This is a genomic window from Sphingobacterium sp. 40-24 (assembly GCF_001899705.1).
GTDB classification, from domain to species: Bacteria; Bacteroidota; Bacteroidia; order Sphingobacteriales; family Sphingobacteriaceae; genus Sphingobacterium; species Sphingobacterium multivorum.
This window is the reverse complement of the sequence record NZ_MKWH01000063.1, coordinates 57,672-115,342: the sequence shown is the minus strand read 5'-3', so window position 1 is coordinate 115,342 and position 57,671 is coordinate 57,672. Positions and strand designations below refer to the sequence as shown.

The window sequence follows — 57,671 nt, the reverse complement described above, 5'->3', positions numbered from 1 at the left end:
GGCCCTGCCATCTTCCTCGCGCAGTTTATCGGTGATGAAGCGCCATTTAACTCCTTGGACTCTATCTGCCAGTGGGCTGCAGCACTTGGCTATAAGGGTATACAACTGCCCACCTTGGATGCCCGTTTTATCGATCTAGAAAAAGCAGCGCTCGATAAAAGCTATGCAATTGATCTAAAAGCGAAAGTACAGTCTTTCGGATTGGAAATTACCGAACTCTCAACCCATCTCCAAGGGCAATTAGTGGCTGTAAATCCAAGTTTCGATGATCTATTTGATGCATTTGCACCACAGCATTTACATGGTAATCCTCAAGCACGACAACAGTGGGCGATCCAGCAATTAAAATATGCCGTACGAGCTTCCCACAATCTCGGGCTTAAAGCGCTGGCGACCTTTAGTGGAGCCTTTCTATGGCCATTTATATACCCTTGGCCACAAAGACCCGCGAAGTTGATCGAAACAGGTTTTGCTGAGCTTGCAAAATTATGGTTACCCATTCTTGATGAATGTGACCTGTATGATGTCGACCTATGCTATGAATTACACCCTGGAGAAGATCTCCATGACGGTGCTACTTTTGACTTATTTCTCGAAAATGTAAATTATCACAAGCGGGCAAACATTCTCTATGATCCCTCCCATTTTGTCCTTCAATGTCTTGACTATCTTCAATTCATCGACATTTACCATAAACGAATTAAAATGTTCCATGTTAAAGATGCTGAATTCAATCCTTCTGGTCGTCAGGGCGTCTATGGTGGCTTCCAGAGCTGGCAGTCAAGAGCAGGTCGTTTTAGATCAATTGGTGATGGACAAGTGGATTTCAAATCCATATTTACCAAACTCACACAATATGATTATCAAGGCTGGGCAGTACTGGAATGGGAATGTGCATTCAAAAATGCTGAAGATGGTGCACGGGAAGGCGCGCTACATATTAAAGACTATATTATCCGTGTTACTGATAAGGCGTTCGATAATTTTGCTGCCGTCGAAACCAATGATAGCCTTAACCGCAAACTATTGGGTTTGTAAATACGAAAGATATCCTCATTAAAAAATCAACTTTATGCGCAATACAAAACTAAAAATGGGCATGATCGGCGGTGGAAAAAATGCATTTATAGGGGCTGTACATCGCATGGCTACTGGAATTGACGGTCTGATTGAATTATGTTGCGGAGCACTGAGTGCTGATCCACTTGTCGCAAAAGAATCCGCTGCGCTTTTAGGGCTTCCAGAGGAAAGGAGCTATGGAAGTTATCGGGAAATGATTGTCGAGGAAAGTAAACGTCCGGCGGATGATCGCATGAACTTTGTGAGTATCGTCACGCCCAATTTTGCTCATTTCGAACCAGCAATGATGGCGCTGGAACATGGCTTCCATGTCGTGCTTGAAAAGCCGATGACTCTGACAACAGAACAGGCCGAATTGCTCCAACAAAAAGTAGCGGAAACTGGACTAATACTCTGTGTCACATACACCTACTCTGCCTATCCGATGGTGAAACAAGCCCGTCATCTTGTCAAAGAGGGCCAATTAGGTTCGATTAGAAAAATTATGGTCGAGTATCCGCAGGGATGGCTAAGTAAGATGATCGAAAATAGTCCTTCTCTGGCCTTCTGGCGGACAGATCCGGAAAAGAGCGGAAAAAGTGGTTGTATGGGCGATATTGGGACACATGCTGCCCACCTAGCGGAATATATCTCCGGTTTAAAAATCACTAAAATGTGTGCCGATCTTCAAACATTTGTGACCGGAAGAAAACTTGAAGATGACGGCAACATATTACTTGGATTTGAGAATGGAGCCACCGGCGTACTATCGGCATCCCAAGTTGCTGCAGGAGAAGAAAATGCGTTAAAAATTATAGTATATGGTGAACTTGGGGGATTGGAATGGAACCAGCAGGATGCAAATACACTCATCTTTAAACAGCTCGATGCGCCAATCCAGCTATTTCGTGCAGGTCAGCAGTACCTTTCACCAATCGCCAAACATAACATTCGTCTACCGGCCGGTCACCCCGAAGGATATATCGAAGCATTTGCCAATATTTATAGAAATTTTGCAGCCACACTATTGGCATCAATGCAAGGTATAGAGCCGCGAGAAGAAGATACTGATTTTCCAACTGTAGCTGATGGTCTGCGTGGCATGAAGTTTCTAGAAACTGTAATTGCCTCGGGAAAATCCGAACAGAAATGGACCGATTTTATTCGTTAGATACATACTTACCATAAGTAGCCAATGTCATTTGCTCCCTGAACAAACGGCATTGGCTGCTCACTTTAATTTTTCTGCATTGACTGAGACATCTGTTTCAAATAGCCCTCATAGTTTGAATAAGGTTCCTTGATCCTGCTGTTTGGTTTCAGATAAAGAAATCCTTCCTGATTATCCAAAATGACATTAAAATGGTTCAGAATCTGATTTCCGAACAGGCTTGGTCTGCCATTGGGCTTGGCCGGATCAGCGGCATTCGTCACAATATCTTTAAACTCCACACCAGCTATTGAAGCATCCAAACGGATAATCTTACGGTTACTGATCATGGTAAGCGGCGTTAGATCGGTCCAATTATGATCTATACCGGTAAAATCTTCCCCTAACAGCATCGTACCATCACGACCTGTATCAAAAAGGAACCAAAAATCGTAGTCTTGTTGGTTATGTCTAAAAGCAGCTTTAAACTTGGGTCGGTTTTGCTCATAGTATACTGGAAGCTTTGTATACTTCTTTGCTTTAGTGGGGAGATCGCGATGAATTACCAATTCCATTTTATCATAATCGATTTCAATAATGTGATTTCGAAAGAAACTGTTGCCAATAATAAGATCTTCAAAAGGCTTCATATTACCGACCTCAGTCACTGACACGTTTTTCCAAACAATCGGCCCAATATGCAATTCATTGCCCAGACTTGTCCGCTCGTTATTAAGCCCGTCGGTATTCGCAACTGTCGTAAACGATGAAAATGATAAATCCAGCTGCTTTGCGTTATTTCTATTAACAACGCCAGTTCCAGCTCCTAAATCAAACTGTATCGGAACGTCTTTTTTGTTAATTGTACCGTTCAGGAAAATCCGTGAGCCAATAAGACGAAACGGTATCCGCATCGGAAATAAATTACTATTATCCATTGTGGGTAGATCCGGCGGTAATTGAGCGCTTATACGAACGTGACAAGAATCCGTTCCATTCAATAGTACTATGAAATCATACATCGACCCGGGTTTAGTCATCATAGTCAATTCCTCCTGATCTGTTTTAAAAACAACTGTACTTTCTTTTGTTGGAATATTTACGAAATAGACGTCGGGATCTGCCTTGGGATCTAATTTCCAGTCAACATGGCAATAGGCGCCATCTGTAATACCGGCTTTCTCAGATGAAGCTTTGATCAAAGGAATCTTAGCTTGCGGAAAGACGTTCGTCATCGTAAAAAAAGAAAGAATAATAGCAAAGGTAGCCAAGGCAATATGGCGTTTCTTCTTTTGATTGTCTGTTTTCATAATTTTGCATTTTTTTGAAGATCAAAGAAAAAAAATACCAGACGAAGAATACCCTTTTACAGCCCGACAATGTCCCGACAGCTAGCCGACAATTGTATAAAAGCACCTATAATATACTTATATCGGGCAAAATACGTGCATGCCCAGCTTTATTTAATCCAATCGCATTTCGCAGTATAATGATTATATTCATAAGTATCCAACATAACGGAATAAGCAATTTCACATTGCTTTTAATACCTACCCAATCGTTCAGTATAAAAATAATAAGCATCAGTAAAACAGCAATTAAAGTCGATACGATTTGAATTGAGATTAACTGGCGAACTTTATATGAATGCTGTTTTTTGAAGAGCATAATTGCGACAGGTACCAAAATATTTAATGGTGGCAATATAGAAAAGGGTAAGGAAGACAGGTTGATAATCTTGATCCATCTCAAGTTTTCTGACTCAAGAGGTATATCATACGCAGAAAACTCCGATTCCTCCACATTCAATGCCTGTGCAAGTGCGCGAAGGGTGTAACCCTTTGGCGACTGCCCCGCTTCAATCCGCTGAATTGTTCTTACTGAAATATTTGATTTTTGCGCTAGTTCCTCTTGTGTTAAATTGAGTTTCTCACGTAATGATTGTAATTTGTTCATAAACAATAGATCGATCTTACCATCAAATTTACAGAATTTGGTGGTAAGAATTCAGTAAATCTAATGTTTATGCTTTCTTGGGGATCGTAGTATCCTCTTCGGTAATCGTCTGCTCCTCTTGTGTTAACGGGGCCGGAGGTATTTCGGTTACATTACGCTCAATTTCCTGCGTTTCAACATGCACGGCATATTGCGAGGGTTCAATAGGGATGCCCATGACAGTGGCGTACTCCCTTGTATAGATCGCACCAAAATATAAAATAGCTGCTGTGTAGTAGACCCAAAGTAAGATCAACACAAATGAACCTGCCGCACCATAGGTATCTTGGGTTGCAGAATGCTCCAGATAGACTCCAATTAAATAACGTCCCAATACAAATAAAATTGACGTAAATAAGGCACCCGCCCGTACGGTCCGCCAGTGAATATTTACATCCGGAAGTGCTTTAAATATGACACTAAATAACAAGAATATAATTCCAAAAGACAATGCAAAGTTAATCCCATCCATTAACATTACGGTCACGTCCGGGAAATAATGCTGTAGCTGATCTGTCAACGCCAATATTACACCATTTACGATGAGTGTAACGACTAATAAAAAGCCCAATCCAATCACCAAAGACGAAGATAACAATCTATCCTGAATCAATTTTAACCAGCCTTTTTTCGGCTTTGCCCTTACGTGCCAAATTTTGTTAATCGAATTCTGTATATCCCCAAAAACCGTCGTTGCTCCTAAAACCAATGTAATGCTACTGATAAGCAACGCCAGGTTTGATTTTCCCGAAAGCTGCAAATTCTGAATAACTTCTTGAATCTGTTTTGCAGCATTGCTTCCCACCAAACCGCGGAGTTCCAGGAATACTTTCCCTTCAATCGCATCCTCACCATAAAAAATTCCAGCTAAGGCAATCATTAAAACCAATATAGGACCAATAGAGAAAACAGTATAATAAGATAATGAAGCACTATATTTCATCGAATCCTCATTCAAAAATCCAGCCACCGTACTCTTTAAAATTCGCCAATAGGTTTTCACCTTACTTCTACTTTTAGTTCGTTTATCCATGTTCTTGTACTTTGTACTCCAAAACAAACCATTGAGAAGCTAAGAATGTTTGTCGTTAACGCGTTTTAATGCGAGTAGTCTCCTATTGTTCCCTGGAGAACCAAGCGATTGTGGTCTGCAACTTTAAGGCTCAGCGTAATGTCTGACGCGATCGTTTTCAATAATAGAATCGGTGATATTTTAGCCTCATTTGGCCAATCCGCCAAATGAACTGCCACATGGGATAGTTCAACCGTCTTATTGTAAGCTACGTTAAGTTTATCAATATCCTTTGATGTGGACAGCAAACTAAATCCCTTATCTTGTTTTTGAAACCAGTGATAAAATAATTTATTGGGGAGGAATCTACTCATGTCGCTATCTCCACGCATGGCTATTCTTACATCCGGAACTTTCGTTTCGTACGGTGTTTTCTCTTCGATCGTTTCAAAATTTTCATCAACCGCATAATTTATAATGGTATCTGTTTGAATGACCTTATTTTTCAAAATTTCAATATCGACGTAATTTCCATCCAAATGTGTTATAATAGAATCGGCGGCTAAAGGGAGTTCACTAAGTAGTTGTTTTAGCTGATTTTTAAATTGACTATTGGGTATATTGATCCAAGCTTTACCAATGTATTTTGCGGAAGCGAGTTCTCTCACAAGATATTCCTTTGGAAAATTCCAATCTGTTGAGAAAAATTCGCCGGATACTTCGACATGGTCTCCTTTCAAATCAAGTTCGATAAAATTATCTGTTGAAATATTGCTATAACGCAGTGATTTTCCGGTCAACGTGCTTGGACGGTTGATAAATTGTTCTATGGTAACCCGGTCCTCTTTTGATTGAATTAGCTGAAGCATTTCTTCCTTCTTTGTATCAAGATCAAAGCCTAGACCTAGCAGCAGATCATCCCCTTTCCAGATAAAGGCGATTTTACTCGGTTGATGATAGGCATAGCTCACATCAGGGGCGAGATTACTTTCCACCGCACCAACCTGTAATACATCCTTTAGAAAGGTCAAAAATTGTTGTTTATTTTTTAGCTGAAAAAAAGCATAAAAGTTTTTTGGATGCGGTTCCAAAGCAAAAAGAAATACATTCGCTTTTATATCAATACCATTATCTTTGAGTTTACTTAGTTTTTTGCCAAAATCCTGTCCCTCTTTCGGCGCTGACTGCCATTTATTAAAAAACTGATTCAGCAGGATATCATCCAATGATATGGTCAACAAAGCCTTACTTTTTTTATGGACCAATGATTTATAGGATTCTTGCTGTCGTAGTATATATCCGCCCCAGGCGACAATCGCCAACAGTACGAGGACAGCTATCGTCCAAAGCATTATTTTTTTAATCATAACAATTGAATCAGTAATTTTTGGTAGTTTATCTCGTAAAGAACTATCTGACAGACCCCTCAACTAAGAAATTAGATTCCGCAGTATTGAGCTCCTTAAGAAAATCCTAGATTTGAAATTTTGTTCTGAAACCTATTCGATTTAAAATAGATCAATGAATCAAAGGCTGAAACAATACCTTCTCTGAAAAGAGCGTAAAAACTAGGTTTCAGCAATGCACTTGATACCTTCTATTTTAAAATCAATAATAGCAAAAGTATCAAATGCCTGGGGATCTTTTCATCCCTGAAATCAGGGAATTGGGGAGTCTAATTAGGCTTCCCGAATTAATCCGTATTCTATAGCCGATTTTACTGCCGCAGTAACACTTTTGGTTTGAAATTTTTCCATTAGATTTTTGCGATGGCTCTCTACCGTATGTGAACTGATAAACAATGAATCGGCAATTTGATTTGTTGTCATTCCTTGCGCCACGAAAGTAAGCACCTCTTTCTCGCGACGTGTCAATTTTGGCACCTGCTTAAGCCCCATTTCCACCTTCTTGTTCAGGATCGCCTGCGTTTTCTCACAGAGATACCTTTTGCCGACAAGAACAGCGGAAATGGCAGCAATTATTTCATCACCATTTGCATTTTTCTGTAGATAGGCATTGGCACCCTCATTTAAAATGCTGTTAATCACTGCAAATTCATTATGTACACTAAACGCAATAATTTTCAAATCCTTATTGCTTTCCTTTAGACCTTTAACCAAATCAATACCGTTAGCATCCGGCAGATTGATATCGAGCAGCAATACCAATGGCATATCAGCAGGAATACGATGGAACAGTTCAGTGGCGCTGGAATACATGCCCACAACTTCAAAATCTTCATGCGCATTTATAATGTTTTTCAATCCCTCAAGTAGCAAAGGGTGATCGTCTGTAATCGCTATTTTTATCATTTTTCCAAAAAGTTAAATCATAGGTAATTCCAATTCTATGGTTGTACCCGCTCCATTCTCCGACATAACCTTCATTTCCCCGTGTAGAAACGAAAGTCTTGACCGCACATTATGCATTCCCGCAGAGTGCTGCAAATCGACACTTTCCATATCAAAACCCTTGCCATCATCTTCAATAGTAATATGTAAACGTTTATTATGTGAAGAAAGCTGTATTAAAATGTTGGCCGCATTAGCATGTTTCAACGCGTTATTCACCAATTCTTGAATAATTCTGTACAAAGAAATTTCCTGTTCCGTGCTTAAGGTTGATTCAAATTGTAAAAATTCACATTCTACTTGACATGTCGATTGACTCATTCGGTTTGCATAGTCTCTTAAAGTTTCTTTCAAACCATATTTTACAATTAAATCTGGCATAAGATTATGTGCAAGCCGGCGAAGTTCATCTACAGCCCCGTCCAGCAAATCAATACTTCGATCGATTCCTTCTTTCATGGATTCCTGCTCCAATACATTTTTATTTATGGCTGATAATCCCAATTTGGTACTTGACAGCAAACCTCCTAATCCATCATGCAGGTCGCGAGCAAGACGGGTACGCTCTTTCTCTTCCCCGGCCAACATTGCAGTCAGGTTTTTAATAGCATGTTGTTGATTATTCTTTTCCATCTCCAGTTCATGCAAATGAACCTTCTGCTTCAAGGCCTTTGAACGTTGCCAATACGCATAAAACAGCAAAACAATCACAACCAAACAACTGACGAACAACCAAATATAAATTGAATTCATTCGTGATTTAAAGGCAATTTGCTTTTTTGACACGTCAAGTTCTTGCAAGCGCTGTTCATTTTCCAGTTGGCTTAATTGCAAATCCTGTTCCTTTTTATCCCGTTCAAGTTGGAGTACCTTGAGCTGTTGTGTTCGATTGAGTTCATTTAATTTCAAATTCTCCACCAGTTGACGTTGTCTATCGTTCAAGACTTTCATCAGCTTGATCTGCTGTTCCTTTTTCTCGCCTTCCAATCGAAGCCGCATTAACTTTTGGTTTTGCAATTCACGCTCATACTTTAGCTCAAGTTGCTTCGTCTTATCCAGTTTATCCGAATTAAATGCTTTTTCAAATACATCTATGTAACTTTTTTGATAATTGAAAGCTTCCTCATATTTACCCTCTTCAACACTTACTTCAGCCAGTCTGCTAAACAGGCTTAACCCGACTTGGTAATCATAATGGGGCTCTCTTTGAAGATTGTGCAGTGCCTGCTGCAGATATTTTTTTCCTTCCTCTCGATGTCCGACTTTGAAAGATTCATCAGCGAGGATACCGTAAGCAGGTATTGTAATGGCATATTGTCCCGTTTCAGCAGCAATATCTAAGGCCTGTTTCGCATATGATATTGCTTTTTTACCACCATTTTCTGGATAAAACTCATGGTACAGATTCGCTAAATTAACAGAAACGTAAGCTAAATCTGTTGGATTAACAAGATGTTTCTCGTTCTTTTCTACCAAATTGTAAGCCTCAAGATAGTGTTGTTCAGCTTTCCTTAATAGATTTTGGTCTGCATTATTGGATCTATACTCCTCTTCAAATAGGTAACCAGCCTGCATGTAAGCGTCAAATAGGCTATTGACATTCTTTCCTTCCTTCGCCGTTTCCAGCAGAAGCGTGGTGTACTTTTCTTGAAAATCATAATTGCGTTGGTTTGCATAGATCGCTGTAAGCTCCTTATAAACTGCCAATTTTCGGGCGATATTTGCCTCAGTCGGTGGCGCCTTCTCTAAAAATGAAATTGCTTTATGGAATTGGGAAACAGCCTCATCCTCTTTATTCTGTCGTGTCATAACCCATCCATCACAATAATGCACATACCCCTTTATTCCATTATCGTTAACTATGGGGAGTACAGATTTAGCATGTTCTAAATAATAGCGTGATTTTTCAAATGCATGATCATTAAAACTGTTCATGGCAGCAATACAATTCAAATAGGCATAATATTGCTTGTCAGGATAATTTCTGGCCAACTGAATATTATCATTAAGCAATTGACTGGCCAGCGCTTTTTCATTACTAAAATATAGGGCTTGTGCATATTTACCCGTTAACACAAACCGTTCTTTACTTCCTAAAGGAAGACTGTAATACGACTTCTGCAAATCTTGCAGCTGTTCTTGCGCAACAATAGCATCGCAAAAGCACAATAAAACAAAGAATATTAGTACAGATTTCCAAAAAGTTCGAACATGCCCCATAAAATCAAATCTAGCGTCTAGCTATGTGAATTGGCCAAACATAGATAAAATTGCTCTTATACGCAATTCGTTGTCTCGAAAATAAATTAACTTCCCCCTGTTATTGACCTAATTAACCGAACCTTGCTGAGCAAAAAATTGTACCTTTGTAACAATGAAGTACACCTATCTTTTTCTTGCTATAGCCGCAGAGATATTTGCAACCACTTTCCTCAAGAAGTCTGCGGGTTTTACCCTTATAAAGCCTACCATTCTCTGTATTGTAGGCTATATTATTGCCTTCTATTTTTTAAGTATCACACTTAAATACCTGCCCGTCGGAATATCCTACGCAATTTGGTCTGGCGTTGGTATTGTAGCCATTACGCTTATTGGTATGTTCTTATTTAAACAGATTCCCGATACAGCAGCCATTATCGGTATGGTCTTGATTGTTGTTGGAGTCATTATTATCAATCTGTTTTCAAAAATGGGCGCACATTAGTTGATCTAAGATCAAAATTTGTATTTTTGTAACTTACATAAATAAAAGGATACGTGTCGTTAGAGAAACTAAAACTTAGCAAAAGATTGAATGCTACGATGACCGAACTCGGTTATCTTGCTCCAAAGGAAATTCAAAGTAGATGCATTTCCAGAATTCTTGGTGGACAGGATGTGATTGCCATCGCTCCAGAAGGTGCAGGCAAAACCACAACTTATGTCTTATCTACCTTGATGAAGTTGAAATTCACAACAGATGAAGCTCCGAAGTTTTTGATCTTGGCGCCTAATGAAGAACGTATCGACGAAATTGTTGAGAGATTCTATCAATTAAGCAAAAATAAAGATCTTCGCATCATTGGATTGCGGGCTTCAGGCAGCATGGAAGAAGAAATCGAAGAACTGGTTGATGGAAAAGACATTGTTGTAGCTACCCCAAATCGTGCAAGAGCTATCTATCTTAAATTGGCTTTGAATCTCAACCGTATTCAGACACTGATTATCGATGATGCTGAAGAGATTATCAAACAAGGAATGCAAAATACGGTAAGGGAATTAGCCGAAAGCTGCGGAAAAGTACAACATTTAGTTTTCAGTACTGTTGAACACCAAAAACTTTATGACATGATCGACAATTTCATGAATGAAAATTGTGCCTCGGTCGAAATAGATGAACTTGAGAATGACACTGTCGACACCCTAGATCTATTATTATATCATGTTCCTAATTTCACAACAAAGATCAATTTATTAAATCTTCTGTTGCAGGATAAAGAAGTATTTCAAAAAGTAGTCGTCTTTGTAAATTCGAAGCTTACTGCCCAAAAGTTGGCCAGCAGTTTGTTCAGTAGCAATAAAGAAGAAATTGCTATCCTCAATCCATTGTTCTATGATGATTTTGGCTATGAGACGATGGAAGATTTCAAGGAAAATAGTCAATCTCGTGTCCTAATAATTGCACGGGAAAATACGAACGATGTAGACCTTTCCGCTGTTCCATTCATTTTTCAATTTGAGTTACCAAATGAAAAGGAGGAATTCTTAAATCATCTTGTTAAAAATGACGAAAATGAAGAATCAGTCGTGTTGACTTTCACAACAGATCTGGAATTACCCATGGTTAAAAAAATAGAACAGGCTGTCGGTAAAAGAATGGATGTTTTGGAACTGCCAGAGGATCTTGTAATCTATAATCCCATCACCGATAAAAAGAAAAAGTCGAGCAAGGAGGAAGATAAAGAAGATCTTTCCCGAGGTGGCGCATTCCACCAAAAGAAAGAAAGCAATGCCAAGACTTTTAATTATGGCGGTGGCGAAAAGGCAAAAATGACCATGAAAATGAAAAAGAAATAAAAAAGGGAAGTTTTAAACTTCCCTTTTTTAAATAACAGCATACTGTTATCATTTTATCAACAAATCCTTTTCATACACAATTTCCCTTCGATGAGGTAAATTCGAAATACTGCTATGGTGAAGTCCTCGTTGACTGTAGTTTACTTGAGAATTTTCTTCAACAATTTAATATACGCATTTGCGATTCTTTCCATACCTTGATCATTTGGATGAGCGTAGTCAACGGTCGAATTCAGATCCAGATTAAGGTCTTGACTCGACAATAAGAAAAGCTGACGGATTCCTTTTGATTGTAATTTTTCAAAAGTCGCCTTCAGCACACGGCTACTTTGCTGGTATTCCGCATTTTTATCTTCATTAAAGACTTCGGCTATGCTCCCCGAACTATGCTGTGTCAAAATAATGGGTGTCGTCGGATGTTCTTTTCTTAAAAATGTCACCGCATTGACCAACAGTGAATCCAATTGCTCTTCTGTTAGCGACTTTGAAATAGCAAGATTAGGAATACAATCCAACACATAACAGGCAGCATCTACACTATTCATCACATCCAAAATCGGTTGTTCCAATCGACCGTTACCAGAAAAGCATAAGTTGATCATTTCATGGTCAAACGCACGTCCCACTTGGTTGGTCCAAGCTAAGCCTGGGCGACTGGTACAGGCCCCCTGTCCAATCGAGGTCCCATACACAACAATAGGTTTGGCTGCTGTGGTATGGGTATACGTTAATTTAGCGGTATTTGGCACACCAATCTTTAACCACTTAACCGTATTGTATAGCGGAAGATATAAGCGGTAATTAAATTTTCCATTGCGCCCTATATTCTTCCATGTATAAGAAATGGTATCCGAAAAATCATAATTGCCATAAGCCCATTTCCATTCCTTGTTTACAGTATCATAAGCATAAAGATCAAGCCCACTGACACCTGTTGTTGGCATATGGGGCATATTTAAACCGCCAGCCACTTGGTATTGAACCATAATCTCAGGTGAAGTAGTTTGAAAGTCAATATAGAATCCCGCACTATTCTTCCCCAGTTCCCATACGGGTTTACGTACCTGGCTTTCCAGTTCATCCGGAAGTCTATTGAAGGCCGAAAGCTTCTGATTCTCCAGCCTACCTTCCACATGCTTATCTTCTAGTGGAGAAAACCAACTATAACTCTCCTGCGCTTTGATGGCAGAAAAAGACAACAACAAAAACGCTGTCAATGCAACTTTTGAGAACATACAATAATTTAGCTTTAAGTTTGGTGTAATTGATTATAAAAAAGGAGCCTATTGGCTCCTTTCTATTGCGATTTATTTATTATACTATAAAATAGCTTGTCTAACTCGGACCAGTTTTTCCATCAAGCCTTCAAGTAAATCCAAATGTAACATATTGGCGCCATCAGACTTCGCATTTGCCGGATCAGGATGTGTTTCTATAAACAGGCCGTCGGCTCCCACCGCTATTGCAGCTTTGGCTATTGTTTCAATTAATGCTGGTTTCCCTCCTGTTACGCCAGAAGTTTGATTCGGTTGTTGTAAGGAATGTGTACAGTCCATTATTGTGGGCACGTTAAAAGAACGCATTTCGGGAATCCCGCGATAATCTACAATGAGATCCTGATAGCCGAAAGTATTACCGCGATCAGTTAAAAAAACCTTCTCATTTCCAGATTCCACGATCTTATCCACTGCAAATTTCATAGATCCAGCACTCAAAAACTGACCTTTCTTTACATTGACCACCTTGTTCGTTTTTGCTGCTGCAACTAATAAGTCAGTCTGTCTGCACAAAAATGCTGGAATTTGAAGAACGTCAACGTATGCGGCTGCCATTTCCGCCTCATGGCTCTCATGGATATCCGTCACCGTCGGTACACCAAAAGTTTTCCCAACTTTCTCTAAAATCTTCAACGCTTTCTCATCACCTATCCCCATAAATGAATCTAGCCGCGATCTATTGGCCTTACGGTAAGATCCCTTGAAAATGTACGGAATATTTAGTTTATCTGTAATTGTAACAATCTTTTCAGCAATACGCAAAGCGATTTCTTCTCCTTCAATTGCACATGGCCCCGCCATTAAAAAGAAATTCTGCGATGTCCCATTCTTGATTTCGGGAATGTATTTGTTAATCATATAATTATAAAAAATTAATTGCCGAGTTCTGATAAAAATTTGATTCGCATCAATTGGAGATCCTCATAGCTATAATCGTCTCCACCTAATTCTTTAAGCGCATCATTAATTGAATCAGTCTCTGCTGTCTTAAAATAGTCATATACCTCATCTTGACGATCCTCATCTATGACCTCATCAATAAAGTAATTGATATTGATTTTCGTTCCTGCGTTTACGATCGTCTCAATTTCTTTCAATATTTCTTCATAAGTTATCCCCTTAGCTGAGGCAATATCATCTAATGCAATTTTACGATCGATATTTTGAATAATAGACACTTTTAATGCCGATTTATTAGCTGTACTCTTAATGACAAGATCCACAGGTCTATCAATTTCATTCTCCTCAACATAGTCTTTGATCAAGGCAATAAATGGAGCACCAAATTTAATCGCTTTACCATTCCCTACCCCCTGAATCTGTTTCAACTCATCGATAGCAATTGGATAATGTGTACACATCTCTTCCAGCGAAGGATCTTGAAAGATAACAAACGGCGGCAGGGACTTGCCCTTTGCAATTTTCTTACGTAAATCTTTAAGCATACCCAACAAGACGGTATCTAAGGCCCCTGTACCCTGTCCTGTATCTTCCGAACTTGTATTATCCCCCCCTTCAATTGGACGATTCAAAACAAATTTTAGTTGATAAGGATTATCCAGATAATGACGACCAATAGCTGGCAATTTTAAAAGGCCATAATGATCAATATCTTTTTCGATAAAGTTATCAAGCACTGCCTGCCTAAGTAAGGATTTCCAATAAATAACACCTTTATCTTTGCCCTTTCCGAAAAGACGATGTTCATCATGTTTATAGGCGGATACGGGTTGGTTGTTTTGGCCGATCATGACGTTAATCACGTGATGATCATCAAATTTTTCACCCTGTTCTTGAATAAAGCCCAATACATCTTTTAAAGCGTCTTCGGCCTCAAAATATTCTTTTTCCGAACGACAATTATCACACATATTATTACAGCCCTGCTCGTCAAAATTTTCTCCAAAATAATGAAGAATCTGTTTACGGCGACATACTGCAGACTCCGAATAATCAATAACCTCTTTTAAGATCTGTGTGCCAATCTCACGTTCAGCCACAGGTTTATCTTTCATAAACTTGGTCAGTTTTTCAACATCTTTTTCCGAATAAAAAGCCAAGCAATAACCATCACCCCCATCACGTCCAGCACGTCCAGTTTCCTGATAATATCCCTCCATGGATTTAGGAATATCGTGGTGAATCACATAACGAACATCAGGTTTATCTATTCCCATACCAAAAGCAATGGTAGCCACAATCACTTCGACATCCTCCATCAAAAATTTATCCTGTGTATCTGCTCTTGTTTTGGCGTCTAAACCCGCGTGGTAAGGTAAAGCTTTGATGCCATTTAGGTTCAAAACCTCACTGATTTCTTCTACCTTTTTACGGCTCAAACAATAGACAATGCCCGTCTTACCCGATTTGGTTTTGATAAAACGTACAATTTCTTTTACGACATCTTTTTTAGGTCTTACCTCGTAATATAAGTTGCTACGATTAAATGATGACTTAAATAAAACAGCATCAGTCATCTGCAAATTTTTACGAATATCAGACTGTACTTTAGGTGTTGCTGTCGCTGTAAGCGCAATAATAGGAATATTGGCCCCTATTTCATTAATGACCTGGCGTATTTTACGATATTCTGGTCTAAAATCGTGTCCCCATTCGGAAATACAATGCGCTTCGTCAACCGCTACAAATGACACGGTGATTTGGTGTAAGAAGTCCAAATTATCTTGCTTAGCAAGAGATTCCGGAGCGACATACAGCAATTTGGTCTTCCCAGCGATTACATCATCCTTAACCTTTGTAATCTCACTTTTATTCAATGAAGAATTCAAAAAATGAGCGATACTATCTTCGCCACCGAATGCACGAAGCTGATCTACTTGGTTTTTCATTAAAGCAATCAACGGAGAAATAACAATTGCAGTCCCCTCACTCATGAGTGCTGGAAGTTGATAGCAAATTGATTTCCCTCCTCCGGTTGGCATAATTACAAACGTGTCTCTCCGTTGAAGAATACTGTTTATAATTGCCTCCTGATCCCCCTTAAAAGTATCAAAACCAAAAAAATCTTGTAAATTGTCGAAAAGTGATTTTTCTATTTCCATTGCGCCTTGGGCAAAAATAAGATAGATAAATGAAGAAATAATCTTGAAAAATAATCTATTTTTGCAATCTATTCTAATACATAAAAGTAAGAGTATTTTTTGTGAAAAACAACTACGAAATAAAAAATATAGCTATTCAAGCTATTCAAGAAGAAGCCAAGGCAGTAGCTGCTTTAGCTCAATATATTGATGATGATTTTGTTACCGTTGTCGATCGTATTCTTAATTTGCACGGCCGAGTTATTGTAACTGGAATTGGTAAAAGCGCTATTATTGCTCAAAAGATAGTTGCAACGCTCAATTCGACAGGTACACCATCGATTTTTATGCATGCTGCTGATGCTATCCATGGAGATCTTGGTATCATCCAACAAAATGATTTGATTATTGCCATCTCTAAAAGTGGTAATACACCTGAGATTAAAGTACTTGTTCCCTTTTTAAAACAGACAAAGAATGTATTGGTTGCTTTGGTCGGAAATACAGATTCCTACCTCGCTAAAAATGCCGACTATATTTTAAATACCACCGTTGAGAAAGAAGCTTGTCCCAACAACCTTGCACCAACTTCAAGTACAACTGCTCAGTTGGCAATGGGTGATGCGCTTGCCGTGGTATTACAAGAGTGCCGTGATTTCACGGATAAAGATTTTGCAAAATACCATCCAGGAGGAGCATTAGGCAAAAAGCTGTACTTGAGAGTCGGCGATCTATCCGATCAGAATGGCAAACCTAGCGTCCCACAACAAGCCACAGTAAGTGATATCATCATCACCATAACACAGTTTAGACTGGGAGCTGTCGCCGTGTTGGATGATGAAAACATACTTGGCATCATCACAGATGGTGATATCCGTCGTATGCTGGAGAAACACACGGATTTAGCGACAATTACTGCCGCCGATATCATGGGAAAATCACCTAAAATTATCGATAAAGATGAATTGGCCGCCAATGCGCTCCATATTATGCGTGAAAACAATATCACACAACTATTGGTTTCCGACAAAGGAAATTACGCTGGTGTTATCCACATACAGGATCTATTGAAAGAAGGGATAATATAACTGTAATAAAGTTGTTAGATGTACAATAAATTGGCAATAAATATTAAATTTGGCATATCAGTTGTACTATTTTAATCGTAAAGTAATATTTTAGAAGCATGAAAAAGTATATAACAATCTTAGCAGTGATCATTTCCTTTATTGGTTTTTCTTCGATGCAAACAGGACAAGGAGAATTTAAATTCGAAAAAGAAACACATGATTTTGGTAAAATTCCTGCCGGCACGCCCGTTTCGTATAATTTCAAATTTTCTAACACCGGTAGCGAGCCAATTATCATTTCCAACGTGGTGCCTACCTGTGGATGTTCTGTAGCAGAATTTACAAAAACGCCAATCAAACCAGGAGAAAGTGGTACGATTAAAGTGACTTACAATGCTGCAGCAAAAGCGCCATTCACAAAGAGCTTCACGGTGCAGTCGAATACCAAGACTCCTGTAAAAACGCTATACATTAAGGGTATTGTAGAATAACAATTCCCATAGATAAAACGAAAAAAGCCACATTATCATGTGGCTTTTTTCGTTTTATTTTGGTTAGCTTTGCACTACTAATTTTAAAAAAACTATAATGCCAGTAATATCAGAAAAAGGGCTGAATATGCCTGCGTCGCCTATTAGAAAGTTGACGCCATATGCTGATCAAGCAAAAAAAGAAGGTAAAAAGATATATCACCTCAATATCGGACAACCTGATATCCAAACACCTGAAGTGATGCTTAATGCTTTGAAAAATATACAGTTCAAAGTGTGGGCCTACACACCTTCTGAAGGTACAGCCTCTTACCGAAACAAGTTAGCAGAATATTATAATAAGCTAAATTATAATATCGAGCCGACAGATATATTAGTAACAAATGGTGGTTCGGAAGCGATTATGATCGCTATGCAAGCCTGTTTAAATGAAGGCGAAGAGATCATCATTCCAGAGCCATTTTATGCGAATTACAATGGTTTTGCTTGTTCCTCCGATGTGGTAATCAAACCAATCATGTCCTATATTGAAAGTGGATTTGCATTACCTTCCATCGCCGAATTTGAAAAAGTAATTACCGCTAAAACCAAAGCAATCTGCATCTGTAATCCAAATAACCCTACAGGTTACCTTTATTCCAGAGAAGAACTCGAAGCTCTTCGTGAACTTTGTCTAAAATATGATCTTTACCTTTTTTCAGATGAGGCTTATCGTGAATTTTGTTACGATGGCAGAGCGTTTATCTCACCAATGCATTTAGAAGGTCTCGAAAATAATGTCGTTATTTTTGATACAGTATCAAAACGTTACTCCGCTTGTGGTGCGCGTATTGGATGTATCATTACCAAAAATAAAGAACTATATCAGACAGCACTGAAATTTGCACAAGCGCGCTTAAGCCCATCCTTAGAAGGACAAATAGCGGGTGAAGCTGCTGTTGATACACCAGACAGTTACTTCGAGGCGGTATCCAAAGAATATACAGCAAGAAGAGATACCCTCGTAAAAGGGCTCAATGCCATTGAAGGAGTTTACTCTCCTAACCCGGGTGGCGCATTTTACGTCGTAGCCAAATTACCAATTGATAATGCAGATAAATTCTGTCAATGGATGTTGGAAGAGTTCTCTTACAATAACGAAACAGTTATGATGGCTCCAGCTACGGGCTTTTATAGTACAGAGGGTGCTGGAGTAAATGAAGTCCGCCTGGCCTATGTACTGAATCAGGATGATCTTAAAAGCGCTTTAGTTTGCTTAGAGAAAGCACTCCAAGTGTATCCGGGACGCACAAATTAACAATAAGATAACAGCACTTAAGAAAGGCGGAACATGCATGTTCCGCCTTTTTCTTTTTTCATGGTTCCTTCCCATAAACCCCAATTCTATTTCTTTTTAAAAAAAAACAAAACAAAGTTTTGAAGCATCTTGTTCTTCTAATAGTAACAAAAGCGATTTCATATGGATAAATTGAAGAAATTCCAATTGATGGAAAAAATAGCGAGAGAATTAGAAGATGTCAGAAATAGCCAGCAAGCTGTTTTGGAAAAAATAGGCAAAATCGAAGTTGATAACATTGAACTCGGCGATAAAAATATCGAAAAAACAATTCCCGATATCTATCAACGTACATCAGATAATTCAGATGCTATTAAAGCTCTTCTGGAATCTTTTCAAGATGAGACAGCAGAGTTTGGAGAAAAGAACAATGTTGGAAAATTATTGGAACAACAACAAATTAACAGTATAAAATAATGATATTCCAAACACAAAGAAGGTCGATTAAATAATCGGCCTTCTTTGTGTTTTATAATTGGACTTTTGCAGCCTTAGCTTTCAAATACTCTTCTTCAACAAAATGGAGCTGTTGTTCTGGTGTCAGATTAGAATTATCCAAAACAATCGCGTCTTCCGCTTGTCGTAATGGACTTTCCGCACGGGTACTGTCGATACGGTCACGTGTTGCAAGATTTTCCACGACTTCTTCCAACGTCACATCCTCCCCTTTTTCCGTCAACTCCAAATAACGTCGCGCAGCACGTACTTTAGGATCGGCCGTCATAAAAATCTTCAGATCAGCATCTGGAAAAACAGTAGTACCGATATCACGGCCATCCATAATAATATTTCGTCTGCTACCCAATTTTTGCTGCTGGGCAACCATGGCAACCCGGACAGCTTTAATTGCACTCACATCACTAACTTTATCAGAAATATACATCTGACGGATCTCTTCCGAAATATCCTCATCATTTAGATGGATCTCCGTCTTTATTGCATTTGGGATAAAATCAATATGGATATCTTTTAGTGCGCTTTCGATCGCTTCTTGATCATCCAGCGCTATTTTATGCCGGATAAAATAGAGTGTGACAGCCCTATACATGGCTCCGCTATCAATAAAGGCAAACTTCAGTTTTTTTGCCAAAGCTTTTGCCAGTGTACTCTTACCGCAGGAGGAAAAACCATCTATGGCAATAATAAAATTGTGACGTCCACTCATTATTCGTTTCCTCCTATGATTACACCTGGGCGATTGACCAAAGGAACCTTAGTCAGGTTACCATCCACAATGCTTTCAGGTAAAAAGATATATTTTTTATCGTAAATAATGTTATCAATATAAAAACTCAACCAATATTCATTTGTAAGCCCGAATACCTGTTCATCAATCGCTTCAACACGATCGAAAGATTTAGCTTCTATATTACCAATAAAATGACGCAAAGTCGTTGTTGTTACTTGTCGGCCATCCTTTTCGCCATAACCTTTTGAGCTAATCAGCACGTTCTGAATAGCAATATTCTTGTCGTTGATAACATAGACAGTCCAATTTTTTGTCTCCACCGTCTCACCTTCCAAAACGACGGCGATCATAATGTCTTTGACTATATTTTCAGGCAAATCTGCTTTCATGCTTATTTAGACTTTGTAGTTTTTTTAGCTGGAGCCTTCTTAGCGGTAGTCTTTTTTGCTACAGTTTTCTTTTCTGTTGTTTTTGTTTTAGTTGCTTTTCCTTTTGGCGCATCCGCCTCAGCCCATTTTAACACATCTTCATAGGTAATTTTTTCAATTTCCGTTCCCTTAGGAATCTTCAGATTCTGCTTGCCAAAACGAATAAATGGCCCCCAGCGTCCCTGTTCAATCTGAGCATCCGGATTTTCATCAAAAACCCGAATCACTTTTTCGATATCTTTCTGACGTTTGTCTTTGATAATCTGTATCGCCTCTTCTTCTGTCACATCCAATGGGTCAACACCTTTTGGTAGTGAGTAAAACGCCGAATTGTGACGGATATAAGGTCCAAATCGCCCAACAGCAACCGTCATTTCCTTATCTTCAAATAAACCAACTTTTTTCGGTAATTTGAACAATTCCATGGCATCATCAAAAGTAATGGTTTCGATCATCTGTCCCTTTCTCAAGGAAGCAAAACGAGGTTTCTCTTCATCGTCAGGAGAACCAATCTGTACCAATGGGCCGAACTTACCAATGCGAACCGAAACAGGCTTACCGGAAACCGGATCGACACCGAGCTCACGCTCATTATTCGCACGATCTGCATTGACTAAAGTATCTTCTACCTCAGAATGAAAAGGCCCATAGAAATCATGCAGCATTTTTGTCCATTCGGTCAGTCCATGCGCAATATCATCAAATTCTTTTTCTACGTTGGCCGTAAAATGAAAATCCACAATACCGTTGAAGTGTTCAACCAAAAAGTCATTCACGACAACACCGATATCTGTTGGAAACATTTTTCCTTTTTCGGCACCAGTGATTTCGGTTTTTGTTACCGCTGTTAATTCGGCATCCTTTAATGTCAGTACACGGTAATCGCGCGATTTACCTTCACGCTCTTCCTTTATGACATACCCGCGGTTTTGAATCGTTGAAATCGTAGGGGCGTAGGTTGAAGGACGGCCAATTCCCAATTCCTCTAATTTTTTCACCAAAGCAGCTTCCGTATAACGTGCTGGAGGTCGTGTAAAACGCTCCGTCGCCGACATGTTTTTCAACGTTAATGGCATACCAACAGCTAATGGTGGAAGAATAGCATTGTCACTATCTTCGTCCATCGCGTTGTCTTGATCGTCATCCAAGGATTCCATGTAAACTTTCAAGAATCCATCAAATTTCATCACCTCTCCTGAAGCATTCAAATCTTCAGTACGAGTTGATATGTCGATTTTTGCCAATGTACGTTCAAACTCCGCTTCACTCATTTGAGAAGCAATTGCTCTTTTCCAAATAAGCTCGTATAATCTTTTTTCGGATGCATCGCCATCGATGGTGTGCTCAGAGAAATAAGTAGGACGAATAGCTTCGTGCGCCTCTTGTGCACCCGATGTCTTTGTTTTATATTTTCTGACTTTATGGTACTGGTTACCATAAGCCGATTTGATTTCCTTTTCAGCAGCCTCAATCGCCGTATCACTCAAATTAACAGAATCGGTACGCATATAGGTAATTCGTCCTGATTCATACAGCCTTTGAGCCACCTGCATGGTGCGGGCAACCGAAAATCCAAGTTTCCGGCTTGCTTCCTGCTGTAATGTTGATGTAGTAAATGGCGCTGCCGGTGAACGCTTCGCAGGTTTTGTTTCGAGATTTTTTACAGAAAAAAGCGCTGCTTTACAATCCTCCAAAAATTTGGTCGCCTCTGCCTCTGTCGCAAAACGCTGCGGAAGCTCGGCTTTAAAACTATCCTTAACTTTTCCCGTATGAAAAAAAGCAACGATCTTAAAAGCCGCTTCGGGTTCAAATTTATTGATTTCACGCTCACGATCTACAATCAGACGAACCGCAACTGACTGCACGCGTCCGGCAGATAAAGAAGGTTTCACCTTTTTCCATAGAACCGGAGACAATTCAAATCCGACTAATCGATCTAACACCCTTCGCGCTTGTTGTGCATTTACGAGGTTATAATCTATTTTACGCGGGTTGTCAATAGCCTTCAAAATAGCTGGCTTTGTAATCTCATGAAACACAATTCTTTTTGTGCTTTCATCTTTTAATCCCAAAGTCTCAAATAAATGCCATGAAATAGCCTCTCCTTCGCGGTCCTCATCGGACGCTAACCAAACGGTTTCTGCAGCTTTAGCCAATTTCTTCAGTTCACTTACAACCGCCTTTTTGTCGGATGGAACTTCATACTTTTGTTCAAAATTCTTTTCGGTATCAATTGCATCATCGGTTTTCACCAAGTCGCGAATATGTCCATAACTTGACTTGACCAAAAAATCCTTTCCTAAATACCCTTCTATCGTTTTCGCTTTCGCCGGAGACTCAACTATCAATAAATTTTTCGCCATCTAATTTGAGATTTGTGCAAATAAAGGGAATTCTGAAAGGAATGACAATAATTTCTTACAAAAAAGACAAAAAAAATAGATTTCATGTCGACAATTAAGAAATTTATCCTACAATCAAGAAGCAGGTAACGAGCTCATGGTTGGCATAGAAACGCTGTCAGATCAAGGTAATTTGCCCATCGAACTACTTTGTGCCCCTCAATTTCAAATCAAAACAAATTCATTTAACTTTATTCGGTTTCGAATTCACCTTCATAAAGTTGCAAAATCAAGTATTCGAAACAGTTAAAATACGTAAAAGCAAAATATATATGTATATTCGCTTATTCAAAAGGGCAATATATAACAACTCCGCTATTTTGTTTAAATATTTTAATAATGAAAAGAAGTCTTCTCAGAATTGCCTTTTGGGGCACGTTATTACCATTTGCATCTTGTTCAGTTATGAAAGATTCAGCAAAATCAACTTCAGACAATTTCCCTAAACTTAGCTTGGAAGCGCATCGTGGTGGCCGCGGCCTATACCCTGAAGAATCTATCGCTGCCATGAAAAATGCAATAGATTTTGCAAAGGTGACAACACTGGAAATGGATTGTCATATTACCAAAGACCGTAAGGTTGTTGTCTTTCACGACGATTACCTTAACCCGAAGTTTGTATTGAAACCCAATGGCACCGAAATTTCTGACAAGGACAAACCGTTGAGAATTTACGATATGCTTTATAAAGATCTGGTTAAGTACGATATCGGATCGAAATTTTACAAAGAGTTTCCTGAACAAAAAAAACAGGTTACACGTATAGCAAAACTAGCAGACCTTATTGATAGTACTGAAGCCTACGCAAATCTAAAAAGGAAAGCGCCGATGTTTTACAATATCGAAGTGAAAAGTAAGGAAGATAAAGATGGTATTTTCCATCCAAGGGTTGAAGAATTTGTGGATCTTATGGTACAGGTAATCACCGATAAAAAAATTGCTGCGCGAACCGTTATTCAATCGTTTGATAGCAGAGCCATTAACTATCTGCACAAAGCATATCCTCAAATCAAAGTTTCTTATCTTATTGATGCAAACCATACAAAAAGTATTGAGCAAACAATTGCAGCTTTGGGTTTTACGCCTTTTATTATAAGTCCGCATCATAAAATAGTAACAAGCGATTATGTCAAGCAGTGTCACAAAGCTGGTATCAAGGTCATTCCTTGGACAGTCAATACGAAAGAAGAAATCGAGCAACTAAAAGCCGTGAAAGTTGATGGCATTATTAGCGATTACCCCAATTTGTTTTAACAAATACTTCGCATGGTTCGCTTAGAATAAAAATATCAGTTTCAGTGTATCTCAATGCCAGAGAAACCATGTACAGCCAAAGCAAAGTAGTCCCTTGATCGTCCTAAACTACTTTGCTTTGGCTTTGTTTTTTAATGCTTTGTCAATATATTCCCGCCCCTTCTGGACCAAAAATTCAGAGCGGTGATAATCCCAAAGGTTACAGATATTATAGGGAATGTCCACCACCACATCGGGCCGGTATAAATCAACAATCATACGGCTCATTTTCCTGCGCATCACATAGTATGACGCTTGGAGTATATCCAACGAATTCGAAGTCCTTGTATCCAGTTTTTTGATAACAGAATATTGTTTATCCGGTTTAGATTCCAGATTAACCGCTATGATTAGGTTCTCTTTCTTGGTGACATGATTTATAGGCAATGGATTGAGTACCCCGCCATCAACATAGACATGATTGTCGTCTTCTACAGCTGTAAACACCGCGGGAATGGCAATCGACGCCCGAATGGCATCATACATACTTCCAAAGTCCAGCACAACCTCCTTTTCGTAGTTTAGATCTGTCGCAACGGCTTTAAACAAAATAGGGAAAGTCTCAATATTAGCATCCGGAATCACAGATTTCAAGGCGTTAAACACCTTGATCCCCTTCATCATCCCCAGTCCCTTCCAGCTAAAATCCATCATATTAAAGACCGATTTCTTCGTCAGGCGCTGCATCCATTCTTCCAGAACATCCATCTTCCCCTGTGCATAGATACCACCGACAAGCGCTCCTATTGAACAACCTACCACCTCATCGATTTCGTAGCCCAGCTCTTCAAGACGTCGAATAATACCAATATGCACCAGGCCTCTTGCACCACCCCCGCCCAGAACAAGGGTAACTTTACGATTTAAAAAAGCTTTCTCCACCATAGTTATACAAATACTTGAAACACTTGTTTACATCCATGCAACAATGTAAACAGATAATCATCGTTATTATATGTATTTTTGATTACAATATACGCAGTAAAAAAAGAAATATGAAAATAGAAATTTGGTCGGACATCATTTGTCCTTTTTGTTATATTGGTCTGACAAAGCTTGAACTAGCTCTTCAGGAGTCCACAAGTAAGCCATCCGCTAAAATCATCTGGAAATCGTATCAGCTTAACCCTGATTATCCCGAAGATGCTCCAGCAATGCCAACCTACGATTACCTCGTTCAAACGAAAGGCATGAGTATGGACGATGTCGTTGCGATGACCTCACAGCTCAGTGCACAAGGAAAAGAGCTGGGTATTGATCTGAACTTTGAAAAAGCAATCGTTGTAAATACAAAAAAAGCACATCGTCTGATACATTTTGCCCAAGCGCAACAAAAAGGCACTCAGATCAAGAAAGCCTTATTTAAAGCTCATTTTACGGATGGTCTTGATGTAAATAACAACGAGGTGCTCAGCACGATTGCTGCGCAAGAGCATCTTTCCGCTCAGGAGGTAAAAAACTTATTGGAATCTGATGAATATGCTTATGATGTTGCACAGGATATTCAAGAAGGTGTCAGCTTAGGACTCCGAGGTGTCCCTTTCTTTGTATTTGACAGAAAATATGCTATCCCCGGAGCACAGCCCATGGAAGTCTTTCACAACACCATAAATGAATGCTTGGCCAGTCAGCCAACACCGCTTGAACGCAGAGGCGAAGAAGGCCCTTCATGTGATCCTGAAACAGGAAAATGTGAATAAAGAAAGGAAAAATTATTGTTTAATTTTACTATTTTCGCAAGCTTATAACGACAAACAAATTTGGTATAAATGCAGTTAACCAAACTAGAAATTAAAGGATTTAAAAGTTTCGGAGACAAGATCACGATCAACTTCAATGATGGTGTCACAGCGATTGTTGGCCCCAATGGATGTGGGAAGTCCAATGTGGTCGACGCCATACGCTGGGTGCTGGGAGAGCAGAGCACAAAGATGCTTCGCTCCGATAAGATGGAAAATATTATCTTCAATGGAACGAAAAATAGAAAACCGGCAAACCTTGCAGAGGTCTCGCTGACCTTCAACAACAACAATAATATTTTGCCAACGGAATTCTCGACAGTAACCGTCACGCGGAAGCTGTTTCGCAACGGCGATAGTGAATATCGATTGAATGATGTCAAATGTCGTTTAAAAGATATCACAGATCTGTTCCTGGATACCGGAGTTGGTGCGGACAGCTATTCGATCATCGAATTGAAAATGATTGATGAAATTATCAATAATAAAGATAATTCACGTCGCAACCTCTTCGAAGAAGCATCTGGAATCTCTAAGTATAAAGTTCGTAAAAAACAGACTTTGGCAAAGCTGAGAGATACTGAGGCCGATCTTAGCCGTGTAGATGACTTGCTTTACGAAATCACAAAGAACCTCAAATCATTAGAAAATCAAGCTAAAAAAGCTGAAAAATATACCTCACTTAAAGCAGAATACCGCCAAAGCAGTATAGATTTGGCTTATTATAAAATAGCAGATTTCTCGACTGAATTGGAAAGACTTCAAACACAAGAATCCAAGGTTCAGAAAGATGCTGCCAATGCACATCAAAGTATTCTGAATGCGGAAACGGAACTCCAATCACTCCGCCAGACAAATTTGGAACAAGAAAAAAACCTTTCGGTACAGCAAAAAACAACGCAGGAATTTGTCAATAAAATCCGAGGTTATGAATCGGAAAAGAAGATCAAAAACGAAAAGGTCAAAAATCTTCAAGATAAAGAGAACCGGTTGAACCTCGATATCAACAGTGATAAACAACAGCTTAATCATGTACTCTACACCATCAAACGACTGAATGAAGAATTGTTTGATGAACAAAATAAACTCGATTCGTTAAAAACGAATCTTGAATCGGATAAATCCGAAGTCGACGAACTGAGGGGACAGCAACAATCGGCAAAGGGAAAGCTTGATCTTTTTAATAAGAGTAATGCTGAATTACAGGCAAAAATCTACAAATTAGAAAAAGATCTTGCCGTATTTACCATTCAGAAAGAAGCCCTCCTCCAAGAATCTGTTCGCAATAGTGTAGATACAGAAGCAAAAGAAGCCGAATTGCAGCAGTTTAATTCTGCTGTTACTGAACTGGAAGGCCGTGTGGAAGCACAGCAGTTACAGTATGACTCAGCAAACCAGCTGGAAGAAGAGCTCCAAGGACAGATCAGTCAGTGCCAGGCAAACCTAGAAGAACTTAAGGCCCAGCTTGCCAAAGACCTCCGTCTGGTAGATGCCAAACAAAACGAATACAACCTCACGAAATCTCTTGTTGATAATTTAGAAGGTTTCCCCGATTCCATTCGGTTCCTCAAGAAAAATGCAGGATGGAAAAAGCAACCTCCGCTCCTATCAGATGTCCTTTTCTGTCAGGAAGATTATCGCGTGGCTATTGAGAACTATCTAGAGCCTATAATGAATCACTATGTTGTCGAAACACAACAAGATGCTGTTCAAGCAATTCAGCTATTGAGCGATGCCGCAAAAGGAAGAGCTAATTTCTTTGTTTTAGATGCCATAACACACTCGCCAAGCGCTGCCCCTGCACCAAATGACAATTTGATGTCTGCGTTGGATGTGATTACAGTAGACGAAAAGTACAAGGCTTTATGTACGATGCTGCTCCAGCAGGTCTTTATTCTTAAACATGACAATGAAAAAGAACTGGATGAAAAGCTACCTGCTCTGGGACAGGTGATTCTGCAAAAAAATGGACGTTTTTCGAAACATCATTTGGGTCTTTCTGGTGGTTCCGTGGGATTATTTGAGGGCAAACGTATCGGAAGAGCGAAAAACCTCGAAGTGTTATCCCAAGAGATCAAAACCTTAAATCAGGAAATAGCAAAACTTGAAGATAAAATAACCGCCGAAACAGCTCGCTTGGATGTACTACGCGGCAATTCGCAGAAAGAGTTAATCGATGAGCTTCGTTTTCAGCTCAATAGACTGAATAATGAATTAATTACTGTCAAAACAAAGCAAGAGCAATATCAAGCCTTCATCAATAACTCCCAGGCCCGTAAAAAAGATATTCAGGAGAAAATTGAAAGTATAGAATCAGATTTAAGGATTGCCGAGCCACAGCTTCAGGAGCTGCGCCAGGAAAAAGAACAGAGTATCGCCGAATTATCGACTTTACAGGACCAGTTCCATGAAATAGCTGAAATACTTAACGAAAAATCGACCGCATACAATCAAGAGAATATCGCTTATCATCAACAGTTAAACAAAGTTTCCAATATCACGAAAGATCTCGAATTTAGAGAGACGCAGAAGGATGACCACGAACTCCGTCTGGAGCGAAACAGTGCAGAATTAGTTGAAGTGCAAGAAGCGTTAAGAACAACCATTCCATTTGAAGATGAAGAAGATCGGGATCTTATTGCCATGTATGAGCAGAAGATTGCTTTAGAAGATGGTCTTAAAGAATTGGAAGACAACTACTATGCAGATAAGCAGAAAATCAATAATCTCGAAGACGCCCTGACACAGCAGCGTCGTTCAAAAGAGCAGAGTGACTTTCTTATTTCAGAGATCAAAGATAAAAAAACAGGTCTGCAGATCGACCTCAATGCCTTAAAAGAACGCCTTTCCGTTGAATTCAACATTGAATTGAAAGATCTAATTGACCGTGAAGATGCGCCTGAGATCACAGAAGATCAAGCGACATTGGCAACCAAATGTAGCAAACTCAAGAAACAGCTTGATGAATTTGGAACGATCAATCTGATGGCAAAAGAGGCTTTCGACGAGATGAACGAACGCTATGATTTCATTAACAAAGAGAAAGCTGATTTAATTGAAGCAAAAGGATCCTTGATGGCAACAATAAAAGAAATTGACGATACCGCTCAGGTTCAGTTTATGTTTACATTTGATGCCGTGAGGAATAACTTCGTTAAAGTATTCCGTTCGCTATTTAACGAAGAAGACAGCTGTGACCTGGTACTCACAGACCCGAGCAATCCGTTGGATTCAGATATCGACATTATTGCAAGACCCAAAGGGAAAAGGCCGCTGTCTATCAATCAGCTTTCGGGTGGTGAAAAGACCTTGACTTCAACAGCTCTCTTATTCTCACTCTATCTTTCTAAACCGGCACCATTTTGTATCTTCGATGAGGTGGACGCTCCTTTAGATGATACGAATATTGATAAGTTCAACAATATTATCCGGGATTTTTCGAAAAATTCACAATTTATCGTAGTCTCACACAATAAGAAAACGATTGCAAGTACAGACATCATCTATGGAGTAACCATGGTGGAACAAGGTGTATCCCGTGTAGTAGCAGTAGATCTAAGAGAAGTTGCCTAGAGCGCAGCAAAATACACAATAAATAAGGCGGACCGGATGTACATCTGGTCCGTCTTATTTTATATATATCGATTTAAGTTCCGCCCGACTTTAATGAGACTCTTTACTGCAACAAACAGTGAATTGCTCTGAGCTTATTTCATGTCGCAGATCAATATAAGGATAGCGAGCAGACAGCTGATTCCCCCAATAAATAAACCGACTGATAACCAAACGGGCCCGCTACTAATCCCGCCAATGCCCCTGCCATTCGTAGAGGCAAATCCACCAATGCAACACAAGCTCCAAGTGCTGTACCACGCATCTGTAATGCAACTTTTTTATGACTGCCCCCCCCACACAACTATATTTCGAGTACAAATATGCTACGGATCAAAAAGCTAACATTGACTTAAGTCAAAAAAAGCCTTTAAGTCGAAAATGGGACCTGAAAAATAAAAAGCCCAGAGTGGGGAACTCTGAGCTTTCGTTAGCCATATATTAACCTATTTTATGAAAAGTATTTGTAATGAAAACGTCGCATTTTTGAATTCATTATAAGAATAGATGCCATTTAACATTTTTTAACATTTAGAATAAACGGAGGATCAGCTCAATTAAGCGGGAACAGAATCGTATTTTTTCGTACTCTTGAAGCGATCCCCCATCCGACAAAAAAGCTCGAAGTGGGGAACTCCGAGCTAACCTAACCAATTATTAACCTAAATTTATGAAAAGTCTTATTTATGCAAACAGCCTTTTTTGCTGTTTAGAATTCTAAACGTAAGTGAAGAGCTTATTATTACACATCCCATTCGGAATTATATGAAATTTGACGTTTTTTAACAATTCAATAAGTAACTTTAGGAAAACGAACGTATAAATCAATAGCATATGGCAGAATACGATTTAAATGAACTTCAGAAGATCTACGAAAACAAAGATGTTTTAAACTATCTGGAACAGCATGGCATTCTGGAGATAAAAAAATTCAATGATGTTTACGATTATGAAAAGGAGCTTTACGAGCTCCAAGTCAAGCTCTTAAAACTTCAATATGAAATCATTGAAAAAGGAAAACGAGTACTGATTATTTTTGAAGGCAGGGACGCTGCGGGTAAAGGCGGTACAATTGGCCGTGTAACCCAATACCTGAATCCCAAAAAGGTGCGCGTTGTTGCATTGCCTAAACCAACCGAGGAGGAAGCTGGACAATGGTATTTTCAACGATATATCAAACAGCTCCCCAATGCTGGGGAAATTGTGATTTTCGACCGCAGCTGGTATAACAGAGCTGTTGTTGAACCAGTATTTGGATTTTGCACCAAGGAACAGCACGAGCTGTTTATGAACCAAGTTCCTGAATTTGAGAAGCAGTTAATCGACGATGGCATCATCCTTATCAAATTATTCCTGAATATCAGCAAAGAAGAGCAGGCCGAAAGATTAAAAGAGCGAAAAGAAGATATCCTAAAACAATGGAAAATCGGTGTGCTGGACGAGCAGGCGCAGGAGAAATGGGATGTTTATACGGGTTATATTGAAGATTTATTTAAAAAGACAAGCACCAAAAAATCGCCTTGGTTAGAAATTACCAAAGATAACAAGAAAAAGGCCCGCTTAGCGTCCTTCAAACTGATTATCAATGCGCTTGTTGGAAGTGAGCAGGAAAAAATAGATTCTTTCGTTACAAAACACGACTAAATGACTGTCGGTCTGGTAAGGTATCATTATAAAAAAACAGGAGGAAAAGTATTTCCTCCTGTTTTTTTATAATATTAAAACGAATTAAGATACAAGTATCGTAGTTTCGATTTTAGGTCCTGCGGCCAGCACGGAGTCCGGCATTTCATTATTGAATTTTTCAAAATTCGAAATGAACAGCTTCGCCAAGCGTTTTGCTTGCATGTCATAAGCCTCATCATTGTTCCATAAACCGCGTGCATCTAAAATTTGTGCAGGAACATGCTCTCCACAGCTCGTTGGATATTCCAATCCAAAAATATCATGCTTATTAAACTGAGATTCCAGTAGTGAACCGTCCATGGCCGCGCGAATTAGCGATCGTGTATAATTCAGCTTAATACGTCTACCTATTCCGTAAGGACCAGCAATCCAGCCTGTATTCACTAGCCAAACTTTGATGTTACGATTTTGCTCTAGTTTCGAACGCAGCAAGGCCGCATATTTTGAAGGATGGAGCGGTAAAAATGCCTGTCCAAAACAGGTTGAAAATGCTGCTGTAGGCTCCTTTATCCCGACCTCTGTACCGGCAACCTTTGCTGTATAACCACTGACAAAATGATATACCGCCTGATCGGTGGTCAACAATGAAATGGGAGGAAGTACACCAAAAGCATCTGCTGTAAGGAAAAAAATATTTTCTGGTTCATTGCCAATTCCATTTATTTCGGCATTTTCCATAAAATCGATGGGATAGGATACCCTCGTATTCTCTGTCTTGCTAATATCGTTATAATCAGGTCGATCAAATTCATCCAACACAACATTTTCAAGGAGAGCCCCAAAACGAATTGCGTGAAAGATCTCAGGTTCTTTGTCTTCTGACAACCCTACACATTTGGCGTAGCAGCCGCCTTCGAAATTGAATATTCCCCTTTCGCTCCATCCATGCTCATCATCACCAATCAACTTTCTGTTTCTATCAGCCGACAGGGTCGTTTTCCCTGTACCTGAAAGTCCGAAAAATAACGCTGTCTCCCCTTCCTTCGAAGTGTTCGCCGAGCAGTGCATAGAAAGCACATTATGCTGGAATGGCAAAATAAAGTTCAATATTGAAAAAATGCTCTTTTTAATCTCCCCCGTGTAACCGGTCCCTGCAATCAGTACTATCTTTTTTGTAAAGTCAATCGCGACAAAATTTTCGTTGATAATGCCATATTGATGCGGCTCATCGATAAGCAGCGTCGGAGCGGCTAAAATCGACCAGGCTGGCTGGGCATCTGGATTTGGCTCCGGCCGTAGAAACAGGTTATTGGCAAATATACTTTGATAAGCTGTTTCCGTAACAACACGTAAATCTATTTGATAAGCTGGATCAGCCCCTGCAGCACAATCTCTTACATAGATGATTTGATCACTTAAGTGAGCCGCTACTTTCGAGAGTAGTGCTTCGAAATTAGCCGGAGACATTCGTTGATTGATCTCTCCCCACCAAACGCTATCTTTAGTTAAAGAATCTTCGACCAGAAACCGATCTTTTGGCGATCTTCCAGTAAATTTCCCTGTATCAGCAGCTAGCGCTCCCGTATCAGAAAGTCGACCTTCGTGATTTGCTAAGGCATGTTCGACCAATTCAGAAACAGGCAATTGATAAAATACATTTTTTGTACTATCAATTTTTAAATATTTCAAATCAGGCGCGTTTCCAATGTTACCCTTTTTCATATTTTTTGTTTGTTTTAAAATGTGCCCAAATTTAAAGGCATTTTTCGCTAAAAACAAAACTTAATTACCTAAAAATCAAGCTTATTGTACAAAAAACACAAAAACAAAACACTCATTAACAGCAACTTATAGAGGTAAAAAAAATTAAACTTTTTAGCATATTTTTTTAGCACATCAATTTATCACCATCAAAAAATATCACATATTTTTCGTAAATTGTTCCAAGCTTTACAAATATTAATAAGGTAAAAACAGATCATTAAAAGACATATCATCTGCGAATGAAATTACATGCCATAGAAACGGGATTTTTCAAACTTGATGGCGGTGCAATGTTTGGCGTTGTCCCCAAGAGTATCTGGAACAAAACAAACCCGGCCGACTCAAACAATATGTGTACCTGGGGAAACCGCCTGCTCCTCATCGAGGACAGTAATCGTTTAATGCTGGTCGATACAGGATTGGGAGACAAACAAAATGAAAAATTCTTCAGCTATTATTATCTTCATGGCGATGCAACGCTGGATAAATCATTAAAAAATAGTGGGTTTGACAGAAGTGATATCACCGATGTCATCCTTACACACCTGCATTTCGATCATTGTGGTGGCGCTATCGCCCGCCAAGGTGAACAACTCGTTCCGGCTTTTAAAAATGCTCATTTTTGGAGCAATAGCGACCATTGGTCTTGGGCTACCGATCCTAATCCACGCGAAAAAGCTTCTTTCTTAAAAGAGAACATTTTACCAATACAAGAGAGTGGGCAATTAAAATTTGTCGAAGATCACCAAAATCCTTTCGGAAGCAATATTGCTATCCGTTATGCACACGGTCATACAGAAGCGATGATGCTGCCTCAGATACTGTATAAAGGCAAAACGATCCTCTATATGGCGGATCTATTGCCATCGGTGGGACATATCCCCATTCCTTATGTTATGAGCTATGATGTTAGACCTCTCGTGACCATGGAGGAACGCAACAGCTATTGGAATGAGATCGTCGATAATGAATACATCTTATTTTTCGAACACGATCCGATACATGAATGCTGTACACTTCAGCGTACTGAAAAAGGTATTCGGGTAAAGGATATTTTCAAACTGAGCGACATTTAGCTGAGACGTTTATAGAAGATGAAATAGGATATAAAAAGAATATACAAAAAAGGCTACTTTAAAGTAGCCTTTTTTGTATCGAATATATTTTAAAACCTAAAGCCCAAAGCCCAGTAATTTTCAAAAAACCATATTTGTTGAGAGGCTTTATCTACGCCTCTTCTTCCAGTTGTACGAATGTTTGTTAAATCAGTCCAGCCCGTTTTGAAATTCCCCTGAAGATAGAGTCCTTTATAAAAACGGTAGTGCAAACCAACTTTTGCCGAAGCGCCATACCCTGCAATGTTCCAAAAATGGTTGGCTCCTTCACCAAAAAGATGTACGTCGGAACGAGGAATCAATAAGCCTACATCCACACCCGATTCCATCGTCAATACCTGTTGACCCTTGCGGTTATTGATGATGTCGTCATAACGCTCTAGCCCTACTGAGGCAAAGTTATAGCCATCGGTGTGTTCAAATGTCAGCATGGCGGAGTCTACAGTAATCAATTCACCGTTATATTGACCAGCGCGATTTCCTGTCGGAATACCAGGGTTAGAAATCTCTTCACCGATAAAACCCGAAATTTTCACCTGTTGCGGAATATCGACCACATATTTCATATGGTCCCATCCCAATGAAATGGAATAATTATCCTTGATATAATAACCAAAGTGCAGATTAAATTGCGGAATAGTCAGTCTGCTTGGATCAAAATACGTTGAACCAAATTTAGTTGGCCTGTCACCCGCTTTTACATCATGCAGAATAAAATCATAATTAGGTCCCGTAAAATGAATATCTGATTTCGCGTAAGAAGAGAAGTTGTACCCCCAAAAGAAGAAGAATTTGCCCTTGTTACTCTCTGTTCTCAAATTTTTCGGTTTGAAAATGCTTTTTCCTATCTCAGGATTTTCTTGGGCAAATAAGGCAGAAACACTTAGTGCAAGTGCTCCAATCGTTAAAAATATTTTTCTCATATCGGTGCTAAAAACGTTGGGCAAAAGTACCGGCATTCTATTTTATAAGCAAATAAAAACAGTGGAAATTGGTAAAATATGACGAAGATCACAGAAATGTCATTCGATTTAAAAAACAAACCTTCTTGACTTCTCAAGCACCGAGAGCAGTTAAAGCAAACTAGCAAGTTCTTTCTGTCGAATAACATCAGACACTTTCAAAAAAAAGCTGCTTCCCATTTCCAGGAAAGCAGCTTTTCATTTTATTTCTAAAGAATTATTATCCTTGATTTTTGCGGATGATATTCAAAGCTCCACCGGCTTTAAACCACTCGATTTGTTGCGCATTGTAGGTATGATTCGCCAAAATCTCTTCCGAAGTACCATCAGCATGATGTAACACAAGCGTTAATGGTTTACCTGGAGCAAATTCTGTCAGACCGATAATATCAATGGTATCATTCTCCTGAATCTTGTTATAATCGTCTTTATTTGCAAACGTTAATCCCAACATACCTTGTTTTTTCAGGTTTGTTTCGTGAATACGGGCAAAAGACTTAACTAAAACAGCACGAACACCTAAATGACGAGGTTCCATCGCAGCATGCTCGCGGGAAGAACCTTCACCGTAGTTTTCATCACCGACCACAATTGAACCAATACCGTGTGCTTTATAGTCCCGCTGTGTTGCAGGAACAGGACCATATTCGCCTGTAAGTTGATTTTTAACGCTATCAGTCTTCTCATTGAAGAAATTCAAGGCGCCAATCAACATGTTATTTGAGATATTATCCAAGTGACCACGGTATTTCAACCAAGGACCAGCCATAGAAATATGGTCAGTAGTACATTTACCTTTCGCCTTAATCAATAGTTTCAACCCTTTCAAATCTGTACCTTCCCATGGAGCAAAAGGCTCCAACAATTGAAGACGATCAGAAGTAGGTGCTACATCAACCACCACCGAACTACCATCAGCAGCTGGCGCTTGGTACCCTGGGTCATCTACCGCAAATCCCTTTGTTGGCAACTCATCCCCCACAGGTGGATCCAGCTTCACTTGTTCACCCTTGTTGTTTATCAAGGTATCAGTTACCGGATTGAAACCCAAATCACCAGAAATTGCAATTGCAGCTACCAATTCTGGCGATGCAACAAATGCATAGGTATTTGGATTACCATCTGCACGTTTTGCAAAGTTACGATTGAAAGAATGAACGATTGTATTTTTCTCTTGTTTATCGGCCCCTACACGATCCCACATACCGATACATGGACCACATGCATTTGTAAAAATTGTCGCATTGAGATCTTCAAAAGTTTTCAGCAAACCATCGCGATCAGCCGTAAAACGCACTTGCTCTGACCCTGGATTAATACCGAATTCAGCTTTTGTGATAAGCCCTTTATCAACAGCCTGTCTTGCAATAGAAGCCGCACGTGACAAGTCTTCATAGGAAGAGTTTGTACATGAACCGATCAATCCCCATTCAACTTGCAGAGGCCAGCCATTTTTCGTTGCTTCTTCACGCATGCGTGAAACCGGAGTATACAAATCTGGCGTAAAAGGACCGTTTAGAGAAGGCTCTAATTCAGACAGATTGATTTCAATTAACTGATCAAAATATTGTTCTGGGTCAGCATAGACCTCAGCATCCGCAGTCAAATGCTGTTTTATAGCATTGGCCGCATCAGCTACTTCGGCACGACCCGTAGCGCGCAGATAACGTTCCATCGATTCGTCATAACCGAAAGTTGAGGTTGTTGCACCAATTTCAGCACCCATGTTACAGATGGTTCCCTTACCTGTACACGATAGCGACTCCGCACCTTCGCCAAAATACTCGACAATGGCACCAGTTCCACCCTTTACAGTCAAAATACCCGCGACTTTGAGGATCACATCTTTTGCTGCCGCCCATCCACTCAACTTACCCGTTAATTTTACACCGATCAGTTTCGGGAATTTAAGTTCCCAAGGTAAACCTGCCATCACATCACACGCATCAGCACCACCCACACCGATCGCAACCATACCTAAACCACCGGCATTCACCGTATGCGAGTCTGTACCGATCATCATACCGCCTGGAAACGCATAGTTTTCCAAAACGACTTGGTGAATAATACCAGCTCCGGGTTTCCAAAAACCGATACCATATTTATTGGATACAGAACTCAAAAAGTTGAATACTTCAGAACTTTCGCTTTTAGCACGAGCCAAATCTTTATCCGCACCCTCTTTCGCCTGAATCAGGTGATCACAGTGTACAGTAGAAGGAACCGCTACCTTTGGACGCCCAGCTTGCATAAATTGCAATAATGCCATCTGTGCAGTTGCATCCTGCATAGCAACGCGATCTGGAGCAAAATCAACGTAAGAAACGCCACGTTTGTAATCCTCAGTAGCATTGCCATCCCAAAGGTGGGCATACAAAATTTTCTCAGATAAAGTCAAAGGTTTGTTAACCACCTGACGAGCAGCAGAAATGCGCTCATCATATTGGCTATAGACCTTTTTAATCATATCTATATCAAAAGCCATATCTCTCTAATTTATGTTGTTTAATTAAGTTACTAAACCCTATCACTAATTATTTTGTTGGAATAGGCGCAAACTTCGTTAAGTTAATGCCTTCCACAGCAGCTTTATATTCTTCAATATTCGGAATCCGGCCCAAAATCGCTGAAAGAACAACAACCGGAGTTGATGCTAATAAAGACTCCCCTTTTTTACCATCTCTGTCTTCAACGACACGTCCTTGGAATAAACGGGTTGACGTAGCCATTACCGTGTCACCTTTAGCTGCTTTCTCCTGGTTACCCATACAAAGGTTACAACCAGGACGCTCCAAATACATAATATTCTCGTATTCAGTACGCGCAGTACTTTTTGGTAAAGCATCGCTAAATTCAAATCCAGAGTACTTTTGTAAGAATTCCCAATCGCCTTCCGCTTTTAGCTCATCAATGATATTGTATGTTGGCGCTGCAACGACCAAAGGCGCTTCAAACGTAACAACACCTTTTTGCTGTTCAATGTTTTTCAACATCTTCGATACGATCTTCAAATCGTCTTTGTGAACCATACAAGAACCGACGAAACCTAAATCCACCTTTTTGTTTCCACCATAGTAAGAAAGATCGCGAATTGTATCGTGTGTATAACGTTTCGAAACATCTGCATTATTCACATCCGGGTCGGCGATCATCGGTTCTTCGATAATATCCAGATCAATAACAACTTCAGCGTAATACTTCGCATTGGTGTCTGGAGTTAAAGCAGGCTTAGCACCAGATTTAATTTCCTCAATACGTTTGTTCGCTTTGTCAATTAAGCCCTGCAAAACATTGTTTTTGTTTTCCATGCCTTTATCGATCATAATCTGGATACGGTTTTTAGCGATTTCCAATGATTCGATCAGCGTATTATCCTGTGAAATACAAATAGAAGCTTTCGCTTTCATTTCTGCAGTCCAGTCTGTAAAAGTAAATGCCTGATCCGCTAAAAGCGTACCGATATGAACCTCAATAATTCGACCTTGGAACACATTTTCACCGGCAAACTGTTGCAACATCTGCGCTTGTGTCGCATGAACCACATCACGGAAATCCATGTGTTCTTTCATACTGCCTTTAAACGTAACTTTGACCGATTCAGGAATTGGCATAGAAGCTTCACCTGTCGCTAAAGCTAGCGCCACCGTACCGGAGTCAGCACCAAAAGCAACACCTTTAGACATACGGGTATGTGAATCACCTCCGATAATGATTGCCCACTCATCGATGGTAATATCATTTAATACCTTATGAATAACGTCTGTCATCGAATGGTACACCCCTTGAGGGTCGCGTGCAGTGATCAATCCAAAATCATTCATAAATTTCATCAATTTAGGAATATTGGCTTGTGCTTTTTTATCCCATACCGATGCAGTATGACAACCTGATTGATAAGCCCCATCTACTGTAGGCGAAATTACTGTAGCAGCCATCGCTTCTAATTCCTGCGCAGTCATCAAACCTGTCGTATCTTGCGAGCCAACGATATTCACCTTCACACGCACGTCAGAACCAGCATGTAATACCTTACCTGGCGTTACACCTACCGCATTTTTATTGAAGATTTTCTCCACTGCCGTTAGACCCTGGCCTTCAATTGTAATTTCTTTTGAAGGGGCAAATACTGCTGGCGCTTGAATACCTAAAGTTTCCGCTGCAAAAGTTTGGATCTTTTTACCAAAGACAATAGCATAAGAACCACCTGCTTTAATAAATTCCATTTTTTGAGGAGTCAAAGCTTTCGAAATATCGATTAGCTCCTGCTCGCCGTTATATAATTTTTTAGTCTTGGTATTAATTGTTAAGACAGTACCTGTAGCAACAGAATAAGCTTCTTCAAGAATTGGCTCGTTTTTCTCATTACGGATTACGTTACCATTTTCATCCACTTTCTTCACCCAGTTTTTAAGGTCTATACCGATACCTCCGGTCACGTCCACTGTTGTCAAGAAAATTGGTGAGATACCATTCGTACCACCAACAATTGGTGCAATGTTGACAAAAGGAACGTAAGGGCTCGCTTGTTTACCGGTCCATAGTGCAACGTTGTTTACACCCGACATACGAGATGACCCCACTCCCATTGTTCCTTTCTCAGCGATTAACATAACGCTTTTACCAGGGTGTTGCGCCTGTAATTCAACGATCTGTTGCTGTGCTTCAGGTGTGATCATACATTTTCCATGTAATTCACGATCTGAACGCGAGTGTGCCTGGTTACCTGGCGACAATAAATCTGTCGAGATATCACCTTCACCAGCGATAAAAGTAACCACTTGAATTTCCTCAGCAACCTCAGGCAGTTTCGTAAAAAACTCTGCTTTTGCATAGCTTTCTAAAATATCTTTCGCAACTTCATTGCCTTGCTCAAAAGCTTCTTTCAAACGAGCAGTATCTGCGTCGTATAAGAAAACTTGTGTTTTAAGAACCTCAGCCGCCTGTTTTGCAATAGCTAGGTCTGTGCCCAAAGCCAGGTCCAATAAGACCCTGATCGAAGGACCACCCTTCATATGTGACAACAATTCAAAAGCAAAATCAGGTGTAATTTCAGCAACAACTGATTGACCCAAAATAATTTCCTTCAGAAATTGTGCTTTAACACCCGCTGCAGGCGTAGTACCCGGCAACGTGTTGTAAATAAACAATCTTAAAGATTCAGCTCTATTTTCATTGTTTAAATCTTTAATCTGAGCAATTACCTCACTTAGTAATTCTGCTCCATCAATAGGCTTAGGATGTAATCCTTGGCCTTCTCGTTCTACAACCTCTTGTACGTAATCGTTGTAAATACTCATAGATATCTATCTTTCTATTTTATGGGCAGCATAAAAACACATTATCTTTCTACGCCACCATGTCTGTTATATAATTAAGCTAATACGCCATCTATCGGGTCCCCCTAACAAATCACAAATTAACCCTTCCACTTCATGTTTTGAAGTTGATTCATTTGTCGTAAATCAACTTGTATGACTAATTACAAAAATAGTGAAAATCCAACTTTAAACGCATGCATTCCATTTATTTAAATCAATTTGGAATTGTTCTAAACAGAACTTATGCAATCCCGCTATCTTTCTTTGCAATCCACTATTTTGCATTTATTTCTTTCAAAAAAAAAGGTGATTTATATTATCAAATCACCTTTTCCTTTTATATACTTTCTACAGTTATATCAATGTCTTTTAATGCTTTCACAGTTTCCAAAGGATCTGTCGCGTTGAAGACAAATGAACCTGCCACCAAAACATCTGCTCCCGCTTTCAATAACTGTGCTGCATTCGCAGTCGTTACTCCCCCATCGATTTCAATCAGCAGTCCATCATTCACGCCTTGTGCCATCGTCCTTAGTTCCTGCACCTTGGCGTAGGTATTCGGAATAAATTTCTGACCACCGAACCCTGGATTAACAGACATAATACACACCAAGTCTAAATCTGCAAGAACATCTTTTAATAGAGCAACCGGTGTATGTGGATTCAATGCGACACCAGCTTTACATCCCAATTCTTTTATAGCAGCTATTGTACGATGCAAATGTGTACATGCTTCGTAATGCACTGTAATGATCTCAGCACCCGAATCTTTACATACTTGCAGATAACGATCGGGGTCAACAATCATCAAATGTACATCCAAAGGTTTAGCAGCATGTTTTGCAATAGCCTGCATAACTGGAAATCCAAAAGAGATATTTGGAACGAAAACCCCGTCCATAATATCAATATGAAACCAATCTGCCTCACTGTTGTTTACCATGATGATATCATCGTATAATTTTGCAAAGTCTGCAGCAAGAACGGATGGTGCAATTAGATGTGATTTTGTTGACATGTTGTATTTTTTTTGCAAAGATAACAAGTATTTTTTGTTCATCACAGCATTTACCCGATTTAATACCTACAAACGACAATTGGCAGAAGCTGCAGAAAATAAATTATAACTACATTTGTATATTAACATTATATTAAAAATATAGCTCACAGTGGGAAGACTAAAAATAAAGTACAAAAGAGAATTAAATACAACGGAGAACCTCGTCCGAAAAATTGGATTAATACTTATCACTATTATTCTGATCTGTATATTCCTTCCCAAACAGCCTCGTTTTCGCTATGAATTCCAAAAGGGAAAAGTATGGAATCATGAGAATCTGATATCACCTTATAATTTTGCCATATTAAAAACGCAGGAAGAATTGAATGCGGACAAGAAAAGTATCTTGAACACGATTCAACCGATTTATAATGCCAATACGACGACAAGCAAAGAGCAAATTGATCAGTTCAATACCGATCTGGCCGAAAAATGGCAAAGCAGCAAGCTGGATACAACACATGAGAATATTGCGGATTATAGAAATGCCGGCAATGCCATCTTAAGCCATCTCTATGGCAAAGGCATCCTTTCATTGAACAATCGGTTTCAGAACCGCAGCAATGACAAATCTCCAGCTTCCAAGCATTACAATTTCACACTGATCCAGGACAAAGTTGCCAGTCAAAAAAACACGGCTGACTGTTACACCATCGAAAGCTCTTATGGGTATATGGATGAGATCATGCCCAAATTGACCAAAATAAAACAAAAGAGCTGGCTCGAGGAGACTTTAAAAAACTATATTACCATTAACTATATTTATAACGACCAGCAGACGGAAGCCTTGGAACAGAATGCCATTGCTAATATTTCAGCGACACGGGGTGTAGTCCAAAAAGGCGAACTGATCGCCGAAAAAGAAAAAATAATTTCCAATGAAACTTACCAGAAACTCGAATCGCTCCGGAAGGTATACGAAGATGAAGGCAAGATCAGTGGTAATCAAAATTATGTGACATTAGGGCAATTTCTAATCATCTCGCTCGCCCTTTCAATTCTAATGGTTTTCCTTTTTCTTTTCCGCAAAGACATCTATTTCAACAACAGATTGCTGGTCATTATCATGATTGTCATTATAGGTATGCTCGGCGTCCTATCCTGGGCCATTAAAATCAAGATACCGAATCTCTATTATATGCCGTTTTGTGCCGTCCCCATTATTATTCGTATTCTATTTGATACGCGTGTGGCGCTAAATATCCATCTGTTGATGGTGCTGCTGGCGGGTCTTTTTGTACCAAATAGTTTTGAGTTTGTCTTCCTGCAATTTATGGCGGGCATCGTTGCGATCTATAGTATTAAAACATTGGTCAAACGGGAGCAGCTGTTCATTTCCTCGGCTATCATCCTCGGCACCTATTGGATTGCTTATATCGGCTTGGTCGTCACCAGAAACGGATCAATAGACACCATTTACTGGTCTGACCTTCTTCCCTTTTTCGTAAGCGTCATGATCACCTTATTGGCTTATCCGATGATCTATGCATTCGAAAAGTTGTTTGGCATTGTCTCTGATCTCACACTCATGGAACTTACCAATAGTAATTCCAAATTATTGCGGGAACTTTCTTTTAAAGCTCCGGGAACCTTTCAGCACTCCCTACAGGTGGCTAATCTAGCGGAAGCCGCTATCTACAAAATCGGCGGGAATCCACTGTTGGTCCGCGCCGGAGCCCTATACCACGATATCGGAAAATTGACAAACCCTCAATTTTTCATCGAGAATCAGAAGACAGAAAAAAATCCGCATGACGAGCTTTCACCGGAACAAAGTGCGCAGATTATTATATCACATGTCATCAAAGGGATCGATATTGCCAAAAAACATCAATTGCCCGACGTGATCCTTGATTTTATCCGCACACACCACGGAACGACGCGTGTTGACTATTTTTATAACGTTTTTGTCAAGAACAATCCCGACAAACTGGTGGATGAGTCTTTATTTACCTACCCCGGCCCTATTCCTTTTTCAAAGGAAACAGCCGTACTCATGATGGCAGATTCGGTCGAAGCCGCATCCCGTGCGTTAAAAGAACCATCGGAAGAATCTATCAATAATCTTGTCGATAAGATTATTGAACATAAATTGATGCGGGGACAGTTCAATAATAGTAACATTACGCTAAAAGATATCACCGAATCGGCAGTTATTTTTAAGGCAATGCTCAAAAGCATCTACCATGTTCGGGTAGATTACGATTTAAGCAAAAAAACAATGTAGTTTTAATTGTCAAACAACAAATTGAATTTCAAACGCTTATTGCAACGTTACATTTTTTTTGCATTTTTTTTATTATTTAGACTTTGCAGAATCAAATAATTGCCTTATGTTTGCAATGTCAAAACGAGGAAGGGTGCCTGAGTGGCCGAAAGGAACAGTTTGCTAAACTGTCGTACTGGAAACGGTACCGCGGGTTCGAATCCCGCCTCTTCCGCAGACAACAGCGCTTTCAGAGAAATCAGAAAGCGCTTTTTTTGTTTCTGGCGCCAAGGCAGCACCAAAAACAGCACCTTGTTTAAAACCCAGCAGAAAGCGGTTCATGAGAACAAGACAGTTCAAGAACACCAGGGCTGACGTCCTCGGGTTGTGTTCGTATTGTGTTCGTACCACCTTCGGAGATGAACAATCTGGCGACAATTATTGACCTAATTCCGACCAGATAATTCCTGTACAGAGTCTGGTCGGAATCAGGTCAGCATTTGTACAATATCTGTATCGCATCCGAATAAGGTACGAAGCAGGTACGAACAAAAGGCAAGTTACATTCCTGAACATCGTTGTATAGTCTTTAGGCCCCAATAAGTATTGCAAATATTTTATCAATTTATTACATTGTGTTTGATTTTCATAACGCTATTAGATTGTTAAAAGCAATTTGTTCAACTTTGGCAATATGAAACAGCTTAAAAGAACAGGTCATCTACAAATTCCCTTCGGTACGCTCGAACTTGTGCTCCTGACAGATGGTTATTTTACATTAGAAACATTACAGCCTACCCTTGCCCCAAAAATACCGTCTCAACTAGTCGAAATGGAACTGCAAAGGCTTTCACTTTCAACAAAGATCTACCAAGCACCCATCATCATCATGCTGATTAAACAACAGAATCGATACATACTCATTGATACTGGTGAGGGACATTATGACACCGACAAAGCCGGAAATTTAATGGAAAGTCTGCTTTTAGCGAATATTGACTGTAATAAGATAACAGATATTCTCATTACGCACGCACATCGCGACCATATCGGTGGCATATTGGATTCCGATGGTTCACCCAATTATCCAAACGCAACATACTACATGGCTAAACCCGAATTTGAGTTCTGGATGTCAGATCGTCCTGATTTTTCGAAAAGCGAAAATCCAGAAATTGCTCAAGCTAGCATCGATTTAATACGAAAAACACTCGTTGCTATTGAGGTCAAATTACAGCTATTTGAACCGGGCGATCAACTATTTACCTGCATTCATACAGAATCAGCAGCTGGGCATACCCCAGGACATATCATCTATACAATAAAATCCGACAATAGAGCAATTACAAATCTTGTTGATCTGATACATTCACCGATCCTAGTTTCCCAGCCTCATTGGGGAACTCAATGGGATATTGACTTCGATCGTGCTGTGGATACACGGATAAAAATACTTGATCGCTGTTATCAACAACAGACACTTGTGCTCACATCTCATATGCCTTGGCCGGGGATAGGCTTCATTGGTAGAAAAAACAACGGTAAAGAATTGGAGTGGATTCCTAAAAACAGCATTAACTAAAATGTCTTTTCCAAAAGACACACAGCAGATAAATAATCTCCTTCAATTCCTGAAATATTCAAAATGCTCTCTTTCATAATTTTTGTTTTTCATCATATCCAATTTTTTGTAGCAAATGACTCAAGGATTATAAAATATCGTTTCTGGCACTATACAAAAAAATACCTGAAACCAGTGATAAGGGGTATGGGCCAATTCAGCTATTTTTGTAGGAAAGAAGAGTGAAAAATGAAAAAGTTAATTGGATGCTATTTTATTATTTTAAGCATCGGACCACTTTGCTTAAAAGCGCAGGAAAATTTAAAGTTTGACGATAATTTCAACGTTTGGAACATACAGAAGGGCCAGTCAGCAACTGTTTTTGCAGCCAAAGCTTACGTCCGTGCTCAACCCAGTCTAAAGGCAGCAATCGTAGATTCTTTATCCGTCGGAAATGTCGTTACGATCAATAGTAATCCCATCAAAGGAAATACACTAAAAAATTTTTATGCTCCTTGGTATGAGATAAGTTATTCCGACGGTAACAGCAAAAAGAATGGATTTATTTGGCTTGGACTATTAGCGCTCGGAAAACAGACCGCATCAGACGGCTCGCAATATATTTACGGTTTTGAACGTTTCACCAAAGGTATCAACGAACAGGAACAGGATCATTTCTCAACCGGGGTAAAGCTTATCGACGCAAATGGAAATTTTCTAGCTGAACACACCTTCCCTTTCGCCTATTCAGAACAAACCTTCTCCCAAAGTAAATTGCTGCCAGCAATGGGGCTGCAAAATGTCAAACACATCATCCGCATTGAATTTCTGGGCGAAGCTTGTGGCATACCCTCTGAATATAACTATGTGGCCTGGACGGGACGGCAGCTGGTTGATCTTCCTAGCCGATATTCGGTTAGTGATGCTGGTGTGTTCTATTACGATGAAAAGATTCTTTTCCCTTCCGAACACGGAAAAAATAATCAGATTATCTATAAATACATTGAAGAGGGAGAAGTTATCGACGATAATGCGGAAAATCCAAATTTTAGGGTCACAAAAAAGAGTGAAGAATTTCTATGGAACGGCATTGGCTTTGAAAAGCTTTCGAAAGCTAAATAGTATTTTAAACAGATTTCAATATACTGAATACATACAAGAATTAATAAATGGAAGAAAAGAATATATATGATTTGTTCTACAGCGGACAACTAGACCTCTTTATTATTGAAGGAGAAAATCAACTACGACAAAACGATCAAGATGTGACGCTTTGGACACACCTCGCCATCGCCTACCACGATCAGCTATTTTATGAGGGCCACGAAGCTATTTTCGATGTGATTCAGGAAAAAATGATTCCCTATTTTCAAAAAGCATTGGCCATCGAACCTAATAATGAAACGACTCTATATCATATACTGAATTATGTTTTAGACAATCAAGCAACACTAGCGCAAATTGGTCGGCCAAAATCCCATATTACCGAAGACAATAAAGGTTTATTTATCGAATATGCAAAAAAATTAATCGCTTCCCCGAATATGTCCGGATATGGTCACAACTATTTAACCAATATCTACGAAGGACTCCAGGATGATACAGCGTTGCTCCCAGCTTTGGAGGCGAGTATTGATTTCGTTAAAGAAACATTCAAGGATGAACGAGAAACCTCTGATCATAATTTTTCCCTCTTTTGGATAAAGAAAATATATCTGCTCGACCGTACAAAACAGATCAACACATCCAATATTTTAGCTTTAATGGAAGCAGATTTTAAGCATTTCATCAGCAGCAATGAAATGAATTATGTGGATCTTGCTGAAATTGCTTACGAAAACAAAGCAATCGACCTAGCATTGCAGATTTTACTTAAGCTCATCAAAGGGGAAAACTCAGCCGTGCATATCCATCAGGAGCTGGTTAAATGGCATACTCGATTTGAAGAATTGATTGCCGAGGGGTATGAGCACCCTGAGGTCTTCTACTATCAGCTTATCATTGAGCGTAATTACTCGGAAGAAATCGGAATCCCCCTTGACTATTATTATCTCCATGCACTCAAATTGATCGACGCCTATCCTGACTCTTACGTCGGTTACCATTTTGCCGCAGCCTATCTCTATGACGAGGGACAGTATGCTGCTGCTATTCCATATCTGACTATGGTAGGCGAACGGAAATGGAACGCAACATCCTGGCGACGTCTAGTTGAATGCACTTTTAAAGCCAATGGAACAGTTTACGATCAGGTCCCTACTTTCAATGACCTTCCCCGTGAATGTTACAATGAAGCTGTTATGCTATCTGATTTCATTCACTCCCTGGACAACTTAACCGCAGTCGATCAGTCTGCACTACAATTGCTCGTCCTCGGACTTTACCGTCAAGCCTACGACGCCTTCAAGGACTATTTTGAACAAAATAAATACGAAAGTGACTATTTTGGAGGCAGTCACAATAGGGCCATGAATTGCAATAATCTAGCTTTAGCTTATAAAGAAGCCGGTGAATTGGAAACCTGTTACGCTATCGCAACCGAAGGATTAAGCTATTCCGACTTTGAAGAACTTCATTTCACCCGAGCCGATACCTTGTCAGCCTTGGAAGATTACGTACGTCTCGAGCAAGTACTTCAACAGTACTTTGACACCTATCAGATCTCGTTGGAAGCCACTCTTGCGCAGCAAGAATTTACTTCGGAAGAAGACGAAGAGGACGAAGAAACGGAGTCTGCCATATTTCCTCCTTGTTACCGCATGCTTATGCATCAAATCGACGTCGAATATCAACTGGGTCGTACAGCGGACATTCAATCCCGGGCGCAACAGCTTCTCGAGTTTATTTACAAATTCTATATTGATCATCCCAATTTAGACGAATATCACTACCGTGACTTTGAAGCGTCAAAGAATGGGATCGAGCATATTATCTATCAGATAACCGAACAGGATAGTTTAGCGCAACGCATCTCTTATTACGAACAAATGGCTAAACAATATCCACACGAGGCCCAGCCTCAATATGTGTTGATGCAGCTATATAATGAAAAGAGCAACTACAAAGCCATGAACATCGCTGCGCAGAAATATCTTAAAAATAAACCGGAATTTATTATCGACAATTTCGACAAGGCAAAAACACTCTATCTCATCATTAAAAGCCATTATTACCTTATGGAATTTAGTGAAGGTAAGGAAACATTCCAAAAGCATGATAACTGGGTCCAATCGATCATGGAGCCTAATGACTATGTTCTTTGGTTAAAATTCGGAATTGAACTTTTGGCCGAAAACGGAGCTATAAACGAAGTAGATAAATACGTCAAAGTTTTCAACGGTATTTATGCCCAACACGATTGGGGTTATGACGATGATGTCGAATCGGTTAAATTGGCAGAAGCGCATGTGAACTATAAAACTGGGAATCTGAAAAAAGCACACAGCTTACTTGATGAAGTGCTTTCCTATTCGGATCACTCTCCTCTGGCTGATGAATATAAACGTACCTGGAAAAAACCAGGCTTCTTCTCTGGTTTTAAATTTTAAGTACTTCTTTTGCTTAAAAAAAGAAAGAATTCCAAACGTCGCTCCATGTTATTCGGCCCTCAGAACCCAAATAACATGGAGCGAATAAAAAAGTCCTTAATGCCAAAAAAAGTTAAAAAGGAAGCAGATTCTGCCCAAAACGACTATATTTGAACTGACATGGCAATTAAGCGACTTATACTACTTTTTTTAACCTTAGGTTTTCTGTTAAGTGCACCCGGCGCTTTTGCCTGCCATAAAATGAATGCACACAGCAGTCACACCCAAGATGATGCTACCACTGACAAAAAGGACCATTGTTGTGCAAAATTTAAATCTTCCAAAAAAAAGGCTTTCTGTAAACATCATAAAGCCTGTAAAAATTGTAATTGTCAATGTGCTTATAGTTGTACGATTTTGGCAATTTCCAACCCTCTTGAAAAAGGTCATGAGCTTTGCGGTATAGCCATCAAAAAAAATTATAAACCCATAGCGCCAACATTTATTTCTGAAGGATATTTCTGTCCCTGGGTTCCGCCAAAAATAAGTTAATTCTCGTATTGATCATTTATCAATCATTTTTGATTACTTATTTTTATATATTCTTTTATCCAATCATATGAAAATCCAACACTATATCATAACAGGGGCTTTAGTGCTATCCTCTTTGACAAACTATGCACAAGACAACAACACCGTGAACAACAATGTTAAAATTGCCGGGAACTGCGGTATGTGTAAAAAAACAATAGAAAATGCAGGAGCCGCCGCTCAGGCGAAAGTTGAATGGAATGAAGACAACCAAACAGCGACAATAGCCTATGACGCAAAGAAAACGTCCTTAGATGCTGTATTGAAAAGTATCGCTGGAGCAGGCTACGACAATGAAAAATACCTTGCTGCCGAAGATACCTATGCTAAGCTACACACTTGCTGTCAATACGAAAGGAATTTAGCTCCTCCAGCTTCAAACGCCCCCCAAGATGCAACCATTGCAGCGGTAGCTTCAGTAGATAACATCAGCAACGCAAGCAACTTTCAAAAGATCTATGACCAATATTTTCTGCTTAAAGATGCGCTTGTAGCAGCGGATGGTAAACGAGCTGCAGGCCTCGCAAACGATCTTGCCGATGCTATCGCCAAGGTCAAAACTGCTGATCTAACGCAAGCGGAACAGGACGTGTGGAAAACCAAAACAGCATCACTCAAAGCCATTGTAAAGAGCCTACAACAGGCTAAGGATATCAGCAAACAACGAGAAGCCTTCGCAATTTTGTCAGAAGATATCTATAGTTTGTCCAAAAACTCAAAACCATCTTCTGCTGTTTATTATCAAAAGTGCCCGATGTTTAACAAAGGTAAAGGTGCAACTTGGTTAAGCCGTCATAAAGAAATCAAAAACCCTTACTATGGCGCACAGATGCTAACCTGTGGTAGCACAGTTCAAACGCTTTAACCAATAACGTCAGTTAATCGACTCTTAAAAGGTTTATCTCGTCGGGAGATAAACCTTTTTTTGTAATTGCTGCCGCAATGATCGATTTTTTATAAACCAAAATAGTATATTTAATATCAGCAGAAATAGGTTCGCTTAAATGACAATATGCGTATATTATAAAACAAGGTTCGATTCATGGAAAAAGTAATTATTACAGGTGGTGCCGGAGCTATAGGTCTTCATTTAACAAAACTATTGGTTGCCAATTTCTATGAAGTTATTATTTTTACTAGAAATCCGAAATCCAATCCCGCACAGCCGAATGTCAGATACGTACACTGGGATCCCTATAAGCAAGAGATAGATGCCAAATCAATTCAGGAGGCCGATTATATCATCAACCTGGCAGGCGCAAACCTCAATGCCAAACGCTGGACAAAAACATATCAGCAAGAAATTATTGCCAGCCGGGTCGAAAGTGGGAAACTGCTCTACCAAAGTCTTAAACAACTACCTAATCAGGTAAAAGCAGTTATATCTGCTTCCGCTATAGGCTGGTATGGAACTGACGATCCCTACCAAAAAAGACCTTTTACAGAAGGAGACCCGCAAGGGGGCAATTTTCTATCCTGGGTTTGTAACCTCTGGGAAGGAAGCGTAAAACCTATTGAAACACTGGGAAAAAGACTCGTTGTCTTCCGTTTTGGAGTCGTTATCAGTAAGGATCAGGGAATGCTAAAAGAAATCGGACGCTTCCTACCCTTCCGTTCAGTTCCGATATTGGGTTCTGGCAAACAGATGCTCAGCTGGATCCATATGGATGATCTCTGCCGCATGCTGTTATTAGGTATACAAAATAATACCATAGCCGGGATTTATAATGCCTGCTCGTCCGAACCGCTTCCGCTTGCCGAGTTTACCAAAAGAATAGCGAAACGTCAATACGGTCCATTCTACATACCCCTCCCAGTCCCATCACTGATGATTAAGCTGATGCTCGGAAAAAAAGGAGAGGAAATGGTACTCAATGGGACATGGGTGAGCAACAAAAAGATTGTTCAGGAGAAATTCCCTTTTAAATATCCCCTTTTGGACAATAATTGTATAGATAACTTACATATTGATTAATTGTTAATTCGCGTTAATTTCCGCCCTTTTTGGGACAAAATCCGTATATTTGCGGCTTATGAAGATTTTTAGATATGGCGCAAAGAGCTCCGAAAAAGCGGGAGTCATTTTAAACGAAAAGAAATATGATGTTTCGGAAGGAAATTTTCAATATAACCGCGATTTCTTTGCGGATATTGCAAATTTGGAAAGACTTCAAGCATATATAATTGAAAAAGGCGACAAGCTTAAAGAGATAGCCGACGACGAGCGTATTGGTACACCATTGGAAGCTCCTTCCAAAATACTTTGTGTAGGACTTAATTTCGATGATCACGTCAAAGAGACCAAATTACAACAAGCTTCCGAGCCTATTGTATTTATGAAATCTGTATCTGCATTCAATGGCCCTTTTGATGGAATTACCCTTCCGAAGTTCTCTGTAAAATCTGATTGGGAAACCGAATTTGCCATTGTAATTGGAAAAAAAGCTTCTTATGTTACTGAAGAAGAAGCTTTGGACCATGTGTTTGGCTACGTGCTACACAACGATGTGACAGAGCGTGAATTTCAAATCGAGCGTGGCGGAACCTGGGACAAAGGTAAAGGATGTGACACTTTCGCCCCTATTGGTCCGTTTATAGCAACCAAAGATGAAATCACAGATATCGATAACTTAAGAATATGGCTTAAACTCAATGGTGAAATCATGCAAGACGGCAATACAAGTGATTTTATCTATCGTGTGCCCAAATTGATCTCTTATTTAAGTCACTTTATGAGTTTACTTCCAGGCGATATCATTTCCACAGGATCGCCTGCCGGATCTGGCATGGGTAAATCTCCACAAAGATTCCTGAAAGATGGCGATGTCATCGAATATGGTATTGATGGACTTGGATCGGCAAAACAAGTGATTTCAGCTTATCAAGGTTTATAAAAAATAGATATCTGGGTTCTTTCATTCTTTTTCAGTCTGAAAGAGCCCATTTTCTTTCACTTGATTTTATTTTATCCCCGGCATTTGTGTACATTTATATCAACATCATCCATTTGTCCAACTAAAATTGCTAAATCCCTACAGGGTCAATGATTCAACTAAACAACATATCCAAATCTTTTGCGGTAAAAGCGACACGTATTGATGCTTTAAAAGACGTCTCACTGTCTATTGCAAAAGGTGAAATTTTTGGTGTAATAGGCGCTTCCGGAGCGGGTAAAAGTACTTTGATTCGTTGCGTCAACCTTTTGGAAAGGCCAGACAGTGGTCAGGTAATTATAGAAAACAACGACTTGATGTCGCTGCCTGCCAGTGATCTTATGTTAAAAAGACGGAAAATTGGTATGATTTTCCAACACTTCAACTTGCTGTCATCACGAACAGTTTATGGAAACATATCCTTCCCGCTCGAACTTGAGGGCAAATCGAAAGAATTTATCAGCGGAAAGGTGTTGGAGCTATTACGTTTGGTTGGGTTGGAAGACAAAGCCGACGTGTACCCTGCAAATCTTTCAGGAGGCCAAAAACAACGCGTTGCCATCGCGCGTGCATTAGCCAATGATCCTTACATTCTACTTTGCGATGAGGCTACAAGTGCCTTAGACCCAGCAACCACAAAATCTATCCTCAAACTGCTAAAAAAAATCAATAAGCAGCTTGATCTTACGATATTATTGATTACGCACGAGATGGATGTTATAAAAAGTATTTGCGATCAGGTTGCCGTATTAGACCACGGAAAATTGATTGAAACTGGTCCGGTAGAATCAATATTCGCCAATCCTCAGGAAACAACAACCAAAAACTTTATTCAGTCTTCACTTGAAGTTGAAATTCCACTAAGTTTTCAGGAACGCTTGAAAAGCGCTGGAAACCCACTCGTAGAAATCTATCTAACTTCAAATGAAGAATCCATCCCATTTATACAACATTTGGAACAACAATTTCAAGTCAAGACAAATATCATCACCGCTCAAATAGATTATATTGGCGAAATGAAATTTGGTGTTATATTAGCCGAACTATCGGGTGAAAAAGAAAATGTTATGCATAGTCTATCTTTCTTAAAAGAAAAGCATTCACAAACTAAAATCTTAGGCTATGTCTGATCAGGTATTTAATCTTCTGCTATCGGGTACTTTAGAAACCCTAACCATGACTTTCTTATCAGGTTTCTTTGGTTTTGTACTGGGTCTTCCACTCGGGATTTACCTGTTCTTGACCCGCAAACATCAACTGCTCGAAAACAAAGCCATGCACCAACTTGTTTCATTGCTGGTGAATGTGTTTAGGTCTATCCCCTTTATTATACTTATCGTATGGATGATTCCGTTTACACGCAACCTTGTCGGAACATCTATTGGTATGGCCGCAGCATTGGTTCCCTTGAGTATAGGTGCAGCTCCCTTTATTGCAAGACTTGTGGAAAATAGTCTTCTAGAAATTCCAAATGGTCTGATTGAGGCCTCAAGAGCAATGGGAGCAAATGCCCAACAGGTAATTTTCAAAGTTTTACTTCCTGAGGCTCTCCCCTCGCTGGTAAACAATGCAACAATTACGTTGATCACACTTGTTGGATACTCCGCGATGGGTGGCGCTGTAGGTGCTGGTGGACTTGGACAGATTGGTTATCAGTATGGTTATGTCGGATATGACACTTTTATCATGAATTCTGTTCTAATTTTATTAATTTTAATCGTATTCCTGTTACAGTATACAGGAGACTACATCTCAAAAAAAGTAAACCATCGTTAACATAAATTATATCATATGAAAAAATTGAACTATGCATTTGCAATCTTAGCCTTCAGTCTCGTATCGATTGTGGCATGCAACAACAGCGAAAAGAAAGAGAATACCCTTAAAGTCGGTGTGGTATCCGGACCAGAAAAGGAGCTTGCAGAAACGGCTAAGAAGGTTGCAAAAGAAAAGTTCAATCTTGATGTGGAGTTGGTAGCTTTCAACGACTATGTTGTGCCCAATGAAGCCCTAAATCAAGGAGATATCGATGTAAATGTATTTCAGCATCAGCCTTATTTACAGGAACAATCCAAACAACGCGGTTTTACAAAGTTAACCATCGTCGGAAACACATTTGTATTTCCGATCGTTGCCTATTCTAAAAAAATAAAAAGCATCACCGAGTTACAGCCTGGCGCCAGTATTGCCATCCCCAATGATCCTACCAATGGTGGCCGCTCACTTTTACTTCTCCAACGCGAGGGCATTATCGGCTTAAAAGAAAATGTAGGCATACAGCCTAAAGTAACAGATATAGTAAGCAACCCTAAGCAGGTTAAAATCATTGAGATGGAGGCACCACAGTTGCCGCGCGTTCTGGATGATCCTCAGGTTACAATTGCCATCATCAACAATAGTTTCGCTGCTCAGGCTGGGTTGGATCCCGAAAAACAAGGCTTATTCACAGAAGACAAAGAATCACCTTACGTTAATCTGATTGTTGCCCGTTCGGATAATAAAAACGATGAAAAGGTGCAGCAGTTTATTCAAGCGTATCAGTCACCTGAAGTGGAAGCTACCGCAAAAAAAGTCTTCAAGAATGGCGCCATTAAGGGCTGGTAAAATTTTTAAAATACAAGTGATAGCATCAGATCAATTATGCCCCTGTGGCTCTGGCAATACCTTTGGAGAATGCTGCCAACAAATTCATCGTTTCCATGCCAAAGCAACCACAGCAGAGGCATTGATGCGTGCACGTTATAGTGCTTTTGTGACACAACAGATCGATTTCCTATACGATACATTTCACCCCTCAACACGACGGTTCCAAAATAAACAGGCCATTGGGCAATGGGCGCGGGACAATAAATGGATGCAACTCGCGATCCTGAAATCTACACTCCATACGGTCGAGTTTGAAGCACATTATCTGGATCCACAGATGGAAGTTCATATTCACCATGAAAAGTCTACCTTCAAAAAACAAGGTGATTTATGGTACTACGTTGACGGGCGCTGATATAAATAGTTTGCTTGCAAGCCATTGGAAAGGATACCAGACTATCAACAACAGCTTGCAAGCGGCTTTTCGTTCCATAAAAATTCCCTTCTATGAAATAAAATGTGGTTTCAAATAAGTCCTTATTTTTGCTCATAAAAAAGCAGTCTCAACGGGGATGTCAAGACTGCTTTTCTGCAACGAATATTCGTTAGTTATTTCTATTAGATCGCCTGTTCAGCATCTTCGCGATAAGGAGCATCTTCATCAAACTCACCCTCCCATTTAGCAACAACAACGGTTGCCAAACAATTTCCGATCACATTGACAGAGGTACGCGCCATATCCATGAGTTCATCGATACCTAAAATTGCAGCAATGACAAATGTTGGTAAACCAAACTGATCCGCTGTCGCAATCAAAATAATTAATGAAGCCCTTGGGACAGCAGCAACACCTTTGGAGGTGATCATCAATGTAAATGCAATCATCAATTGATGTCCAAACGACAAATGGATACCAGCCGCCTGAGCGACAAAGATGGCAGCCAATGATAAATAGAGTGAAGTACCATCCAAGTTAAAACTATATCCTGTCGGAATGACAAACGAAACAATCTTACGTGGCACACCAAATTTCTCCATTGCGCTCATTGCTTTCGGTAATGCCGCATCTGAACTTGTAGTGGCAAATGCAATGGAAACAGGTTCCTTAATCGCATTTATAAAACGTTTCACAGGTATCTTTAAATACAAAGCTACAGGAAGCAATACCAAGCATAAAAAGCATACTAAAGCAAAATACAGCGTCGCTAAAAGCATGAAAAGATTCTTAAGGATATCGACACCGAGATGCCCCACAGTGTAAGCCATGGCAGCACCAACCCCGATAGGCGCAAAGTACATAATCATGTTCGTAAACTTAAACATCGTTTCAGACATACTTTCGGTAAAATCAACCAAGGGTTTACGCTTTTTCTCATCGACCATTGCCAATCCAATCCCGAACAAAATTGAAAATACAACAATCTGTAAAACTTGGTTATCCGCTACAGATTTGACAATATTTTCAGGAAACAAGTCGCGTATAAAAGAAGTGAACTTGTATACAGGATGTACATGGTCCGGAAGGGTTTTGAGGATATGCTCATCCATACTTTCCTTCGGCGCAGGGAGTTCTTCATGTGGCATATGTGCAACATCAACGCCCACTCCTGCTCGAGTCAGGTTTATAGCACCTAAACCAATAAAAATAGCACATGTCGTTGCGCAAAAGAAATAAAGCATCGATTTCCATGCCATACGTCCCACCTGTTTCAAATCAGAATGCCCTGCAATTCCATATACAAGCGTAGCAAAGAGAATCGGTCCCACAATCGTCTTGACTAACTTGATAAAACCTTTACTCAAAGGTTGCAGGGAAATCGCTAGATTTGGAAAATCTAACCCGACAAATATCCCCATAATCATACAGGTCAAAATCCAAGTGGTCAAATTTTTCTTAAAGAGCGCATTTACAACCAAAACGGTAGCAACTATCCAACGGACAGCCATTAGAAATTCATGCGAAAAGCCTACAACATCAAATTCGTATAATACAGCAATGATACAAGCTAATGTAACTGTGATTAGGGTTATCAACCCTATTTTGGTTTTTAACATTTAAAAGATTTTAATGGTCAAAAGAACAAAAATAAAAAAATACTATGCTTTTGCAAATATTATTATTCCAAATAGCCAAGATTCACAACAAAATATCGATTTCGCCAAAATAGAAAGACACAAAAAAGGCAGGAAAATTTCTTATCCTGCCTTATATTTTAACGGAACACTAAATTTATTCCGCGTGTAACCAAGCTTTTTTCGCTAATAGCTCATCGTTCGATTCACGTACATCTTCGTCATCCACACAACAATCTACAGGGCAAACCGCTGCACATTGAGGCTCATCGTGGAAACCTACACATTCCGTACATTTATCTGAAACAATATAATAGACTTCATTAGAGATCGCTTCTTGAGACTCGTTGGCATCCAGTGTAACACCATCGCCAAAATCAATAACCCCATCCAAAGCCGTCCCATCTGAGAATTTCCAAGTTACACCAGCATCGTATATTGCATTATTTGGGCATTCCGGTTCGCAAGCACCACAGTTAATGCATTCGTCTGTAATTTTAATCGCCATTTATAACCTCACAATTATGATAAATAAACTATTTTTGCATTATCAATATGAAACAAAGTCTGATTGAACAATAAGGCTAGTTGATTCACGTTGATTAATGTTAACAGCACAAATATAATACAAATTTGTGTATTCATCTTTTAAAATTTTAATATTTTGACAAAGCAACAACGAATAAATGCATTTGTAAAATTAGGCGAGCGGCTGCAAGAGCGACCTGATGATTTGATTCAAATCATTCAATTCGCCCAACATAAAAACCCCTGGTATACGCCTCAAAATGTTGAACGTGCCATTCAAGCCATTGCTGCCAATTTGACAATAGAAAAGCTGAATCACT

At 39.6% G+C, this 57,671-nt stretch carries 46 protein-coding genes and 1 tRNA gene (2 of these 47 cut by a window edge); 26 read left to right on the top strand and 21 right to left on the bottom strand.

Annotation, left to right across the window (positions count from 1 at the left end; genetic code table 11):
- A protein-coding gene (locus BGP15_RS23945; RefSeq protein WP_070561081.1) for a sugar phosphate isomerase/epimerase family protein crosses the window boundary here: on the top strand, positions 1 to 1,038 show its 3' portion. Its footprint begins 15 nt before the window's first position; 1,038 of the gene's 1,053 nt are visible here — the last part of the coding sequence; its start codon lies beyond the left edge, outside the window; the stop codon is at positions 1,036 to 1,038.
- A gap of 34 nt (positions 1,039 to 1,072) precedes the next feature.
- A complete protein-coding gene (locus tag BGP15_RS23940) occupies positions 1,073 to 2,230 on the top strand; it encodes a Gfo/Idh/MocA family protein (protein ID WP_115048820.1) in 1,158 nt (385 codons plus the stop codon).
- Between the two features lie 65 nt (positions 2,231 to 2,295).
- Here BGP15_RS23940 and BGP15_RS23935 read toward each other — a convergent pair whose 3' ends face one another.
- The 6 genes from BGP15_RS23935 to BGP15_RS23910 form a co-directional block, all read right to left on the bottom strand.
- A complete protein-coding gene (locus BGP15_RS23935) occupies positions 2,296 to 3,519 on the bottom strand; it encodes a retropepsin-like aspartic protease (RefSeq protein ID WP_115048822.1) in 1,224 nt (407 codons plus the stop codon).
- A gap of 106 nt (positions 3,520 to 3,625) precedes the next feature.
- Positions 3,626 to 4,165, bottom strand: a complete 540-nt coding sequence (locus tag BGP15_RS23930) for a helix-turn-helix domain-containing protein (RefSeq protein ID WP_070561083.1) — start codon at positions 4,163 to 4,165, stop codon at positions 3,626 to 3,628.
- 67 nt (positions 4,166 to 4,232) lie between these two features.
- Complete coding sequence (locus tag BGP15_RS23925; RefSeq protein ID WP_070561084.1) at positions 4,233 to 5,237, bottom strand: YihY/virulence factor BrkB family protein; 1,005 nt, start codon at positions 5,235 to 5,237, stop codon at positions 4,233 to 4,235.
- 65 nt (positions 5,238 to 5,302) lie between these two features.
- Positions 5,303 to 6,583 carry a hypothetical protein gene (locus BGP15_RS23920; RefSeq protein ID WP_115048823.1) on the bottom strand — a complete coding sequence of 427 codons (1,281 nt, stop codon included), beginning with the start codon at positions 6,581 to 6,583 and terminating at the stop codon, positions 5,303 to 5,305.
- 312 nt (positions 6,584 to 6,895) lie between these two features.
- On the bottom strand, positions 6,896 to 7,528 hold the full coding sequence (locus BGP15_RS23915; RefSeq protein WP_070561086.1) for a response regulator: 633 nt from the start codon (positions 7,526 to 7,528) through the stop codon (positions 6,896 to 6,898).
- A gap of 12 nt (positions 7,529 to 7,540) precedes the next feature.
- Positions 7,541 to 9,787, bottom strand: a complete 2,247-nt coding sequence (locus BGP15_RS23910; protein ID WP_070561087.1) for a sensor histidine kinase — start codon at positions 9,785 to 9,787, stop codon at positions 7,541 to 7,543.
- A 154-nt stretch (positions 9,788 to 9,941) separates the two neighbouring features.
- On the opposite strand from BGP15_RS23910, the gene BGP15_RS23905 reads away from it, so the two are divergent.
- Both BGP15_RS23905 and BGP15_RS23900 read left to right on the top strand, forming a co-directional pair.
- Positions 9,942 to 10,271, top strand: coding sequence for a DMT family transporter (locus BGP15_RS23905; RefSeq protein ID WP_070561088.1), 330 nt, complete (start codon positions 9,942 to 9,944; stop codon positions 10,269 to 10,271).
- Positions 10,272 to 10,324: 53 nt separating this feature from the next.
- Entirely contained in the window at positions 10,325 to 11,623 is a 1,299-nt protein-coding gene (locus BGP15_RS23900; RefSeq protein WP_070561089.1) for a DEAD/DEAH box helicase, read from the top strand.
- A gap of 140 nt (positions 11,624 to 11,763) precedes the next feature.
- Here BGP15_RS23900 and BGP15_RS23895 read toward each other — a convergent pair whose 3' ends face one another.
- From BGP15_RS23895 to recQ, 3 genes are all read right to left on the bottom strand, one after another.
- The gene (locus tag BGP15_RS23895) at positions 11,764 to 12,858 is read right to left on the bottom strand and encodes an SGNH/GDSL hydrolase family protein (protein WP_115048825.1); all 1,095 of its coding nucleotides are present in this window, start codon (positions 12,856 to 12,858) and stop codon (positions 11,764 to 11,766) included.
- A gap of 84 nt (positions 12,859 to 12,942) precedes the next feature.
- Positions 12,943 to 13,758, bottom strand: coding sequence for a 3-deoxy-8-phosphooctulonate synthase (gene kdsA / locus BGP15_RS23890; RefSeq protein WP_070561091.1), 816 nt, complete (start codon positions 13,756 to 13,758; stop codon positions 12,943 to 12,945).
- Between the two features lie 14 nt (positions 13,759 to 13,772).
- The gene (recQ, locus tag BGP15_RS23885) at positions 13,773 to 15,962 is read right to left on the bottom strand and encodes a DNA helicase RecQ (protein ID WP_115048827.1); all 2,190 of its coding nucleotides are present in this window, start codon (positions 15,960 to 15,962) and stop codon (positions 13,773 to 13,775) included.
- 101 nt (positions 15,963 to 16,063) lie between these two features.
- On the opposite strand from recQ, the gene BGP15_RS23880 reads away from it, so the two are divergent.
- The 4 genes from BGP15_RS23880 to BGP15_RS23865 all read left to right on the top strand — a co-directional run bounded on the left by BGP15_RS23880 (position 16,064) and on the right by BGP15_RS23865 (position 19,255).
- Positions 16,064 to 17,029, top strand: coding sequence for a KpsF/GutQ family sugar-phosphate isomerase (locus BGP15_RS23880; protein ID WP_070561093.1), 966 nt, complete (start codon positions 16,064 to 16,066; stop codon positions 17,027 to 17,029).
- A 98-nt stretch (positions 17,030 to 17,127) separates the two neighbouring features.
- Positions 17,128 to 17,502 (top strand): DUF1573 domain-containing protein, encoded by a 375-nt coding sequence (locus BGP15_RS23875; protein ID WP_075992841.1) that lies wholly within the window; start codon positions 17,128 to 17,130, stop codon positions 17,500 to 17,502.
- Positions 17,503 to 17,599: 97 nt separating this feature from the next.
- Positions 17,600 to 18,799 carry a pyridoxal phosphate-dependent aminotransferase gene (locus tag BGP15_RS23870; RefSeq protein WP_070561095.1) on the top strand — a complete coding sequence of 400 codons (1,200 nt, stop codon included), beginning with the start codon at positions 17,600 to 17,602 and terminating at the stop codon, positions 18,797 to 18,799.
- 162 nt (positions 18,800 to 18,961) lie between these two features.
- Positions 18,962 to 19,255, top strand: a complete 294-nt coding sequence (locus BGP15_RS23865; protein WP_115048829.1) for a hypothetical protein — start codon at positions 18,962 to 18,964, stop codon at positions 19,253 to 19,255.
- A 52-nt stretch (positions 19,256 to 19,307) separates the two neighbouring features.
- Here BGP15_RS23865 and cmk read toward each other — a convergent pair whose 3' ends face one another.
- The 3 genes from cmk to topA are packed head-to-tail and all read right to left on the bottom strand — an operon-like array spanning position 19,308 to position 22,818.
- Entirely contained in the window at positions 19,308 to 20,003 is a 696-nt protein-coding gene (gene cmk, locus BGP15_RS23860) for a (d)CMP kinase (protein ID WP_070561097.1), read from the bottom strand.
- Complete coding sequence (locus BGP15_RS23855; RefSeq protein WP_046672862.1) at positions 20,003 to 20,416, bottom strand: hypothetical protein; 414 nt, start codon at positions 20,414 to 20,416, stop codon at positions 20,003 to 20,005. The genes cmk and BGP15_RS23855 overlap by 1 nt, the downstream gene beginning before the upstream one ends.
- Positions 20,417 to 20,418: 2 nt before the next feature.
- Positions 20,419 to 22,818, bottom strand: coding sequence for a type I DNA topoisomerase (gene topA / locus BGP15_RS23850; protein ID WP_070561098.1), 2,400 nt, complete (start codon positions 22,816 to 22,818; stop codon positions 20,419 to 20,421).
- Between the two features lie 378 nt (positions 22,819 to 23,196).
- On the opposite strand from topA, the gene BGP15_RS23845 reads away from it, so the two are divergent.
- A complete protein-coding gene (locus tag BGP15_RS23845; protein ID WP_070561099.1) occupies positions 23,197 to 24,111 on the top strand; it encodes a glycerophosphodiester phosphodiesterase family protein in 915 nt (304 codons plus the stop codon).
- 108 nt (positions 24,112 to 24,219) lie between these two features.
- Here the strand turns inward: BGP15_RS23845 and BGP15_RS23840 are convergent, their stop codons facing one another.
- Positions 24,220 to 25,035 carry a patatin-like phospholipase family protein gene (locus BGP15_RS23840; protein WP_070561100.1) on the bottom strand — a complete coding sequence of 272 codons (816 nt, stop codon included), beginning with the start codon at positions 25,033 to 25,035 and terminating at the stop codon, positions 24,220 to 24,222.
- A gap of 110 nt (positions 25,036 to 25,145) precedes the next feature.
- Here BGP15_RS23840 and BGP15_RS23835 point away from each other — a divergent pair, with 110 nt between their 5' ends.
- Complete coding sequence (locus BGP15_RS23835; protein ID WP_159332947.1) at positions 25,146 to 25,850, top strand: DsbA family oxidoreductase; 705 nt, start codon at positions 25,146 to 25,148, stop codon at positions 25,848 to 25,850.
- 69 nt (positions 25,851 to 25,919) lie between these two features.
- Complete coding sequence (smc, locus tag BGP15_RS23830) at positions 25,920 to 29,462, top strand: chromosome segregation protein SMC (protein WP_115048833.1); 3,543 nt, start codon at positions 25,920 to 25,922, stop codon at positions 29,460 to 29,462.
- Positions 29,463 to 29,613: 151 nt separating this feature from the next.
- On the opposite strand, the gene BGP15_RS23825 is transcribed toward smc, so the two are convergent.
- Complete coding sequence (locus tag BGP15_RS23825; RefSeq protein ID WP_286770847.1) at positions 29,614 to 29,766, bottom strand: hypothetical protein; 153 nt, start codon at positions 29,764 to 29,766, stop codon at positions 29,614 to 29,616.
- A 569-nt stretch (positions 29,767 to 30,335) separates the two neighbouring features.
- Here BGP15_RS23825 and ppk2 point away from each other — a divergent pair.
- A complete protein-coding gene (gene ppk2 / locus BGP15_RS23820; protein WP_046672869.1) occupies positions 30,336 to 31,145 on the top strand; it encodes a polyphosphate kinase 2 in 810 nt (269 codons plus the stop codon).
- 84 nt (positions 31,146 to 31,229) lie between these two features.
- Here ppk2 and pckA read toward each other — a convergent pair whose 3' ends face one another.
- Positions 31,230 to 32,849, bottom strand: coding sequence for a phosphoenolpyruvate carboxykinase (ATP) (pckA, locus tag BGP15_RS23815; RefSeq protein WP_070561208.1), 1,620 nt, complete (start codon positions 32,847 to 32,849; stop codon positions 31,230 to 31,232).
- A 281-nt stretch (positions 32,850 to 33,130) separates the two neighbouring features.
- Between pckA and BGP15_RS23810 the strand changes: the two genes are divergently transcribed.
- Positions 33,131 to 33,967, top strand: coding sequence for an MBL fold metallo-hydrolase (locus BGP15_RS23810; RefSeq protein WP_112376373.1), 837 nt, complete (start codon positions 33,131 to 33,133; stop codon positions 33,965 to 33,967).
- An 89-nt stretch (positions 33,968 to 34,056) separates the two neighbouring features.
- Here the strand turns inward: BGP15_RS23810 and BGP15_RS23805 are convergent, their stop codons facing one another.
- The 4 genes from BGP15_RS23805 to rpe form a co-directional block, all read right to left on the bottom strand.
- On the bottom strand, positions 34,057 to 34,929 hold the full coding sequence (locus BGP15_RS23805; protein WP_046672928.1) for a hypothetical protein: 873 nt from the start codon (positions 34,927 to 34,929) through the stop codon (positions 34,057 to 34,059).
- Positions 34,930 to 35,188: 259 nt separating this feature from the next.
- Entirely contained in the window at positions 35,189 to 37,453 is a 2,265-nt protein-coding gene (locus tag BGP15_RS23800; protein ID WP_070561103.1) for an aconitate hydratase, read from the bottom strand.
- Positions 37,454 to 37,502: 49 nt separating this feature from the next.
- Positions 37,503 to 40,265: a bifunctional aconitate hydratase 2/2-methylisocitrate dehydratase gene (locus BGP15_RS23795; RefSeq protein ID WP_070561104.1), complete on the bottom strand. Its 2,763-nt coding sequence runs from the start codon at positions 40,263 to 40,265 to the stop codon at positions 37,503 to 37,505.
- Positions 40,266 to 40,623: 358 nt separating this feature from the next.
- Positions 40,624 to 41,304, bottom strand: a complete 681-nt coding sequence (gene rpe / locus BGP15_RS23790) for a ribulose-phosphate 3-epimerase (RefSeq protein WP_070561105.1) — start codon at positions 41,302 to 41,304, stop codon at positions 40,624 to 40,626.
- Positions 41,305 to 41,455: 151 nt separating this feature from the next.
- On the opposite strand from rpe, the gene BGP15_RS23785 reads away from it, so the two are divergent.
- The 12 genes from BGP15_RS23785 (at position 41,456) to BGP15_RS23730 (ending at position 55,165) form a co-directional block, all read left to right on the top strand.
- On the top strand, positions 41,456 to 43,573 hold the full coding sequence (locus BGP15_RS23785; protein WP_115048835.1) for an HD family phosphohydrolase: 2,118 nt from the start codon (positions 41,456 to 41,458) through the stop codon (positions 43,571 to 43,573).
- Positions 43,574 to 43,700: 127 nt separating this feature from the next.
- Positions 43,701 to 43,787: transfer RNA gene (locus BGP15_RS23780), tRNA-Ser, on the top strand.
- Between the two features lie 459 nt (positions 43,788 to 44,246).
- Positions 44,247 to 45,134, top strand: coding sequence for an MBL fold metallo-hydrolase (locus BGP15_RS23775; protein ID WP_115048996.1), 888 nt, complete (start codon positions 44,247 to 44,249; stop codon positions 45,132 to 45,134).
- Positions 45,135 to 45,362: 228 nt separating this feature from the next.
- A complete protein-coding gene (locus tag BGP15_RS23770; protein WP_070561108.1) occupies positions 45,363 to 46,235 on the top strand; it encodes an SH3 domain-containing protein in 873 nt (290 codons plus the stop codon).
- A 47-nt stretch (positions 46,236 to 46,282) separates the two neighbouring features.
- Positions 46,283 to 48,661, top strand: coding sequence for a hypothetical protein (locus BGP15_RS23765; protein WP_115048998.1), 2,379 nt, complete (start codon positions 46,283 to 46,285; stop codon positions 48,659 to 48,661).
- A 598-nt stretch (positions 48,662 to 49,259) separates the two neighbouring features.
- Positions 49,260 to 50,096 (top strand): DUF3347 domain-containing protein, encoded by an 837-nt coding sequence (locus BGP15_RS23760; RefSeq protein WP_115049000.1) that lies wholly within the window; start codon positions 49,260 to 49,262, stop codon positions 50,094 to 50,096.
- Between the two features lie 177 nt (positions 50,097 to 50,273).
- A complete protein-coding gene (locus BGP15_RS23755) occupies positions 50,274 to 51,206 on the top strand; it encodes a TIGR01777 family oxidoreductase (protein WP_159332948.1) in 933 nt (310 codons plus the stop codon).
- Positions 51,207 to 51,264: 58 nt separating this feature from the next.
- Positions 51,265 to 52,125, top strand: coding sequence for a fumarylacetoacetate hydrolase family protein (locus BGP15_RS23750; protein WP_115049004.1), 861 nt, complete (start codon positions 51,265 to 51,267; stop codon positions 52,123 to 52,125).
- Between the two features lie 149 nt (positions 52,126 to 52,274).
- Positions 52,275 to 53,294, top strand: coding sequence for a methionine ABC transporter ATP-binding protein (locus tag BGP15_RS23745; protein WP_112376361.1), 1,020 nt, complete (start codon positions 52,275 to 52,277; stop codon positions 53,292 to 53,294).
- Positions 53,287 to 53,940 carry a methionine ABC transporter permease MetI gene (metI, locus tag BGP15_RS23740; protein ID WP_046672885.1) on the top strand — a complete coding sequence of 218 codons (654 nt, stop codon included), beginning with the start codon at positions 53,287 to 53,289 and terminating at the stop codon, positions 53,938 to 53,940. The genes BGP15_RS23745 and metI overlap by 8 nt, the downstream gene beginning before the upstream one ends.
- Before the next feature lie 15 nt (positions 53,941 to 53,955).
- Entirely contained in the window at positions 53,956 to 54,768 is an 813-nt protein-coding gene (metQ, locus tag BGP15_RS23735; protein ID WP_070561115.1) for a methionine ABC transporter substrate-binding lipoprotein MetQ, read from the top strand.
- The gene (locus BGP15_RS23730) at positions 54,746 to 55,165 is read left to right on the top strand and encodes a YchJ family protein (RefSeq protein ID WP_115049006.1); all 420 of its coding nucleotides are present in this window, start codon (positions 54,746 to 54,748) and stop codon (positions 55,163 to 55,165) included. Before metQ ends, BGP15_RS23730 begins: the two co-directional genes overlap by 23 nt.
- Positions 55,166 to 55,368: 203 nt before the next feature.
- Here the strand turns inward: BGP15_RS23730 and BGP15_RS23725 are convergent, their stop codons facing one another.
- Both BGP15_RS23725 and BGP15_RS23720 read right to left on the bottom strand, forming a co-directional pair.
- Positions 55,369 to 56,805 (bottom strand): dicarboxylate/amino acid:cation symporter, encoded by a 1,437-nt coding sequence (locus BGP15_RS23725; protein WP_115049009.1) that lies wholly within the window; start codon positions 56,803 to 56,805, stop codon positions 55,369 to 55,371.
- A 175-nt stretch (positions 56,806 to 56,980) separates the two neighbouring features.
- Positions 56,981 to 57,331 carry a 4Fe-4S dicluster domain-containing protein gene (locus tag BGP15_RS23720; protein ID WP_046672889.1) on the bottom strand — a complete coding sequence of 117 codons (351 nt, stop codon included), beginning with the start codon at positions 57,329 to 57,331 and terminating at the stop codon, positions 56,981 to 56,983.
- A 156-nt stretch (positions 57,332 to 57,487) separates the two neighbouring features.
- On the opposite strand from BGP15_RS23720, the gene BGP15_RS23715 reads away from it, so the two are divergent.
- Positions 57,488 to 57,671 carry the start of an acyl-CoA reductase gene (locus tag BGP15_RS23715; protein ID WP_112376359.1) on the top strand. It continues 830 nt past the right edge of the window, so 184 of the gene's 1,014 nt are visible here — the first part of the coding sequence; the start codon lies at positions 57,488 to 57,490; its stop codon lies beyond the right edge, outside the window.

Coding starts and splice junctions, on each gene's coding strand:
- BGP15_RS23940 (WP_115048820.1), top strand. CDS start 1,073: ATGCGCAATACAAAACTAAAAATGGGCATGATCGGCGGTGGAAAAAAT.
- BGP15_RS23935 (WP_115048822.1), bottom strand. CDS start 3,519: ATGAAAACAGACAATCAAAAGAAGAAACGCCATATTGCCTTGGCTACC.
- BGP15_RS23930 (WP_070561083.1), bottom strand. CDS start 4,165: ATGAACAAATTACAATCATTACGTGAGAAACTCAATTTAACACAAGAG.
- BGP15_RS23925 (WP_070561084.1), bottom strand. CDS start 5,237: ATGGATAAACGAACTAAAAGTAGAAGTAAGGTGAAAACCTATTGGCGA.
- BGP15_RS23920 (WP_115048823.1), bottom strand. CDS start 6,583: ATGATTAAAAAAATAATGCTTTGGACGATAGCTGTCCTCGTACTGTTG.
- BGP15_RS23915 (WP_070561086.1), bottom strand. CDS start 7,528: ATGATAAAAATAGCGATTACAGACGATCACCCTTTGCTACTTGAGGGA.
- BGP15_RS23910 (WP_070561087.1), bottom strand. CDS start 9,787: ATGGGGCATGTTCGAACTTTTTGGAAATCTGTACTAATATTCTTTGTT.
- BGP15_RS23905 (WP_070561088.1), top strand. CDS start 9,942: ATGAAGTACACCTATCTTTTTCTTGCTATAGCCGCAGAGATATTTGCA.
- BGP15_RS23895 (WP_115048825.1), bottom strand. CDS start 12,858: ATGTTCTCAAAAGTTGCATTGACAGCGTTTTTGTTGTTGTCTTTTTCT.
- kdsA (WP_070561091.1), bottom strand. CDS start 13,758: ATGATTAACAAATACATTCCCGAAATCAAGAATGGGACATCGCAGAAT.
- recQ (WP_115048827.1), bottom strand. CDS start 15,962: ATGGAAATAGAAAAATCACTTTTCGACAATTTACAAGATTTTTTTGGT.
- BGP15_RS23875 (WP_075992841.1), top strand. CDS start 17,128: ATGAAAAAGTATATAACAATCTTAGCAGTGATCATTTCCTTTATTGGT.
- BGP15_RS23870 (WP_070561095.1), top strand. CDS start 17,600: ATGCCAGTAATATCAGAAAAAGGGCTGAATATGCCTGCGTCGCCTATT.
- BGP15_RS23865 (WP_115048829.1), top strand. CDS start 18,962: ATGGATAAATTGAAGAAATTCCAATTGATGGAAAAAATAGCGAGAGAA.
- cmk (WP_070561097.1), bottom strand. CDS start 20,003: ATGAGTGGACGTCACAATTTTATTATTGCCATAGATGGTTTTTCCTCC.
- BGP15_RS23855 (WP_046672862.1), bottom strand. CDS start 20,416: ATGAAAGCAGATTTGCCTGAAAATATAGTCAAAGACATTATGATCGCC.
- topA (WP_070561098.1), bottom strand. CDS start 22,818: ATGGCGAAAAATTTATTGATAGTTGAGTCTCCGGCGAAAGCGAAAACG.
- BGP15_RS23845 (WP_070561099.1), top strand. CDS start 23,197: ATGAAAAGAAGTCTTCTCAGAATTGCCTTTTGGGGCACGTTATTACCA.
- BGP15_RS23840 (WP_070561100.1), bottom strand. CDS start 25,035: ATGGTGGAGAAAGCTTTTTTAAATCGTAAAGTTACCCTTGTTCTGGGC.
- BGP15_RS23835 (WP_159332947.1), top strand. CDS start 25,146: ATGAAAATAGAAATTTGGTCGGACATCATTTGTCCTTTTTGTTATATT.
- smc (WP_115048833.1), top strand. CDS start 25,920: ATGCAGTTAACCAAACTAGAAATTAAAGGATTTAAAAGTTTCGGAGAC.
- BGP15_RS23825 (WP_286770847.1), bottom strand. CDS start 29,766: ATGCGTGGTACAGCACTTGGAGCTTGTGTTGCATTGGTGGATTTGCCT.
- ppk2 (WP_046672869.1), top strand. CDS start 30,336: ATGGCAGAATACGATTTAAATGAACTTCAGAAGATCTACGAAAACAAA.
- pckA (WP_070561208.1), bottom strand. CDS start 32,849: ATGAAAAAGGGTAACATTGGAAACGCGCCTGATTTGAAATATTTAAAA.
- BGP15_RS23810 (WP_112376373.1), top strand. CDS start 33,131: ATGAAATTACATGCCATAGAAACGGGATTTTTCAAACTTGATGGCGGT.
- BGP15_RS23805 (WP_046672928.1), bottom strand. CDS start 34,929: ATGAGAAAAATATTTTTAACGATTGGAGCACTTGCACTAAGTGTTTCT.
- BGP15_RS23800 (WP_070561103.1), bottom strand. CDS start 37,453: ATGGCTTTTGATATAGATATGATTAAAAAGGTCTATAGCCAATATGAT.
- BGP15_RS23795 (WP_070561104.1), bottom strand. CDS start 40,265: ATGAGTATTTACAACGATTACGTACAAGAGGTTGTAGAACGAGAAGGC.
- rpe (WP_070561105.1), bottom strand. CDS start 41,304: ATGTCAACAAAATCACATCTAATTGCACCATCCGTTCTTGCTGCAGAC.
- BGP15_RS23775 (WP_115048996.1), top strand. CDS start 44,247: ATGAAACAGCTTAAAAGAACAGGTCATCTACAAATTCCCTTCGGTACG.
- BGP15_RS23770 (WP_070561108.1), top strand. CDS start 45,363: ATGAAAAAGTTAATTGGATGCTATTTTATTATTTTAAGCATCGGACCA.
- BGP15_RS23765 (WP_115048998.1), top strand. CDS start 46,283: ATGGAAGAAAAGAATATATATGATTTGTTCTACAGCGGACAACTAGAC.
- BGP15_RS23760 (WP_115049000.1), top strand. CDS start 49,260: ATGAAAATCCAACACTATATCATAACAGGGGCTTTAGTGCTATCCTCT.
- BGP15_RS23755 (WP_159332948.1), top strand. CDS start 50,274: ATGGAAAAAGTAATTATTACAGGTGGTGCCGGAGCTATAGGTCTTCAT.
- BGP15_RS23750 (WP_115049004.1), top strand. CDS start 51,265: ATGAAGATTTTTAGATATGGCGCAAAGAGCTCCGAAAAAGCGGGAGTC.
- BGP15_RS23745 (WP_112376361.1), top strand. CDS start 52,275: ATGATTCAACTAAACAACATATCCAAATCTTTTGCGGTAAAAGCGACA.
- metI (WP_046672885.1), top strand. CDS start 53,287: ATGTCTGATCAGGTATTTAATCTTCTGCTATCGGGTACTTTAGAAACC.
- metQ (WP_070561115.1), top strand. CDS start 53,956: ATGAAAAAATTGAACTATGCATTTGCAATCTTAGCCTTCAGTCTCGTA.
- BGP15_RS23730 (WP_115049006.1), top strand. CDS start 54,746: ATGGCGCCATTAAGGGCTGGTAAAATTTTTAAAATACAAGTGATAGCA.
- BGP15_RS23725 (WP_115049009.1), bottom strand. CDS start 56,805: ATGTTAAAAACCAAAATAGGGTTGATAACCCTAATCACAGTTACATTA.
- BGP15_RS23720 (WP_046672889.1), bottom strand. CDS start 57,331: ATGGCGATTAAAATTACAGACGAATGCATTAACTGTGGTGCTTGCGAA.